At 36.0% G+C, this 57,671-nt stretch carries 48 protein-coding genes, 1 pseudogene, 2 CRISPR repeat arrays and 1 riboswitch (2 of these 52 cut by a window edge); of the genes and pseudogenes, 9 read left to right on the top strand and 40 right to left on the bottom strand.

What is annotated here, in order from left to right; genetic code table 11:
• Positions 1–511, top strand: partial view of a branched-chain amino acid transport system II carrier protein gene (gene brnQ, locus BQ6100_RS01370; protein WP_075980043.1) — the 3' portion only. It extends 812 nt beyond the left edge of the window; 511 of the gene's 1,323 nt are visible here — the last part of the coding sequence; its start codon lies beyond the left edge, outside the window; it ends in the stop codon at positions 509–511.
• Between the two features lie 102 nt (positions 512–613).
• Here the strand turns inward: brnQ and BQ6100_RS01365 are convergent, their stop codons facing one another.
• Complete coding sequence (locus tag BQ6100_RS01365) at positions 614–1,192, bottom strand: putative ABC transporter permease (protein ID WP_075980042.1); 579 nt, start codon at positions 1,190–1,192, stop codon at positions 614–616.
• 116 nt (positions 1,193–1,308) lie between these two features.
• On the bottom strand, positions 1,309–1,542 hold the full coding sequence (locus BQ6100_RS01360; RefSeq protein ID WP_075980041.1) for a MerR family transcriptional regulator: 234 nt from the start codon (positions 1,540–1,542) through the stop codon (positions 1,309–1,311).
• A gap of 266 nt (positions 1,543–1,808) precedes the next feature.
• Between BQ6100_RS01360 and BQ6100_RS01355 the strand changes: the two genes are divergently transcribed.
• Positions 1,809–2,297 carry a GNAT family N-acetyltransferase gene (locus BQ6100_RS01355; protein WP_075980040.1) on the top strand — a complete coding sequence of 163 codons (489 nt, stop codon included), beginning with the start codon at positions 1,809–1,811 and terminating at the stop codon, positions 2,295–2,297.
• Between the two features lie 196 nt (positions 2,298–2,493).
• On the opposite strand, the gene BQ6100_RS01350 is transcribed toward BQ6100_RS01355, so the two are convergent.
• Positions 2,494–2,784: a hypothetical protein gene (locus tag BQ6100_RS01350; RefSeq protein ID WP_075980039.1), complete on the bottom strand. Its 291-nt coding sequence runs from the start codon at positions 2,782–2,784 to the stop codon at positions 2,494–2,496.
• Between the two features lie 170 nt (positions 2,785–2,954).
• A riboswitch (PreQ1 riboswitch) is annotated at positions 2,955–2,999 on the top strand.
• A gap of 8 nt (positions 3,000–3,007) precedes the next feature.
• Between BQ6100_RS01350 and BQ6100_RS01345 the strand changes: the two genes are divergently transcribed.
• Positions 3,008–3,496, top strand: coding sequence for a QueT transporter family protein (locus BQ6100_RS01345; protein ID WP_075980038.1), 489 nt, complete (start codon positions 3,008–3,010; stop codon positions 3,494–3,496).
• A gap of 91 nt (positions 3,497–3,587) precedes the next feature.
• Here the strand turns inward: BQ6100_RS01345 and BQ6100_RS01340 are convergent, their stop codons facing one another.
• The 17 genes from BQ6100_RS01340 to cas9 form a co-directional block, all read right to left on the bottom strand.
• Complete coding sequence (locus BQ6100_RS01340; protein ID WP_075980037.1) at positions 3,588–4,016, bottom strand: hypothetical protein; 429 nt, start codon at positions 4,014–4,016, stop codon at positions 3,588–3,590.
• 157 nt (positions 4,017–4,173) lie between these two features.
• Positions 4,174–5,133 (bottom strand): ABC transporter permease, encoded by a 960-nt coding sequence (locus BQ6100_RS01335; protein ID WP_075980036.1) that lies wholly within the window; start codon positions 5,131–5,133, stop codon positions 4,174–4,176.
• A complete protein-coding gene (locus tag BQ6100_RS01330) occupies positions 5,126–6,052 on the bottom strand; it encodes an ABC transporter ATP-binding protein (protein ID WP_075980035.1) in 927 nt (308 codons plus the stop codon). Before BQ6100_RS01330 ends, BQ6100_RS01335 begins: the two co-directional genes overlap by 8 nt.
• A 125-nt stretch (positions 6,053–6,177) precedes the next feature.
• The gene (locus tag BQ6100_RS01325) at positions 6,178–7,290 is read right to left on the bottom strand and encodes a serine hydrolase domain-containing protein (protein WP_075980034.1); all 1,113 of its coding nucleotides are present in this window, start codon (positions 7,288–7,290) and stop codon (positions 6,178–6,180) included.
• A gap of 189 nt (positions 7,291–7,479) precedes the next feature.
• Positions 7,480–8,154 carry a response regulator transcription factor gene (locus BQ6100_RS01320; RefSeq protein WP_075980033.1) on the bottom strand — a complete coding sequence of 225 codons (675 nt, stop codon included), beginning with the start codon at positions 8,152–8,154 and terminating at the stop codon, positions 7,480–7,482.
• A gap of 5 nt (positions 8,155–8,159) precedes the next feature.
• Positions 8,160–9,335, bottom strand: a complete 1,176-nt coding sequence (locus BQ6100_RS01315) for a sensor histidine kinase (RefSeq protein WP_075980032.1) — start codon at positions 9,333–9,335, stop codon at positions 8,160–8,162.
• 149 nt (positions 9,336–9,484) lie between these two features.
• A complete protein-coding gene (locus BQ6100_RS01310) occupies positions 9,485–9,961 on the bottom strand; it encodes a flavodoxin domain-containing protein (RefSeq protein WP_075980031.1) in 477 nt (158 codons plus the stop codon).
• A gap of 3 nt (positions 9,962–9,964) precedes the next feature.
• Positions 9,965–10,183 (bottom strand): hypothetical protein, encoded by a 219-nt coding sequence (locus BQ6100_RS01305; protein ID WP_141770127.1) that lies wholly within the window; start codon positions 10,181–10,183, stop codon positions 9,965–9,967.
• Positions 10,184–10,422: 239 nt separating this feature from the next.
• Positions 10,423–11,966 (bottom strand): IS3 family transposase gene (locus BQ6100_RS01300; protein ID WP_390622393.1). Its coding sequence is split into 2 segments (ribosomal slippage): positions 10,423–11,483 and positions 11,483–11,966, totalling 1,545 coding nucleotides; the frame shifts between segments, so codons are not numbered across the junction.
• Between the two features lie 21 nt (positions 11,967–11,987).
• Positions 11,988–12,695 carry a hypothetical protein gene (locus BQ6100_RS01290; RefSeq protein WP_075980027.1) on the bottom strand — a complete coding sequence of 236 codons (708 nt, stop codon included), beginning with the start codon at positions 12,693–12,695 and terminating at the stop codon, positions 11,988–11,990.
• Positions 12,696–12,841: 146 nt separating this feature from the next.
• Positions 12,842–14,860: direct repeats of the CRISPR family, unit length 36 nt; unit sequence GTTTCTCTATACCGAAAACTGAGAAGGTACCAAAAC.
• A 209-nt stretch (positions 14,861–15,069) separates the two neighbouring features.
• A protein-coding gene (locus BQ6100_RS01285; protein WP_390622392.1) for an IS3 family transposase occupies positions 15,070–16,637 on the bottom strand; the annotation gives its coding sequence in 2 pieces (ribosomal slippage) (positions 15,070–16,154 and positions 16,154–16,637; 1,569 coding nt in all).
• Between the two features lie 132 nt (positions 16,638–16,769).
• A CRISPR array of direct repeats spans positions 16,770–19,773; the repeat unit is 36 nt; unit sequence GTTTCTCTATACCGAAAACTGAGAAGGTACCAAAAC.
• Positions 19,774–19,808: 35 nt separating this feature from the next.
• Positions 19,809–20,201, bottom strand: a complete 393-nt coding sequence (locus tag BQ6100_RS01275; RefSeq protein ID WP_075980026.1) for a hypothetical protein — start codon at positions 20,199–20,201, stop codon at positions 19,809–19,811.
• 232 nt (positions 20,202–20,433) lie between these two features.
• The gene (locus tag BQ6100_RS01270; protein WP_075980025.1) at positions 20,434–21,651 is read right to left on the bottom strand and encodes an IS256 family transposase; all 1,218 of its coding nucleotides are present in this window, start codon (positions 21,649–21,651) and stop codon (positions 20,434–20,436) included.
• A gap of 6 nt (positions 21,652–21,657) precedes the next feature.
• Positions 21,658–22,266 (bottom strand): hypothetical protein, encoded by a 609-nt coding sequence (locus BQ6100_RS01265; RefSeq protein ID WP_075980024.1) that lies wholly within the window; start codon positions 22,264–22,266, stop codon positions 21,658–21,660.
• 2 nt (positions 22,267–22,268) lie between these two features.
• Positions 22,269–22,577, bottom strand: a complete 309-nt coding sequence (gene cas2 / locus BQ6100_RS01260; RefSeq protein WP_075983391.1) for a CRISPR-associated endonuclease Cas2 — start codon at positions 22,575–22,577, stop codon at positions 22,269–22,271.
• Positions 22,578–22,581: 4 nt separating this feature from the next.
• Positions 22,582–23,481, bottom strand: coding sequence for a type II CRISPR-associated endonuclease Cas1 (gene cas1, locus BQ6100_RS01255; RefSeq protein ID WP_075980023.1), 900 nt, complete (start codon positions 23,479–23,481; stop codon positions 22,582–22,584).
• A gap of 211 nt (positions 23,482–23,692) precedes the next feature.
• Positions 23,693–26,878 (bottom strand): type II CRISPR RNA-guided endonuclease Cas9, encoded by a 3,186-nt coding sequence (gene cas9, locus BQ6100_RS01250; protein ID WP_075980022.1) that lies wholly within the window; start codon positions 26,876–26,878, stop codon positions 23,693–23,695.
• A gap of 244 nt (positions 26,879–27,122) precedes the next feature.
• Between cas9 and BQ6100_RS01245 the strand changes: the two genes are divergently transcribed.
• Entirely contained in the window at positions 27,123–28,046 is a 924-nt protein-coding gene (locus BQ6100_RS01245) for a DMT family transporter (protein ID WP_075980021.1), read from the top strand.
• Positions 28,047–28,092: 46 nt separating this feature from the next.
• On the opposite strand, the gene BQ6100_RS01240 is transcribed toward BQ6100_RS01245, so the two are convergent.
• From BQ6100_RS01240 to BQ6100_RS01200, 9 genes are all read right to left on the bottom strand, one after another.
• Positions 28,093–28,806: an NAD(P)H-dependent oxidoreductase gene (locus BQ6100_RS01240; protein WP_075980020.1), complete on the bottom strand. Its 714-nt coding sequence runs from the start codon at positions 28,804–28,806 to the stop codon at positions 28,093–28,095.
• Between the two features lie 231 nt (positions 28,807–29,037).
• Positions 29,038–30,972, bottom strand: coding sequence for an endonuclease MutS2 (locus tag BQ6100_RS01235; RefSeq protein WP_075980019.1), 1,935 nt, complete (start codon positions 30,970–30,972; stop codon positions 29,038–29,040).
• A 483-nt stretch (positions 30,973–31,455) separates the two neighbouring features.
• On the bottom strand, positions 31,456–31,656 hold the full coding sequence (locus tag BQ6100_RS01230) for a hypothetical protein (RefSeq protein WP_075980018.1): 201 nt from the start codon (positions 31,654–31,656) through the stop codon (positions 31,456–31,458).
• 221 nt (positions 31,657–31,877) lie between these two features.
• On the bottom strand, positions 31,878–32,396 hold the full coding sequence (locus BQ6100_RS01225) for a GNAT family N-acetyltransferase (protein WP_261798586.1): 519 nt from the start codon (positions 32,394–32,396) through the stop codon (positions 31,878–31,880).
• Between the two features lie 88 nt (positions 32,397–32,484).
• A complete protein-coding gene (locus tag BQ6100_RS01220; RefSeq protein ID WP_075983390.1) occupies positions 32,485–34,002 on the bottom strand; it encodes an acetyl-CoA hydrolase/transferase family protein in 1,518 nt (505 codons plus the stop codon).
• Positions 34,003–34,184: 182 nt separating this feature from the next.
• Positions 34,185–34,829 (bottom strand): LytTR family DNA-binding domain-containing protein, encoded by a 645-nt coding sequence (locus BQ6100_RS01215; protein ID WP_075980016.1) that lies wholly within the window; start codon positions 34,827–34,829, stop codon positions 34,185–34,187.
• Between the two features lie 161 nt (positions 34,830–34,990).
• On the bottom strand, positions 34,991–36,496 hold the full coding sequence (locus tag BQ6100_RS01210; RefSeq protein ID WP_075980015.1) for a hypothetical protein: 1,506 nt from the start codon (positions 36,494–36,496) through the stop codon (positions 34,991–34,993).
• A 16-nt stretch (positions 36,497–36,512) separates the two neighbouring features.
• Positions 36,513–37,043, bottom strand: a complete 531-nt coding sequence (locus BQ6100_RS01205; RefSeq protein WP_075980014.1) for a prepilin-type N-terminal cleavage/methylation domain-containing protein — start codon at positions 37,041–37,043, stop codon at positions 36,513–36,515.
• Positions 37,040–37,486, bottom strand: a complete 447-nt coding sequence (locus BQ6100_RS01200; RefSeq protein ID WP_075980013.1) for a type IV pilus modification PilV family protein — start codon at positions 37,484–37,486, stop codon at positions 37,040–37,042. Before BQ6100_RS01200 ends, BQ6100_RS01205 begins: the two co-directional genes overlap by 4 nt.
• A gap of 250 nt (positions 37,487–37,736) precedes the next feature.
• Between BQ6100_RS01200 and BQ6100_RS01195 the strand changes: the two genes are divergently transcribed.
• The gene (locus BQ6100_RS01195) at positions 37,737–39,989 is read left to right on the top strand and encodes a phosphodiester glycosidase family protein (RefSeq protein ID WP_075980012.1); all 2,253 of its coding nucleotides are present in this window, start codon (positions 37,737–37,739) and stop codon (positions 39,987–39,989) included.
• A 129-nt stretch (positions 39,990–40,118) separates the two neighbouring features.
• On the opposite strand, the gene BQ6100_RS01190 is transcribed toward BQ6100_RS01195, so the two are convergent.
• The 5 genes from BQ6100_RS01190 to BQ6100_RS01170 all read right to left on the bottom strand — a co-directional run bounded on the left by BQ6100_RS01190 (position 40,119) and on the right by BQ6100_RS01170 (position 46,819).
• Positions 40,119–40,844, bottom strand: coding sequence for an MOSC domain-containing protein (locus BQ6100_RS01190; RefSeq protein WP_075980011.1), 726 nt, complete (start codon positions 40,842–40,844; stop codon positions 40,119–40,121).
• A 170-nt stretch (positions 40,845–41,014) separates the two neighbouring features.
• Complete coding sequence (locus tag BQ6100_RS01185; protein ID WP_075980010.1) at positions 41,015–42,010, bottom strand: VanW family protein; 996 nt, start codon at positions 42,008–42,010, stop codon at positions 41,015–41,017.
• A 215-nt stretch (positions 42,011–42,225) separates the two neighbouring features.
• On the bottom strand, positions 42,226–42,843 hold the full coding sequence (locus tag BQ6100_RS01180) for a LysE family translocator (RefSeq protein WP_075980009.1): 618 nt from the start codon (positions 42,841–42,843) through the stop codon (positions 42,226–42,228).
• 89 nt (positions 42,844–42,932) lie between these two features.
• Positions 42,933–44,318 carry a protoporphyrinogen oxidase gene (hemG, locus tag BQ6100_RS01175; RefSeq protein WP_075980008.1) on the bottom strand — a complete coding sequence of 462 codons (1,386 nt, stop codon included), beginning with the start codon at positions 44,316–44,318 and terminating at the stop codon, positions 42,933–42,935.
• Between the two features lie 161 nt (positions 44,319–44,479).
• Positions 44,480–46,819 carry an EAL domain-containing protein gene (locus tag BQ6100_RS01170; RefSeq protein ID WP_075980007.1) on the bottom strand — a complete coding sequence of 780 codons (2,340 nt, stop codon included), beginning with the start codon at positions 46,817–46,819 and terminating at the stop codon, positions 44,480–44,482.
• A gap of 360 nt (positions 46,820–47,179) precedes the next feature.
• On the opposite strand from BQ6100_RS01170, the gene BQ6100_RS01165 reads away from it, so the two are divergent.
• Both BQ6100_RS01165 and BQ6100_RS01160 read left to right on the top strand, forming a co-directional pair.
• A complete protein-coding gene (locus BQ6100_RS01165; RefSeq protein ID WP_075980006.1) occupies positions 47,180–47,473 on the top strand; it encodes a phasin family protein in 294 nt (97 codons plus the stop codon).
• A 30-nt stretch (positions 47,474–47,503) separates the two neighbouring features.
• On the top strand, positions 47,504–49,180 hold the full coding sequence (locus BQ6100_RS01160) for an ABC1 kinase family protein (protein ID WP_075980005.1): 1,677 nt from the start codon (positions 47,504–47,506) through the stop codon (positions 49,178–49,180).
• Positions 49,181–49,295: 115 nt separating this feature from the next.
• Here the strand turns inward: BQ6100_RS01160 and BQ6100_RS01155 are convergent, their stop codons facing one another.
• Positions 49,296–50,852, bottom strand: a complete 1,557-nt coding sequence (locus BQ6100_RS01155; RefSeq protein ID WP_075980004.1) for a bifunctional ADP-dependent NAD(P)H-hydrate dehydratase/NAD(P)H-hydrate epimerase — start codon at positions 50,850–50,852, stop codon at positions 49,296–49,298.
• Positions 50,853–51,030: 178 nt separating this feature from the next.
• Here BQ6100_RS01155 and BQ6100_RS01150 point away from each other — a divergent pair, with 178 nt between their 5' ends.
• The gene (locus BQ6100_RS01150) at positions 51,031–51,858 is read left to right on the top strand and encodes a DegV family protein (protein ID WP_075980003.1); all 828 of its coding nucleotides are present in this window, start codon (positions 51,031–51,033) and stop codon (positions 51,856–51,858) included.
• 201 nt (positions 51,859–52,059) lie between these two features.
• On the opposite strand, the gene BQ6100_RS01145 is transcribed toward BQ6100_RS01150, so the two are convergent.
• From BQ6100_RS01145 to BQ6100_RS01130, 5 genes and pseudogenes are all read right to left on the bottom strand, one after another.
• Positions 52,060–52,815 carry a putative ABC transporter permease gene (locus tag BQ6100_RS01145; protein ID WP_075980002.1) on the bottom strand — a complete coding sequence of 252 codons (756 nt, stop codon included), beginning with the start codon at positions 52,813–52,815 and terminating at the stop codon, positions 52,060–52,062.
• Between the two features lie 55 nt (positions 52,816–52,870).
• Entirely contained in the window at positions 52,871–53,656 is a 786-nt protein-coding gene (locus tag BQ6100_RS01140) for an arginase family protein (protein ID WP_075980001.1), read from the bottom strand.
• Positions 53,657–53,966: 310 nt separating this feature from the next.
• On the bottom strand, positions 53,967–54,863 hold the full coding sequence (locus tag BQ6100_RS01135; RefSeq protein ID WP_075983389.1) for a DMT family transporter: 897 nt from the start codon (positions 54,861–54,863) through the stop codon (positions 53,967–53,969).
• Positions 54,864–55,012: 149 nt separating this feature from the next.
• A pseudogene (gene adhP / locus BQ6100_RS20905) lies at positions 55,013–55,135 on the bottom strand (alcohol dehydrogenase AdhP); the annotation flags it as partial.
• Positions 55,136–55,491: 356 nt separating this feature from the next.
• Positions 55,492–57,228, bottom strand: coding sequence for a methyl-accepting chemotaxis protein (locus tag BQ6100_RS01130; RefSeq protein ID WP_084780160.1), 1,737 nt, complete (start codon positions 57,226–57,228; stop codon positions 55,492–55,494).
• A gap of 356 nt (positions 57,229–57,584) precedes the next feature.
• Here BQ6100_RS01130 and BQ6100_RS01125 point away from each other — a divergent pair, with 356 nt between their 5' ends.
• On the top strand, positions 57,585–57,671 hold the 5' portion of the coding sequence (locus tag BQ6100_RS01125) for a carboxylesterase/lipase family protein (protein WP_075980000.1). Its footprint extends 1,413 nt past the window's final position; 87 of the gene's 1,500 nt are visible here — the first part of the coding sequence; its start codon is at positions 57,585–57,587; its stop codon lies off the right edge, out of view.

Raw genomic sequence — 57,671 nt, 5'->3', positions numbered from 1 at the left:
ATTTGGTACAAGTGGTAAGGTATTATTAGGACTCATCTTTACATTAGCATGTTTCACAACGGTGGTCGGGTTGACGACAGCATGTGGTCAGTATTTTTCAAAACTAATGCCTAAGATCAGTTATAAATGGATTGTTTTAGCTGTTACACTTGTGGGATTTACCCTTTCCAATTTAGGTCTAAACCAAATACTTAAATTTTCAGTTCCTTTCTTAGTAACTGCTTATCCAATAACCATTGTATTAATTGCACTTACATTCTTTAATCGTTATTTTAAAAATACTAGAGCCGTTTATGGCAGCACAGTTCTATTTACTGGAGTATTTGCTTGTCTCGGAGGATTAAGCGCATTTGGCGTTGACTTAGGTCCGCTTCAAACAATGAGAGAGGTACTTCCATTCTCCAGCTACGGATTAGAATGGGTTGTCCCTGCTATAGTTGGAACATTAATCGGAATGGGATTTGGAGTTAAGGTGACAGGCACCTCCCAATATTTGGAAGGTGAGGGTTGATTGAGTGTTAGGCTCCACATAAAAACAACAAGGGGGAATTCCCTCTTGTTGTTTTTATTATTAAACATCTTTTTTTGAATCACATCTGAATAATTGCCATGATTAAATTGAATCGGTAGATTTCATGACGGTCACATCAAGATATGAATGTCTACGAACTGCCAAATATAGCTCTAGCAGTAGGTAAGCAAGAACAACTGGACACAGCCAAACCCATACGGTTTCAAGACTTTCATAGATGGAAACAATGAGGGGGTGAATGTACTGCAAACAGAAAATAGACAGAACAAACCAACAAATTGAGAACGGCAAACAAATATGCCCATGCAGCTGCATAGGAATCCCCGAATAATCCCACCATTGCCTATGAAAAAACCTTTCTAATAAATACCCACTAATATACTCGACCAGAGTAGGAACCACTAAACAAAAAATCAGAATAAAAACCCAATGTATGTTAGGCCTAATCATAAAAATGAGCAAAACAGGAGCAAAGCCATACATTGGCTTCAATGGGCCAATGAAAAAGTTGGGCTTAAAAAATATCCGTTTTGTTAAAAAGCTATAGCAGTTTTCAATGATCCAACCCAGAAAAGAATAAATTGTAAAATAGAATACAACAGACTCCATACCAGCAAAACTTAATATATCTGGACTTTGAAGCTCAAGGCCACCTAACATAACAAGGTTAAACCTCCCTTTGGATGGCAATTTCCACCTTAGGTTTAGCTACAGTAGTCCAAAATATACCAAGCGATCACTACTACAATTCATTCTTTTCCTAGTATTAAATATAATTAATCCTCATCCTTAATATCTCTATCCTCTGGAATGGGTTCATTAGCCAATTCCTCTACTAACTTTTTATATTTTTCTAATTGCTTAAAATGTGTATTGAACTGCTCCTTATTTACCAACACTGTTCCGTCACTGTCATGGATGACTCGGATTTTCCCCTGTAGTATTAAACTCTCCACATAAGCAAGGGATACCGATAAAAATTCAGCCGTTTCTTCTAATGTTAAATACACCTAGTGTCACTCCTAATACTTTATTTCAAAATATCATTGTATCGCATCATCTCATATTGCCAAAACATTTACATAATCTGCTTAGTTCATCCCAGAAAACCATTCCTACTAAGTAATAATGAAAAGGATCTTTAGCTCCTCTACCTTAGATATTGATTATTTTGATAATTAGAGTTAAAGTTTGCTATATCAATCATATAATAGTTCTTTCACACATGACACTTATTTTTGTCATTAATCAAAACCTAAAACAAAGGAGGGGACATATGATTACCATTCGTGAAGCTATCGATGATGACCTACCGGAAATGCTAGAAATATATAATGATGCCATCGCCAACCTTACTGCCACATTTGATTTAGAAAAACAAACCTTGGAGCAGCGAAAAGTATGGTTTGCTGAGCATGGGGGACAGTACCCTTTGATTGTTGCTGAAGAGGATGGTCAGATTGCTGGTTATTGCTGTTTATCACCCTATAATAAAAAGCGTGCCTATTCAAAGACTACGGAGCTTTCCGTTTATCTATCAGAAAAGTTCAGAGGAAAAGGGATTGGAACTGCTTTAATGAGGGAAATTATCGTAAGAGCAAGAGAACTAGGCTTTCATACCATCATAAGTTTAATTACAAGTGGAAACGATGGAAGTATTAAAATTCATGAGAACCTTGGATTTACCTATGTTGGTACGATTAAAGAGGTCGGATTCAAGTTTGGTAAATGGCAGGATGTTTCCTACTATCAATTAATGCTATAAATTATTAGGGAGAGAAATCCTTTACTTTGATTTCTCTCCCTGACTTTTTCTCATTAAGTTATTTACAACTAGTACTTAATTCCATCTACTAGTCAAAATCTTATATACTATATCTGCAAATTCCCCTCTTGAAATGGGTTCTATGCTTGAGAAGCTTTTAGCCTTCGGTTCTTGATTGGCTCCAAAATCAATATATTTAGATAGCCATTGGATACTTGTTAGGATAATAATCCTTGGAAAACACATTTGGAATAAAGGAAAAGGGAATCTCATCCCAAGTGTCATTTGAAATATTTTTCACCTTTGCCGTAGAGGTTATTTGGAAAGAACCATCCTTCTCCATTTTTAGATTCATTTCATATGTTGTGCGACTACCAGCCTGTATGATCTTCGGTGTAAACAGATTCTCCTTTTGTGCAGATGCATTATGGAATGGCGAAAGCATGAGGACAAGTAACATAAACCCCGTAAATAATATCTTTATCATTTGAATCCCCTATTCTACTAATTTTCCTAAATATAACAGTTATTAGACGGTTATTGAAACTAAAAGGTTGCGTTTTTTCTATATTTATAGTTTTTCGGAGGCAAGATTCCTTAAAATCTTGGGATGACAGAGTAGTATTTGTGTATTATAATAAAACCTTCGGGCATAGCTCGAACGTGGTTCGTAACCATCCCACGAAAAAAAACTAAGGAGAGAAATGAATATGAAGGTAAAAACGCTTGTTGCGAATGGGATTTTGGCAGCTTTATATATTGCTGTGTCCATGCTCATTCAACCATTTGGTTTTACCCAAATTCAATTCCGAGTATCAGAGATGTTTAATCATCTCGTCGTCTTTAACAAAAAGTATTTATTTGGAATGGTTTTGGGTGTATTTTTAACTAATCTATTGTTTTCGCCAATGGTCGCTTATGATTTAGTGTTTGGTGTTGGTCAAACGCTTATCTCATTACTCATTACCATTGCATCTGCACGTTTTATCAAAGGCATCTTAGCTCGAATGGTATTTAATACAGTTGTCTTTACAATTAGCATGTTTTTCATTGCTATTGAATTACATCTAGCTTTTGAATTACCGTTCTTATTCACCTGGCTCACAACAGCTGTCGGTGAATTTGTAGTTATGATTGTGGGTGTACCTGTTATGCATGCATTGAATAAAAGGATTCATTTTGATAAATTAATTGATTAAACAATAGAATAGTAAAGGCTAACTAGAGGTCATTTATTTAACCTTTAGTTAGCCTTTTGTATTATATCCTTCATTACTATAACACCAGATTTTATTTGCCAAATAGGCTAAATTGAACATCCGCTTCTAAAATTTCCTGCAACTCCTTAACATCATCGACTGTTGCTGTACCATTTTTAGCCTTTTCCTGAATTTCAGAAAACTCATCTTTCTTATCATCTAATACTTTCTTCGCTAGCTTCATGGCTCCTTTTGTGATAAAGGTTCCTTCCTCTTCTTCAAAACTTTTGATTGCGTTATTCAAATCCTCTAGATTCTCAGCGATTAACTCTTGATCTTCCGATGTAAGTTCCTTTTTCTGATTAATATCGTCTATTTCACTTTTTACTCTTTCAAATTCACTTCCTAGAAGTTCCCCCTTTTCACCTAATGCCTCTTCTTTGGAAGTATTAATTTCGATGTCACAACCCGCAAGCAGTATCGCTGGAACTAATAAACAAATACCGATTAATTTTTTCATTCTTCAACCCATCCTTTTTTTTCTTGTTCTTATCATGGTTTTATTTTATTAAGAAAAAGTCACATACCATAGTGAAGAATTGAGTTAAAAAGTCATAAAATTCTAGAATAAGGGTGACAGGCACCATCCAAATTTTGGATGGTGCCTGTCACCCCTTTTATGCTGCTACGTCTCTTTTCTTGAAGACATAGTGAGCAAGGAATTGAAATAGGATAAAGTAGATTACTAGCATAATGATTGAGAATGTTAGGGTCATTCCTTCGACCATTGGCATTCCTTCAAAGTATTGCATTAGGTCTGTATTTGCAAATAGGATGTATTTTGCCCATTCGAATTTTGAAGCTAAAAGACTCGTTAATTGCCCACCAGTAAACATTAAGAAGATGGATAGTCCAATAGCAAGGGAGCTATTTCTAAATACAGCAGAAATCATAAATGCCATTGTGGAGAGCATGAGCATCGTAATCGACTGCAATCCATAATAATTCATAAGATGGAAAATCATTGATTGCTCTGTTACTTTTCCGTCAAAGTATTTCAAGTATGGCTCTGCAGCTTCAGGTGATCCAAATAAAATGAAGCCTAGTAAAGCTGAATATGCGAACAATATGACTAGCATCATTAGGGCAAAGAGTAGTACGGTTGAGTACTTAGCAATAAGAAGCCTACTTCTTGCAATCGGTCTAATTAATAATAATTTTACAGTACCCCAATTAAACTCAGATGCAACAATACCTGCTGCCACAATAATTGTAAACAATCCCGCAAATTGAATCATATTGGACGCATCATTAACAAATTCCCAAACGTCATAATCAGTGTATGGAGAAATATTATTCTCAATCTGGTATTCTTTGATGGCAATATCCCTTTTAAAGTACACTAGCTGGCTCTCAGGAATTTTGTCTCCCATTGTTTCTAATTCCTTTTGTGATGAATTAATTTGTGTTTGCAGCTCTTGCTTCCAGTTTTGATTATCTGGGGCCGCACCATTACCTTCCTGATACTTAATAATTCCACCCATTACTGTTAACATCATTACAAGCAAGCCAATCATGACATAGGTACCTGGTCGCTTAAATATTTTTAAAAGCTCATTTCGGATTAAATTAAGCATTTGCTACAACCTCCTTGCCTTTCGTTACCTCTAAGAAGCGGTCCTCTAAAGTTTTCGTTACCTCTTTAATGCCATATATTTGAATATCAGAGGCAACTAATTCTCGTACTAGAGAAGGAACTTCCTCCTTCTTTAAAGGTAATATAATTCCACTATCGGTAATTTCAATCTTTGTGTTTGGATAAATTTCTATCGCTCGTTGTTTCGCCTTCTCAACAGGAGAAACCTCTAGCTCATAAGAATTTTCATTCCCCTGAACAAAATCATTCACTAACTGGACATCTATTAACTTACCTTTTTGGATGATCCCAATTCGATCACACATCATTTCCATTTCTGAGAGTAAGTGACTTGATACAATGACTGCCATATTCTTTTCTCTTGCAAGCATTCGTAAATGATCACGTATCTCACGAATTCCTGCAGGATCTAATCCGTTAGTCGGTTCATCTAATATCAGCACCTCTGGTTCATGTAAAAGGGCCTGCGCAAGACCGAGCCTTTGTCTCATCCCAAGGGAATAAGTCTTCACCTTATCATGGATACGATCTGTTAATCCTACAAGCTCCACGACCTCATCAATTTTTCCCTTATTGACTCCTTTTGACATCCTTGCAAAATGAATAAGATTTTCATAGCCGCTAAGAAATTTGTACATTTCAGGATTTTCAACGATTGCCCCTACATGGCTAACCGCTTTTTCAAAATGATTTTTAATACTGTATCCAGCAATTTTGATATCCCCTGACGTAATGCCAATTAAGCCTACTATCATACGAATAGTGGTTGTTTTCCCTGCTCCATTCGGTCCCAAAAAACCAAATACTTCCCCTTTATTTACTTCAAAGCTTAAAGAATCAATAATTTTCCTTCCTTTGATGATCTTTGTGACATTCTGTATTTCCACAACACCTGACATGTTGACACTCCTCTCAAAACTATTTACATAAACATTTTTACTTTCCAAATTTCCAAAGCATATCCATCGTAATTCAACTTTTCAATTGCCAACAGGGACCTAAGACTTAGATTAGTATCCACCTTTTATTGTATTTTTTGATAAAACCAAATTCTTTTATCAAAAATAATTGAGGCGATTTCATTTCCAAGAGCGTAATAATTAAAACTTTCACCCTTATTGGTAAAAATAACTATGGTTAAATCCTGATCCTGATATCGCATTAAACCAGAACGTAATCCTGGTAGGGATCCTCCATGAGAATAGAGCTTTTCATTCAAGGAGTAAGCATTGTTCATCACATACCATCCATAGCCATATCCACCTACAAGACGAATCTTGGTACTGGCCTTTAACATTTTATTTGTTTCTTCCTCTGAAAGAAGCTGATGAGATTCAATCGCATCAATATATTTAATTAAATCCTCTTTCGTTGATAGAACCGAACCAAACGCAAAGAGTAAGGATGGATGAACGTTTTTTACCTTTTTTTCATTTTCATAGCCTATGACTGGCCATTCATTATTCTCTTTATTCATAATTTCTGTGTTCGACATTTTCGCTTTATCAAAAATATTCTTCTGCAAATAAGTAGAGTAATCTACTCCTGATACTTTTTCTATGATTCTTCCAAGTAAATAATAGCCCGAATTTACATAGCTGAATTTTTCACCTGGCTCAGAATGCAATTTATCTTTATAGATAAGATTTAAAATTTTTTCATCAGAATAAGGCTTCATATAATCCTTCATGGTTAAGTAATCGCCTAGGCCTGAAGTATGGTTTAGTATTTGGTGGATAGTTATTTTTTCCCCTTTAGGAAAGTCAGGAAAATATTTTGATAACTTATCTTTAACAGAAAGCTTCCCTTCTTGCTCCAATTGCAAAATGGATATAGCCGTCATCGATTTGGTTACAGAGCCAATTGGAAACTTCACATTGTTATGGAATGGAATCTTTTCCTCACGATTAGTGAAACCATATGAACGATTGAGTAAAGTCTTACCTTTATAGGTGACAAGTACCGTTCCATGAAACTTATTTTTCTTTACAAATTGGTTCATAAATTGTGTTACCTTTTCCTTCTTTGTTCCGTCAAGATCCGTGTGCTTTGTACTTCCAAATATAAATGCTGCCGGTATGGATAATAAAATGAAGCATCCAATTATTATCGATAAAACCCTAAATACCTTTTTCATATTCATTCCTCCAAGTTGATTTCTATTTCGTATTGTAAATAGGAAAAGTCACTTAGAGGAGTGAAAAAAAGTAACAAGTTGAATGACAAACTTTGTTCTTTCTATGACCTTTTTAAAATTATGGCTCTGTTAAACTTGAACTTTAACACAGCCATAATCATATAGGATTCCCAATTTAATACCTACTTATTAGAATAATCCTTCTTTCTTTGCTTTCATTGTTGCTTCCTTGCGACCCTTCACCTCAAGCTTCGCATATATATTCGAGATATAATTTTTCACAGTTCCAACGCTTAAAAATAATCGTTCAGAAATATCATTGTTTCTCAACCCTAAGGCCAAGAGCTTTAAGACCTCGACCTCTCGTTCACTCAAACCATATTGGGCAATAAGGTTCGTATTCTCATTCTGTTGGGTTACGGTTTCAGCTTCCTCATTCTTTTGTGACTGACTGTTTATCAGACTAGCAGCCATTTCCTTTGTGACGAGGGATCCACCTTCATGCACCAATCGAATACTGCTTGCAAGACTTCTAGGATTTAATGATTTTAGTAAATATCCCTCTGCTCCATTTGCTAATGCACTGACGACATAATCTACATCCTGATAAGAGGTGAGGATAATAACTTTTATATCTGGCCAGCTAGTTTTTATCGATTTCGTTGCGGTCACTCCATCCATCACGGGCATGTTGATGTCCATAAGAACAACATCTGGAGATAGAGATTCACACAATTGAATGGCCTCCTGTCCATTTTCAGCCAGTCCAACTACTTCTAATTGATCCTCCATATTTAGTACAATATTTAAGCTTTCCCTTATCAGACCCTGATCGTCTGCAATTAATACCTTTATATTTTCCATCCTTTTCACCTCCGATATGGAATAGTAACTTTAATTGATGTCCCAAAATTCAAAGCTGACTCTACTTTCAATTCCCCATTTAAAGCTTCCACGCGATCCTTCATTGATTTCAAACCAAAGCCTATTGTTATCTTGTCAGAACCCATTCCATTATCCCTAATGGCCAACTCAGTAGCATCCTCATGGAAAGAGAGCCCTACTTGAATTTCCTCCGCTTTTCCATGTCTCTTTGCATTGGTCAAGCTTTCCTGTAATGTTCGAAGGAGGGCCATTCTCATCGAATGATGCAGGAAATATTCCTCTCCAGCTATTTTAAAGGTGACTCTTGTATTGGTGTACTCAGTAAATTCATTAATAATCGCTTGAAAATTACTAGTTAGTAAGATATCCGATTCAGAGCCAATTTCATGAATCGTTTCCCTAATTTCATCTAGACTTGCAGCAGCATGTTCACGAAGCTCTTCAATTTTTCCCTTTGCCTTCTCTGAATCTGAATCAACTAAATATTGGACTGCATCTAAGCCTAAAATATAAGAAATAAAGGAATGACCGAGTGTATCATGTAAGTCTCTAGCCATCCTGTTCCGCTCTTCTACTAAAGTTAAGGTTTCGATTTGCTTGGCATATTGAAGTAAATTTTGATTTTGCTCCTCTATGATTCTGTTTAATTCCTGTGTTCGTTTATAGGATTCAATGAGCATATTAAAACCAAACCCTATTATTGTGAAAACCCAATTAATAAACACATACATATAGCCATTTTCACCAGGAATGAAGCCTTTTATAATAAATTGAAGTAACGGAAATATAAGTAAAATAGGAAACCATTTATAATATCTTTTCTCTAAATGATAAGCAATGGTTAATGCTGATAGGACAAACATACTCGAATATTCATTGCTTACCGCCATGGCATAAATAGATAATGAACCACTGATTACGAATTCAGTTATACAATATAGGGTACTCTTTTTGACTAATAGTGGGACCCAAAACACAAGTGGAATAATCATCGCAGCTAGTACAAGAAATAATGAGAAGTAAAAATGATCAAAGGTATTCTTTTCAATGTACAGATCAATGACGGCAAAAACATAAAACAATAGCCTAAAACAAAAAATGACTATCTCAACAGAAGAAGATAGCCTTTCAACTCTTTCAACTCCCTTAGTTTTCCCCATTGCTCCCTCCAATAAAGTATATTCTATTATCAGACAATTTACTTATCTCTTCATTATAAAATACAATTCTAGAAAATCCATACAAACTTGGAAAAAAATTTAGGTGACAGGCACCATCCAATTTTTGGATGGTGCCTGTCACCTTATACTCATTTCATCATTCCGGCAAATTCATCAATCTTTTTCTCAGATAAAGCAAATTGACTTTCTTTAACATGAGCAACGTTTCTGATCGTTAGCCTTTCTAAAAAACTCAATTTTGAGAAGTCAAATTCATACCCGAATACTTCTTTGACAATTGCGTGATTATATAGCTGCTCTGGAAATGCTCTTTTCATTTCTTTATCCAGTTCCTCTTGATTCGGATGCCCCGCACAAAGGAATAAGCCTACCCTTTTTGTCAAAAGAACATCCAAATGATCATACATAAATTTGACTAAGTCTTTCTGAACATTTCCAATGTAAATTGATCCCCCTATAATAACCGTATCATATTCCTCCAGTGGTGGTGCATATTCCTTCGTAATGTCCACCGTAGGGATCTCCCAACCTAATCTTTCTTTTAAAATTAAGGCTGCCTTTTCTACTGCACCGTGCTTCGTGGCATAGATTATAATTGCCTTCACTTCTTATTCTCCTTTCTGGAATAATGATTCGTCATCCAAAATATCGGTAATAATCGTATGTGGGTTCTCTTCAACATGATTAATAATCAAACACATCAAAAAGATAAAAATTAATGTAATGACTGAAAACGACAATGATTCGACTAAGCTTACCTCTAAACCAACCATTTTCATACTAAATGCCATAAATGTAACAGCCGTCGACAATGTGAACAGTTTCACAATAACAATTGAGGCAAGCAAATAACCAAAAGGCTTTCTCCGAATGGTTAACGGTGTTTGTCAATATAGTTGTCGTATTTTATTACTTTAGTATTTTAAGAGAATTCCTTAAATCCCGAGTTCAAATAAAGCTACCGCGCTGCGCTTGGTGGTCTGGTGGTTTGAATCGAAAGGAAAAGCGCTCTTTCGATTCAAACCACCAGAGAAATGGGATATTATGATTTCTTCAATGTTTCAGTTTACCTCTCATCTCTCATTGGATTTAGCGCTACTTGTTCATTCGGTCTCCAATTTCTCGTGCCTCTCGTCCAACGCTCAGGATGTTTAGCTCTCGCTGCTTCGTATATATCTTTTCTCTTTTCTAATATCGCTACGTGTGCTCCAGTATGACACTGTACAGGTGTCACAAAATTTAATCCACTATGCAAGTGAATCTCGTTGTACCAATAGACAAATTTCTGTGCCCATTCCCTTGCCTCTGCGAGTGATGCAAAGCCTTTATGCGGGTAATCCGGTCTATATTTAAGTGTACGAAACATGGCTTCTGAGTAAGGATTATCATTACTTACACGAGGTCTTGAAAAGGAACTTTGAATTCCCAGTTTCTCTAGTAAACTTAAAAATGTCTCGGCTTTCATAGGACTACCATTATCAGAATGCAATACGAGTGGTGCGCCTTTGATTTTTTCATTGATCACTGCCTTTTTCACAAGTGTTTCAGCGTGCTTTGCCTCTTCTGTTTCCCACACTTCCCAGCCAACTGCTTTTCTACTAAATAAATCGAGAATTAAATAGAGTCGATAATACAACCCTTTCACAGGTCCACCCAGCCACGTAATATCCCATGTCCATACCTGATTTGGCGATGTTGCTAGATGACTCTCAGGAATTCTTTTCCCAGGCTTTTGACTACGACCACGATGATTCTGCATTTTTTCTTCACGTAACACACGATAAAAGGTGGATTCTGACGCAATGTAAGTCCCTTTGTCCGCAAGCTTTGGTACAATTTGTGTCGGGGGTAAATCGACGTATTCTTCCTGTTTGACAACCGTTAATATTTCTTCTTTTTCCTTTTCAGACAACTTATTTTTTGGTACGGGTCTTTTCACAAGTGGGCGTTGATCAACCTTCACACCACCATCTTCCACCCAACGTTCATAGGTACGAACGCTGATATGAAGCTCCTCGCAAGCCTTCGCTAATCGCGCACCATTTTGATTGGCTTCTTGGATGAGTTTGACTGCTAATGCGCGATTTGACGGGCTAATCATTCTTCCTCGTCGTCCCCCCAAATCGCTTGGGCCTTTTTTCGCAAAAGTAATAATGCCGCAGCTTCAGCTAGTGCCTTCTCTTTCTTTTGTAGCTCTTTTTCTAATAGTTTGGCACGCTTCTGTTCTTCCTTCAAAGCGCCATTCAGTTGTTTTGCTTGATCGAATGCCTGACCATTTGCCTGAAGGCATACACTTTTCCATGCTTCAATCTGTTCACGATACAGCCCCTTTTTACGACAATACTCAGCCAGCTCTGTTTCATTCAATGCGAACGTCTCCATCACGATTAGAAACTTATCTTGGCTACTCCATTTGTCACTCGTTTGTCCATTGCCAGGTGCTGCGACACCAGTCTCACGAGCTTCTTTACGCCAACTGTACAAGGTCACATCTGAGATGCCTTCTTCTTTCGCAATTTTCGTAACAGATTCATTATTTGGGGGCATCATTCGTTTAACAATAGCTGCTTTATATTCCTGTGTATATCGTGTCCCATTTTTTCTTTTCATATCGCTCAACCTCCGTGTTATTTATTTAACTATAACACTAAAGTATCCTACGACATCTATCCTAACAGAGAGGGTTAATATCCCTGCAAGAATGGCAATCGGTACGATAAACCCTAAATCCAATGCTTGAATAACTAAGGTAGTTGAATGCTCCAACCCTTCTGGAACGGTTCCATTCTTCATAGATGGAAGAATTCGTCCCATCCACATCAATAAGACCCCACTCCCCATCAAAATGAGAACCCCACCAATCCACTTTGCTGGTATTTTAGGAGTAAAAAAGGTTCCTAGATTTTTTATATCAAATGACATCATGACTAAAATAAATGCAAAAAAACTAATAGACATAAGAAGAACATAAATTAGGAAAAAGTGGTTATACATTAAGAGAAAGGTATAAGATGCATAGGTGTATAAAAAGTAACCCAACGTTCCAGCAAGAATAAATTGTCCTCTTAGTGACCCTCTTCGAAATAAAATAAGAGAAAATAATAGCAAAGGAATACCTAACAAAATCGTGACCATGTCCTGAGCTATAACTTGAACAGCATTTGAAACAGGTTCATTTTCATATAGCCCCTTACCATAAACGAAGACGTCTCCTCCTCGAAATGACTCAATTTTATGTTCTCCCGGCCCCCTTCTTGTTAATATTCCAAATAGAGATGCTATTACTAAAAGAAAAATGAGGCTGATGGAAAGCAAACTAATCGATCGCCTATACTTCATCACGGCTCGCCTCTTCCTTTATTAATGTTTCACCTTCATTTTACCAAGATTAAACAGACGTATGAGGAATTGAATATATAATTCACAAAATGGATAAATATTTGAATTTTTTGTTATTTTGATGAATTAAAACCTTTTATTCGTAGTTTTCTCAACACAAGAATCTGAGAAGGTACCAAAACCAGATGGAGGAAGTTCTCCACTAAACACAGGTTTCTCTATACCGAAAACTGAGAAGGTACCAAAACTAAGTTGGAAGAAGATAAAGAAACATTGGAAGTTTCTCTATACCGAAAACTGAGAAGGTACCAAAACCCCATCCAGTAAAATTATAGATTCCTGCATGTTTCTCTATACCGAAAACTGAGAAGGTACCAAAACTTAGTGACAACAAACAACTAGAGCAACAGAGTTTCTCTATACCGAAAACTGAGAAGGTACCAAAACCCTTGAGATATTCAGAAAGAAATACGGTGAGTTTCTCTATACCGAAAACTGAGAAGGTACCAAAACTCATTCGAACAGTGGCAGGAAGATTTAACTGTTTCTCTATACCGAAAACTGAGAAGGTACCAAAACCACCGTTAGTAACAGGGGTGAATTGGTTCTGTTTCTCTATACCGAAAACTGAGAAGGTACCAAAACCCACCCCAGTCATTCTTTCAGCTACAACGAGTTTCTCTATACCGAAAACTGAGAAGGTACCAAAACGTATCAAAAGTTGACAATAAAACATTTACTGTTTCTCTATACCGAAAACTGAGAAGGTACCAAAACTATCTTCTACGGGCACTCCTTCCGAAAAAGTTTCTCTATACCGAAAACTGAGAAGGTACCAAAACTATCTTCTACGGGCACTCCTTCCGAAAAAGTTTCTCTATACCGAAAACTGAGAAGGTACCAAAACCCTTCTACTTACAAATATTTGTTTAAATAGGTTTCTCTATACCGAAAACTGAGAAGGTACCAAAACAATATGTACCATTGCAGGAGTATCATTTTCGTTTCTCTATACCGAAAACTGAGAAGGTACCAAAACCTAGTAAAGTACCACCTGTGAAAGAACCATTGTTTCTCTATACCGAAAACTGAGAAGGTACCAAAACGATGACGATGATGAAACTATAGCTGTAGAAGTTTCTCTATACCGAAAACTGAGAAGGTACCAAAACTCTAAAGAACAAAACCATTATTAAGTGGCTGTTTCTCTATACCGAAAACTGAGAAGGTACCAAAACTTCCGTTGTCAGTGTCTTCTACAATGTATTGTTTCTCTATACCGAAAACTGAGAAGGTACCAAAACACCGCAAGTAAACGTTGAGATTACGCGAACGTTTCTCTATACCGAAAACTGAGAAGGTACCAAAACTAATCGGGCAAACTCCGCCTTCGCAGCCGTCGTTTCTCTATACCGAAAACTGAGAAGGTACCAAAACCGGACCCCGTTAACGATTCCTGTGACAATTGTTTCTCTATACCGAAAACTGAGAAGGTACCAAAACCGATTTCACCGTCAAACTTTGCTTTCAACTGTTTCTCTATACCGAAAACTGAGAAGGTACCAAAACCGAGTTACAAAAAGAAGTAGCACGTATGCACAGTTTCTCTATACCGAAAACTGAGAAGGTACCAAAACGCGATATGCCCCAACATATAGCAGGCATGTGTTTCTCTATACCGAAAACTGAGAAGGTACCAAAACTCGCTTACGGAGAACTTGCGAGTGTGGATAGTTTCTCTATACCGAAAACTGAGAAGGTACCAAAACAAGGAGTCTTTGATTTTCCGCAACATGGCAGTTTCTCTATACCGAAAACTGAGAAGGTACCAAAACAACTTTAACCCTTTCCCCTCTCCGATTCCTGTTTCTCTATACCGAAAACTGAGAAGGTACCAAAACACGTGCCTTATGTCGTTTATGCCAACGAAAGTTTCTCTATACCGAAAACTGAGAAGGTACCAAAACTAGGAGGAGTCTAATGGTTAATATCACAAAGTTTCTCTATACCGAAAACTGAGAAGGTACCAAAACCTGTTTTGGCTTGTTCTTCTTAAGCCAGTAGTTTCTCTATACCGAAAACTGAGAAGGTACCAAAACAGCAGGGATGATAGTAAGTTTTAAAGCGACGTTTCTCTATACCGAAAACTGAGAAGGTACCAAAACTAGCTTTGTAAATAGATCTCTCAACATCAGGTTTCTCTATACCGGTGTTTGTCAATATAGTTGTCGCATTTAGCTACTTTAGTATTTTAATAGAATTTTCTCAATGCCCTAGCTTAGTCAAGGCTACCGCGCTGCGCTTGCTGACCTGGTGATTTGAATCGAAAGGAAAAGCGTGCTTTCGATTCAAATCACCAGGAAAATGGGGAATATTATGATTTCCTCAATGCTCCGGTTTGACTCTCATCTCGCATTGGATTGAGTGCTACTTTCTCATTCGGTGCCCAATTTCTTGTGCTTCTTGACCAACGTTCTGGATGTTTAGCCTTCGCTGCTTCGTATACGTTTTTTCGCCTTTCCAATATGGCTAAATGTGCTCCGGTATGGCACTGTACAGGTGTCACAAAATTTAGCCCACTATGCAGGTGAATCTCGTTGTACCAATGGACAAATTGCTGTGCCCATTTTCTTGCTTCTCCGAGTGATGCAAAACCTTTGTGCGGAAAATCCGGTCGATATTTGAGTGTCCGGAACATCGCTTCTGAGTAAGGATTATCATTACTCACACGTGGTCTTGAAAAGGAACTTTGAATGCCCAATTTCTCTAGTAAACTTAGGAATGTCTCGGCTTTCATAGGGCTACCATTATCTGAATGCAATACGAGTGGTGCACCTTGGATTTTTTCATTGATAACCGCCTTTTTCACAAGCGTTTCAGCGTGTTTTGCCTCTTCTGTTTCCCAAACTTCCCAGCCAACTGCTTTTCTACTAAATAAATCAAGAATTAAATAGAGTCGATAAAACAAACCTTTCACCGGTCCACCAAGCCATGTAATATCCCATGTCCACACTTGATTTGGTGCTGTTGCTAGATGACTCTCAGGGATTCTTCTTTCAGGCTTTTGACTACGACCGCGATAGTGTTGCATTTTTTCTTCACGTAACACACGATAAAACGTGGATTCTGAAGCAATGTAAGTTCCTTTGTCCGCAAGCTTTGGGACAATCTGTGTAGGTGGTAAATCGACGTATTCCTCTTGTTTGACAACTGTCAGAATTCCCTCTTTTTCTTCTTCAGACAACTTGTTTTTCGGTACTGGTCTTTTCGCAAATGGGCGCTGATCGACCTTCACTCCACCCTCTACTACCCAGCGCTCGTATGTCCGTACGCTGATATGAAGTTCCTCACAAGCCTTCGCTAATCGCGCACCGTTTTGATTGGCTTCTTGGATTAGTTCAACTGCTAATGCGCGATTTGACGGGCTAATCATTCTTCCTCGTCGTCCCCCCAAATCGCTTGGGCCTTTTTTCGCAAAAGTAATAACGCTGCAGCTTCGGCTAGTGCCTTTTCTTTCTTTTGTAGCTCCTTTTCTAATTGCTTGGCACGCTTCTGTTCTTCCTTCAATGCGCCATTCAACTGTTTGGCTTGTTCGAATACCTGACCGTTTGCCTGAAGGCACACATTTTTCCATGCTTCAATCTGCTCACGATACAAACCTTTCTTACGACAATACTCGGCAAGCTCCGATTCGTTCATCGCGAACGTCTCCATCACGATTAAGAACTTATCTTGGCTATTCCAATTATCGCTTGTTTGTCCATTGCCAGGTGTTGCCACTCCAGCTGCACGTGCTGCTCTACGCCATTTATATAATGTCACATCTGAAATACCAACTTCTTTTGAAATTCTAGACACAGATTCATTATTTGGGGGCATCATGCGTTTGATAATAGCTTCTTTTTGTTCTTGGGAATACCGTGCTCCATTTTTTTCAGTCATATCGAACGACCTCCGTGTTATTTATTTAACTATAACACTAAAGTATCGTACGACAACTATCCTAACAGAGAGGGATACCGAAAACTGAGAAGGTACCAAAACAACTTTGTCCAACATTTACCGGATTAGGTGGTTTCTCTATACCGAAAACTGAGAAGGTACCAAAACGGAACTCCACCTTCAGGAGTAAAAGGCATAGTTTCTCTATACCGAAAACTGAGAAGGTACCAAAACACAAAAAAGTCGTTGGGAAAGCGGATGGATGTTTCTCTATACCGAAAACTGAGAAGGTACCAAAACACAAAAAAGTCGTTGGGAAAGCGGATGGATGTTTCTCTATACCGAAAACTGAGAAGGTACCAAAACACTATTCAATAGCATCTAACCAGCAACTAAGTTTCTCTATACCGAAAACTGAGAAGGTACCAAAACCTTTTGTCCAAGGTGTCAGCAGAAGATAAAGTTTCTCTATACCGAAAACTGAGAAGGTACCAAAACTTACAAAAGACACTCATCCTGCAATAATTCGTTTCTCTATACCGAAAACTGAGAAGGTACCAAAACTCCCAAGACTTTGCATCGACATATCCGATTGTTTCTCTATACCGAAAACTGAGAAGGTACCAAAACAAGCTGTAACAAAAGCTATGGCTTTGTGGAGTTTCTCTATACCGAAAACTGAGAAGGTACCAAAACAGTTCCGTTCGATGATGATTCGAAGCCAAAGTTTCTCTATACCGAAAACTGAGAAGGTACCAAAACAGGTCAGCTTGCGGATTCGCGTCGAGGTATGTTTCTCTATACCGAAAACTGAGAAGGTACCAAAACCAGACAAAGTCCGCCAACTACTGTAATACTGTTTCTCTATACCGAAAACTGAGAAGGTACCAAAACTCTGTTGAATAAACACATTCTGAACATCCTGTTTCTCTATACCGAAAACTGAGAAGGTACCAAAACAATATGATTAGACGGTCGTGAATATCCATTGTTTCTCTATACCGAAAACTGAGAAGGTACCAAAACCATGTTAAAAAAATTCAACGTTACAAACTAGTTTCTCTATACCGAAAACTGAGAAGGTACCAAAACCGGAACATCCAACACGACCTCATCGTGTATGTTTCTCTATACCGAAAACTGAGAAGGTACCAAAACTTATCCGTTAAAGATATGTTGGAAGCGGCAGTTTCTCTATACCGAAAACTGAGAAGGTACCAAAACGGAGGTAACGATGTGAGTTTATCTAGCTTTGTTTCTCTATACCGAAAACTGAGAAGGTACCAAAACACCAAAGTATATAAAAGTAAACCTTTTTTTGTTTCTCTATACCGAAAACTGAGAAGGTACCAAAACCAGGTTCCTACAACGAAACTCTATCAACCAGTTTCTCTATACCGAAAACTGAGAAGGTACCAAAACCCGCCAAATAGGTAATAAACATTATTCCCTGTTTCTCTATACCGAAAACTGAGAAGGTACCAAAACCAGTCTCTATAATATCTCCATTCACTACCTGTTTCTCTATACCGAAAACTGAGAAGGTACCAAAACAGTTATGCTAACATGACCTCCTGAAACACCGTTTCTCTATACCGAAAACTGAGAAGGTACCAAAACTGCACCATAAAGCCGTCTACATGTTGATAAGTTTCTCTATACCGAAAACTGAGAAGGTACCAAAACACATAAATTACGGTCATGATGTACCAGTTGGTTTCTCTATACCGAAAACTGAGAAGGTACCAAAACATCAAAGGTTAACAATAGAGATGAACAAACGTTTCTCTATACCGAAAACTGAGAAGGTACCAAAACCTTATATCGCTAACTTTGTCTAAAAATTTGTTTCTCTATACCGAAAACTGAGAAGGTACCAAAACAAGTATGCTAACATGACCTCCTGAAACACCGTTTCTCTATACCGAAAACTGAGAAGGTACCAAAACTGCACCATAAAGCCGTCTACATGTTGATAAGTTTCTCTATACCGAAAACTGAGAAGGTACCAAAACACATAAATTACGGTCATGATGTACCAGTTGGTTTCTCTATACCGAAAACTGAGAAGGTACCAAAACATCAAAGGTTAACAATAGAGATGAACAAACGTTTCTCTATACCGAAAACTGAGAAGGTACCAAAACCTTATATCGCTAACTTTGTCTAAAAATTTGTTTCTCTATACCGAAAACTGAGAAGGTACCAAAACAAGGTTAAGCAATGAATGGTACTGGGACGGGTTTCTCTATACCGAAAACTGAGAAGGTACCAAAACAGTAAGAGCAGTTTTAAGCTCTGGTTGCAAGTTTCTCTATACCGAAAACTGAGAAGGTACCAAAACCAAACATCATTTACCTAAACAATAACTTTTGTTTCTCTATACCGAAAACTGAGAAGGTACCAAAACTGACTCTTTAGGTATCATTTCAGCCACATTGTTTCTCTATACCGAAAACTGAGAAGGTACCAAAACAGGTGCAAAAGCATCTGAATATAAAGAAAAGTTTCTCTATACCGAAAACTGAGAAGGTACCAAAACCTTCTATTGATTTGTCATAAAACGCAGAACGTTTCTCTATACCGAAAACTGAGAAGGTACCAAAACCATATGGTCGTATTGTATCCGCCATATAGTGTTTCTCTATACCGAAAACTGAGAAGGTACCAAAACCTGCGCGTGGAGGTGTAGGCATGGCGAAAAGTTTCTCTATACCGAAAACTGAGAAGGTACCAAAACTGTGAATGTCAACGTTCTGAATCTCGTCGAGTTTCTCTATACCGAAAACTGAGAAGGTACCAAAACTACCCATTTGGTCAACAAGGTTTTCAGTTAGTTTCTCTATACCGAAAACTGAGAAGGTACCAAAACTTCGCGGGCCAAAACGTTTCAATCGTAAACGTTTCTCTATACCGAAAACTGAGAAGGTACCAAAACGCGTTCCTGCGCAACGAAACGTATGAGGAAGTTTCTCTATACCGAAAACTGAGAAGGTACCAAAACTTATGTTGATGAGCAAGCAAATTATTTTCTGTTTCTCTATACCGAAAACTGAGAAGGTACCAAAACTGGGCATGTTTAAAATATGACACAATATTTGTTTCTCTATACCGAAAACTGAGAAGGTACCAAAACCTCAGGTAAATTATACCACATTGTTATTTTCATAACTAATATGACTTTAAATATTCAATTATGTTTTGTGAAACCCCTGTTGTATCAAGAGAAATATTAATATTTAGATTCTTCGTCATAACAAAAAGGAGAGCTAGTAATGACTCGTTTTCATTTGTGGATAACATTGATAATTCAATAAATTCTTTACTAAAATACGAGTTATCCACAGCATGCAATAAATACTCTTCCGCATTATTATACATATTTTTATCGCAAACAAATGGTAATTCATTTATGACTTTTTTCTTTAAGAGTTCTAGTTTTGCTGAATTTATTATTTTTTCATCGAATAGAAAGTTACAATTTCCTTCAATAGTATGTTGAGATACAATAATAAAATGTACGCCTTTATGTGAACATTGCTGAATGGTCCCAATCAGATCCAATAGTTGATTATTATTAGGGAGTATAAATTATTTTGTGTAATTGGAATTTTTAACAATAGCTATGGCGATACTTTTATCAGGGCTCTTGCTCATTAGGGGGATAGGGCAATGCTGAGGAGCAACCCGAGCACCTAATGGGATTCTGCCAAAAAGGGAGGGACATTCTGTTCCTCTTTTTTGCCTCCTTTTTGGGAGAACCCAAGCGATAAACCTTTGGGCGCTAGCCCAACCATTAGATAGTCAGTTCATCGTTAATACGGTCCTCAAAGATGATAGCTAATTGTGATATACATTCTTTCCATCCTCTTATAGGCATAGTCCACTTCTTGGAAATTTCCATGGTAGCCAAATAGATAATCTTCTTGAGAGAATCATCTGTTGGGTAAGCTGTTTTGGTCTTAGTGACTTTTCTAAGCTGTCTGTGATAGCCTTCGATGGTGTTGGTTGTATAAATAAGCCTTCTAATCTCAGCTGGATAGCTAAAGTACGAAGTAAGTTCTAGCCAGTTAGCCTCCCAAGATTTGATAATGATAGGATGTTTCTTGCCCCATTTTTCTTTAAAATTGACAAACTCAAGTTCTGCCTCTTCCAAAGTAAGTGCTTGATAGACTTTCTTTAAGTCTGCCATGACAGCCTTTTGTTCCTTATACGATACATACTTCATAGAATTGCGAATTTGGTGAATGACACAAAGCTGAATATTGGTTTGAGGAAAGACAGAGTTAATCGCTTCTGAAAAGCCTGAAAGATTGTCCTTACAGGCGATTAAGATGTCCTGAACACCTCTATTCTTCAGGTCATTACAAACACCTAACCAGAAACTGGCACTCTCATTTTCTCCAATCCATATTCCAAGAATCTCTTTATGACCTAAAAGATTGATCCCTAAAACACTATAGGCAGCTTTATTCACAATGCGATTTTCTTTCCTGACTTTAAAGTGAATGGCATCCAGAAATACAATCGGATACACTCGTTCCAATGGACGTGATTGCCATTCTACAATCAGAGGCATAATCTTATCGGTTATCTTACTTACCATCGTAGGCGAAACATCAATCCCATAGATATCCTTCATCTGATCTTCAATATCTCTAGTGGACATTCCTTTAGAATAAAGACCAATAATTTGTTCCTCTAATCCATTTGAAGTGGTTTCATATTTCTTTATGATTTGAGGTTCATATTCCCCATTTCGGTCTCTTGGAATATTTAATTCAGCCTTACCGAACTTGGATTTAATCGTTTTTTTACTGTAGCCATTGCGGCTATTACCATTATGGTCACCCGCATTATCATGTTTGGCATAACCTAGATGTTCCTCAATCTCAGCTTCAAAAACCTGTTGAATAGTGTCCTTGAATAGTTCCTTTAACTTTTCCTGAATATCTTCTACCGAACGGCAATCCTTGGCTAATTCCTTGGCTAATGCATTGGTTTTGTTTTGCATAATTGATCATCTCCTTAATTGGTAAGTATAACCAATTACACAAAACTTTTTACATTCTCTATTATTACTATAAAGCTCTGGTAATTCAATTATTATTAATTGTTTCTTTTCAATATTTTTATCAATGAACAAATCTAGCATTAATTTTTTATAACCAATCGGTGTCATATTTCTTTTCAAAGTATGAAATGTGAGAAATGATTTTAATTGTTCAAGATCAAAACTTTCTAATTGCAATTCTAGTCCATACTTCTCGACCTTAGACTTAATAAATTGAACTTCTTCTCTTAACTCCTCCCAAATATTAAGTAATTCATTATATGCTGGGGAAAGTATTAAATCTTCGCATACTCCTTCAAGAAGTGGCTTTAATGGAGATTTTGAAGTTATTTTATCTACTAGTAGATGACAATCGAAAGGAATAAATAAGCAATCCCAATCTTTTTTGTTTAGAAGTTGAGTATCCTCAAATATTTTAACAATTGAACCCTTATTTGAAAAAAAATCATCAATCATTCGAATTAACTCATACCATAGTCCATGTTGTCCTTTTAATATAGTAATAGGTCCCACTTCAATTTCCCATTCAACATCCTCTTTAATGATATTCCACATTATCATAATATCACCATTGGATCATCAGTAATTGTTTCCTCTTGGATTGTCTTTCCACCAACTAAAATAAACATTTTTTCATATTGCTTTTCGGTTACACCCATAATTCGAATCGATCCTCTTACAGGAAGATTTCTTTTCAGCCCCTCTATATATTGATATAGACTTATTCGATTAGGAAATATTTTTGCATACACAGAAAACTGAAGCATCATGAAGCCATTTGAAATTAAATACTTTCTAAATTTCGTGTAAATTCGTCGTTCTTCTTTTGTATTCATTGGGAGATCAAAAAATAATATTAGTCTCATAACTCTATAAGGCGATGCCATCCCGAGGATACACCAGCATGTTTAAATTATTATGATTCATTGCCTTTATAAAGGATTGAATATATAAATCAATCGCATTTAACACCGTTTGATTCTGATCCCCAATATTAATCTTTGCACTTAATCGACGAATTAAATGTTGTTTCATTTTCCTATCTAAATATTCTGCTTCCCCAACAGTCATATACACCCATAAATCAATGACAGGTCTAAATATCTCCATACAGTCATCAACGAGATTAAATGCATTGAATTGATTCCGATGTCCAATTCCATATGCTGGATGAAGCCCGTATGCAACAATTGTCCTAGCAAAACATGCACGCAAAACAATATAACCATAATTTAATGCTGCATTATATGTATCTACAGCTTTTCTTTCACGACGGAAGTTGCTACCAAATAATTCGTTAAAATATATTTTTGCTGCAAGACCTTCCCTATTTGTTTCATCTTCAAATTCAACAGTATCTGAAAAGTGATTTAACTTACTGATAACATTTTTGTCTTTATTTAAATATTGGAGAAGGGATCGTTGGTTGTTGATTTTAATTTGGACAATCTTTTTCCACATTTCACCTCGTATTTCTTCTCCCCAATTTAACTGCTGTGATAGAACTCCATAAACCCGGTAGTGACTATATAAGCCAAGTGAAAACACGTTTGGCAAATGATTTTCATCACAAAAGATAAGGAGAATATGATATTCAGTTATTTTATTCATTAATCTTCCTGTTACATTAGTTTTGCTATTATCAACTATAATAGTATGAATATCTGATAATGGGATTAAGATTTCCTGCTCTCCTTTAATAACCTTCAAATTATCTAAATATAATTTCATTTCTTCCGCTTCCGCGACATACACTATTCTCCAGCTCACCTTCTACTCGCTCCTTAAAAAATTATTGACAGGCTCAGTTTACTGGAGGAAAATGTCTATTAGTATTACCGAACAAAGCCACAAAAAAAGAAAAAGCCCCATAAAAATGGGGCTTTGAGTTCGGGATAAACCCTTGTTTTGGTAGAGTCTTCCCAGTTTTCGGTATAGAGCGATAGACGTCTCTATCACACTTTTATCTTACCCCATTTTACTATAATTGTAAATATATTTTGAAATTTTCTTTTTCCACTTTATAAGTATTGCCTAAAACATCGACATTATACTTAACTAAATTGCTTAATGTGGATGGGGCCAAAAATCCATCTTTTTGTTCAGCTTTCCTCTTATATACATAATCCATTTCTATCTTATTTTGTCTAGGCATCGAATCTCCTCTAAATATTCTAAAAAATAATTCTCCATTCTTTTCATATGAAAATAGCTCATTCTTATATAAACTAAATTGAAACTCATAACTATCATCTATTTGTTTATATTCTTTCCTTTTTTCTTCATTATATTTATCCATATCTAATACATACTGATTTCCCTCTTGTTTTAACCAATGATACGGTACTCCTAAATATTTGTACTTCCCTTCTTTATTTTTATAAATATCTATTCTCAATCCTTTTATACTTAGTAACACTACATCATTTCTTGCACCAGGATATTTATTAGTAATCTTCATATGAACCCCAAGTTTTCTATCATAATATCTTAGGGTTTTTACTGGTACTTTCCCATCCTTCATAATATAACCGTGATCTTCATAATATGCTTTAAATGGATTATCTGCATTCTCATATTCCTTCGTAATCTTTTGAATAAGAGCAAATAACTCTGGATTGTGCTGTGCTATGAGAAAACTTTCAGGACTTTTGGAGATTCTTTTTAATAATGGGCGCACGCTGTTTTTGTCCAATTGGTAAATGTTTGATACTTTTCCCAAATAGAAAATATCCCCATCCTTTTCTCTCGTTCCATAAATAGTTTGGTTTGACATCGCCCGGTTCACTTTACGATCTACCTTATGAGAGTACTTTATTTTAGATTCATAGTTCATTAAGTTTCTTAAAAAGTAAATAAAATTATGGTTATAAAATTCATCCTCTTCAAGTATTTCCCCAGTTCCATTATGAAACATTACTCCTTCTTCATTCATGTTAAAGTCTTTAAGGAATTCAAAAATTGGCATTCTTCCCATAGCTGCAACAATTAATGCATCGATTGCATGATGAGCATAGCTTTCATCCCGATCTTTATTTAATTTTGCTCTTCTTCTCAAAGCTGCTGTAAACGAACCTCTAATGGAGAGAACCTTCGTATCAATTTCATGACTGTTGAAGAATGAACGTAGAGTCATTGAAAAGGTTCTCATTGCATATTGTGTATCCACTAAATTTCTGTTAATGAAATCCTTTTGTAACTCCTCGTTATGCTCAATATCTCTTTGTTCAAGTAAATAGTCCTTTTTCTTGCTAGAAATCTTTCTACTTTTATAAAGATTTAATACTTCCACTTTATACTGGTCAAATGTTCTTGATGCTTTTCCAGAAGAGAAGTACTGAAAAGGTGTCTTTTGTCCTTTACTTTGGTTTTCTCCATGAAAGCATAGCACTTTATTTGCTTGACTATCATCGAAAGACAAGGATACCGGTAGGATGTGATCAATTTCAAATAAATATGGATTTGCTACAATATCATGGATTGAGATACTTTTTCCAGAATAAATGCATTTCCCATCTTGTGATTCCCAAAGTTTTAATGCGAGATGTTGCTTACTATTCAAATGTAAATCAGTTAAAGACTTTACTCCCAGTAGCTTGGCCATTTCCTTTTCATGTTTTCCAATTTGTTTTTGGAAATTGGCATATTGTTTTCTTTTTTCCTCACTATTTTTCTCTTTTGCGGTCTCTACAACTATTGCAGATAATTCTCCATATCGCTCACGTACTTTATTCACAATTTTAATTGCTTCCCTGTGAGCCCGTTTAGCTACTGTGCTTAAGATAGCATCATCATCGAAGAATATTTTTTGATATTGGTTCATTTTCGATAAACGTTTCTGATCTAAGCCCATTTCTGCAAAAATTTGCATTTGATTTTTATTTGTATACCATAATTCTTCTAAAGCTAGATTTATGACTTTTTTTGAAAGTGAGTGATAACCTGTAAACTTCGTACTTTCTTTTAAGGCATTCACTATTTTGTTAGTTGTATCATCATCATATTTGTAGAATAATTTTTTTAATTGCTTTTCCCGCCGTTGATACGATTTTTCAGCAGTTAGGATTTCTACAATATTATCTAGCAAATTGACATCATCTAGCATTTCAATTGGAAGCTGATTTTCATTTACTATTTTTAATAATTCCTTATAACCTTTAAATTCTGTAAAGGTTGGTTTATCCGTCTTTAAGTCTTTCCTATATCCAACAACATCAGCATCTTCTGTAACACCTTTATATTTTAATATTTGCAACAAAGTTAGATTTTTCCCTTTTTTGATAAATTGTTCAACTAGGTAATATTTGTCATCATAAGTTAAATACTCCCCATTAATTTGCAATTTATTTAAATCTCCACTTAACAAATTAAATAAATCTGCTGTAAATGACATTTTGGCAACCCGTGGTTCCTCTGGAAAATATGTACACTTACCTCGCATTTTATCAATCATAGAGGTATAAATAAGTTTGCCCTCTTTATCAATTGAATAAGAACCATATTTAGTTGGAGACTTTGGAGATCCTGGACCCTCATAATATTCTCTTCTTTTTTCTATTAGATTTATATATCTATTAATAAAATCTTCTGTTATTTCAGGATAAACTTGCTTTTGTTTCACTAGAATAGCTTTTGCTTCTTTAACATAATCTTTTGTTTGAAAACGATTTTCGTGATTTCTCATTTTTTCCTGCCTATTTGAAAGTCGATCTAATTGGATTTCACATATAAATTTCTTTTCCAGTAGCTTTCTATTTCTATTCAATTGTTCTTTTGTAGAAAGTTCATTACCACTTGTATTATCATCTTCTGGTGCATCAAGACTTGTCCCTCTTTTCTTAACAAGATGATATAATGCAGCAACTAATTCCTCTTTAGTAACCTCTCCATAGATGGCTTGATATCTAGCATTGTAAGGATCTATGACTCCTATTGCAAAAGTAGGTAGTCCGTATTCCTCAAATAATTGACGGGCTCGCTCTAAACGATGTGATCTTCTCCTTTTTAAACGTCTAGAACCACGAAAATGACGGCGATCTTCATTTGCGTTTCTTGTTGCCTCCTCAAATAATCTGACCCCAGCGTCGATGATTTCTCCTGTTTCTTGATTAATAATTCCCCATCCTACAGATGAAATACCTATATCAAGACCAAGTACTTTATTCACCTCTACCATCCTTTCAGAAATTTATTTAATAATTATTGCCTAATCTACGATGGAAAATAAAGTATATTCATATTAATTGTAACATACATAAATGTGAAATTTAGTTCCATAGTAGCAAAAATCTTTTACTTCAAAATAATTTTTGCAAAAATTCCAAAAACAACAAACAACATATACTATAATAAAAATATTACTAAAATATTTCTCTCAAATTCATATCATCAATTGAAAAGGAAGTTATTACATGAAAGAAAAATATCCATATTTACTACTTGTTTTGGCCAATGTTATTTGGGGAGGGAATTTTGTAGTTGGAAGTATTGCCAAGGATTATTTTCCTCCCTTTACTTTTTCCCTTATGCGCTGGGTCATCGCTTTTCTCCTATTGACCCCATTTATGTATAAGAGCCTTATTAGAGATCGTCAAATTCTATGGCAGAATAAGTGGGTGTTATTGCTATTTTCAATTACAGGAATTTCCGGCTATAATACCCTTCTCTATCTTTCATTACATTGGACAACATCCATTAATGCGGCGGTAATTAACCCAATTACCCCTATCTTTATTGCGATTTTGTCTGTCATTATCCTTTCAGAAAGAGTTGCAGGGGCGCAAATCCTCGGAATTATTTTCTCAATCATTGGAGTACTTTTTATCATGGCAAAGGGCTCCATCGAAAACCTGGCATCCTTTTCTTTTAATAAAGGGGATCTTCTTGTATTACTAGCGGTTTTTGTTTGGGCTCTCTATTCGATTTATTTGAAAAAATATGCGCACATACTACCAATCTATTCAACATTCTATATAACTACTTTTATTGGATTGATTTTGCTTGTTCCATTCAGCCTCTTTGAGCTTGGTTTTTCAACCCAGCCATTTATCTGGAATATAAGTTCAATTAGTATATTGTTCTATGTAGGCTTTTTTGCTGCAATTATCGCCTTTTTATCGTGGAATATTGGTGTAGCCAAGGTTGGAGCAGCAAGGGCAGGAAACTACTTAAATCTCCTTCCTGTCTTTGCTGCCATCTTAGCACCTTTGTTAACAGATGAAACGATTGAATGGTATCAAATAGTTGGTGGAATCATTGTCATTGCCGGAGTGGCCATCTCCTCCAAAATAAAGAAAAGTCCAATGACAGTCATGAGTAACTCCACCTCCGCTTAATGGGGAGACCTTTATAGAATGATTAACCATTAGCCAAAAAGCCTACTTAACTTCTATACTCCATCTTCAACTGATAATTCTCATCATAATGGGAATTAGGATGATATGGGATAGATGGTATCTCAAGTAGATGGTTTAAACGCCATTTATACTCTTCTAAGTAACGTCTTCGGCCCTCTTCATCCCTTGAAGGGGCCCAAGCAATAAATGGTTCAACAGGTTCTAGCCCGACGAAGTATAGCATCCCATGATTGATGTGAAATAGGATATTTTCGTGAATATCGCCATCCATTCCATAAGGGGTGAATACCTGTTGAGGTGAACCAGTTGAAGTAGATATCATCGCCTTTCTTCCTTTGAGGCAGCCGGTATCATATCTCATATTATTTTTATAAGCAAAATCAGACGCAAATACTCGATCAAACCACCCCTTTAAGATAGCAGGTACTGAATACCACCATAGAGGAAATTGAAAAATAACAAAATCTGCCCAGATAAGCTTTTCCTGCTCCTCTCGAATATCTTTTGAAAAGCTATTTGTATGTACTGCGTTTTTTTGTTCTACAGCATATTTAAAAAAATCCTTATCTTGACGCAAATGGAAGTCATCGCTATCTGCAACTGCTTTGAAATTCATAGCATACAAATCAGATACTTTGACCTGATGACCTAAAGTGGTTAGTTCTGATACAGCAAGATCCTTTAATGCTCCATTAAAAGATTTTGGTTCTGGGTGCGCGTACACGATAAATACATTCATGGTTGCATCTCCTTTTTTTATCCTTCAAATGGAAAAACCCGTTTAATATATCAACATAGCAACAATTATCTTACTATAATTATCCCTTTATATTTCGACATAAAAAGACGATTCCCTTTTCTGACTGCTGACTCTGTTCGAAAAAGTTAAAAAGAGAATGAATCCTAGGATGGAAACATTCTCTTTGAGTATTTTTAGAATATAGCTAATTACCCTTAAGATAAGGTATACCTAATTCTCCTTATTTTTGATAATGACGTCTTCCACATGCCGTTTTGTCATTTCTTTTTTTATTTTCCGATTTCCTTTTGTTTCAAAGATGATATCCATATCATAATCCTCTGGATATAAGTCCTCTGCTTTAATATATAAAACCAATCGCTTATGATTTAGACATAGCAATTTCCCTTTTACTAGAACCTCTACCTCACCTTTATCATTCGCAGGCTTTGATACAATCCCAAATTCATTCATGGAAGGAATTTTTACATTGTCACCCCGCTTGTAAGGAATAATTTCAACGAGCTTTTCTTCTTTCTTCCCATGCTTCTGCTTAAGATTATATTTTTCATTCATGGCAAGCTGACGTTCTATTTGAGATTTCGGATACAAGGAAGACGCTTCATAGCTCTTATGTTCCTTGTAGGTAATTTCATGTGCCCTTTCAATAAGCTTCGGATGCATTCCCAGCTTCAAGGCAATTGCAAAAGCCTGACTTTCTCCACCCTTTCCGATGATTAAACGATAGGTTGGCTGGAGGGTTTCTGGATCAAATTCCATTGCTCCATTTTCAAATCCATCACGAACATCGGCATATGCCTTAATTTCACTATAATGGGTTGTTGCAAGTAAGGTTGCACCTTTAGAAAACAGCTCCTCCAAAATGGAAGTTGCTAATCCCATCCCTTCTGCTGGATCTGTACCTGATCCCAGTTCATCAAGAAGAACTAGTGTCCTTGGTGTTGTTTCTTCAAGGATATGGATTATATTTTTTATCCTTGAAGAAAAGGTACTAAGTGATTGTTCGATGCTTTGTCCGTCCCCAACATCTAAGAGGATTTTATCGAATATCGCTATCTCACTCCCAGACTTTGCTGGTATATGCAAGCCGGACTGTGCCATTAATGTCAATAACCCCACGGTTTTCAGCGTCACAGTTTTTCCACCTGTATTTGGGCCTGTAATGACGAGTGCATCAAATTCTTCCCCAATCTTAAAATTTAATGGGACTGCATTTTTTCCAAGTAGTGGATGTCTTGCTTCAATTAATCGAATCATATGATAATCATTCATTTGAGGAGATACCCCATCAATGATTCCACTATATTTTGCCTTTGCAAAAATCACGTCATATTGAACCATCGTATCAAGGGCAAGCTGAATTTCTTGTTCATGTTGCTCTACTAGTCCAGTTAATACCATGAGAATTTTCTGTTCTTCTGCCTCCTCCTGTATTTTCAGCATATCCATTTCATCTTGTATCATACTAATTTCAGCTGGTTCGATAAAAACGGTTGAGCCGGAAGCCGAGGTATCAAGCACAACCCCTTTAATATTTTTCCGATATTCTCTCTTTACCGGAACCACATAACGGCCATTCCGAATGGAGACAATTTGCTCCTGAAAAAACTTACTATTTTTCGATGATTTCAAAAACTGCTCTACTCGACCTTTCATCCGTTCTTCAAGAATGGCCATTTGCTTTCTAACTTTCAGCAAATCTTTACTTGCATAATCATCCACTCTACCATTTCGAATGCATCGAATAATTTCCTCCTCGATATGCTGTAGATCAAACATGGAATAAACATACATACTTATTGTTGGCGCCACGTATCCTTTATCCTTCATATACTTCTTTAATTTATTAATACACACTAAGAGCTCATATAGCTCCATTAATTGCTCCGGCCGCAGTGTGATACTCTTATTTATATTTTTTAGAATGATTTGTATTCCTTTGAGACTTGGTATTGGAATACTAGCACTTATTTGCAGTACTTTTTTTGCCTCTGTGATTTCTTCAAGCCATGCCTCGATTTGTTTTTTCTTTGAAGATGGCATCAGATTCTTTATTTTTTCTTTGCCTAATTCAGAAATCGCATAAGAAGAGATCTCTTCTTTTACATCATTAAATTGTAGAGTTTCGATGGTTTGTAAATTCATGTTTTTTCCTCCTAAATGGTTTAATAAAGATGACCATACGTGCGAGGAATGTTAGAAAACAATCTAATCCATTGCCTAATTAATGAGGGTTTTCTCTTGTAGAAAGTTGAAATATCCATGGCAATGATAAAAGGGTTCTCAATGACTGTTTCTTAAAATTTTCATAAAAAAATCGCAAAGGAACACACTAGTCCTTTTGCGATAGTCATTAATGATATTATGAAGTTAAAAATTCACTTAGGCTTAAGTGCTAACTTCATTCATTTATTAAGGAAGGCGCAAATTGTGTTCTTAACATCTTGCTTCCAAAAAAAGACATCAACAAATAAGCATTTAATCATGCTTTTTTTGGACACGCACGTATGAAATTACGTTTTAGTTAAGAACGACAGCCCTCATAAAACAAACTCCTTAATAAAAAGTTATTGAAATTATATCATATAATTTCAGGCAGTTAAATAGTTGGTTAGTACATCTTATTAATCAAGTTAACTGCAATTCTTTATCTTCTACCCTTATCAATGTATTTTTTCTCTCCTCGATATACCATAAAGGAATTTCTCTAAAATCTCCTTCTTCTTTTTCAGAATTTAGGATTTTAAATTCAATCGACTTTTCCTTTACCTCGATCACTTTAACCTGGATATTTTCAAACTGTAGAACCTCACCAATTCTAAAATCCACCGTGGATGCTCCCTTCTGTGTACCGGATGAAAAAACTGGAAAATTATTTACGTTTTATTAATTTTATTTTCAGCGTTCACATAATAACACTTTGTTATTCATTTTCTAGTGACTAAAATCACTCATTCTCATTAATGCCAAAATCTTTAAACGAATATTCACAAAAATGTAAAGGTGCCAGGCACCATCCATTTTTTGGATGGTGCCTGGCACCTGTTTGGTTACTTTATATATATTTTTGTTGGTTCCCCGTTAAATATATATCCTTTATCAAGAAATTCCCATCCGTATTTTTCATAATAGCCATCAAGGTCTGTGCAAAGATAAAGATTTTCATAACCTTTATTTCTTGCCTCTTCTCGAGCATGTTCTAATAATATGTTCCCCAGTCCATTTCCTCTGAATTCTGGTATTATGTACAAGCATGCAAACCACGGGGTTAAGTCTTGCCTGCTAATTAAATCATTTCTTAACATTGCATAGGAGCCAATAATCTTATCATCCTTTAAAGCCAAATAAAATCGAGGTAAATCACTTTCAGTTTCTAAAGAGTGGAGCATACAATTATAATAGAAAGAATAATTCCCTTCTGTTCCCCATTGCTCCCAAATGAAATCAACAGCTGCTTCGAGCAAATCTCTTCTATTCTTTAATTCAATTATTTCCATCCTTTTTCCCCCTTTGTATTTCCTATATTTTACACGATATCGGCAGGCTTGTTTACATTTTTTTCTTGTCAGTTATTTATGTAAAAAAAAATCTGAGCAGTTCAATCCCTACTCAGATTTATCCTTATTATTTAAAAGGAATATCTCCCATTCCTATAGTCTACGCCTTAATTTCTGACTCTTGTAGCATGGATCCATTTTTTGCAAAGTTTATGTGCCAGGAGAAAGCTTTTTCAAGAACATGAGGAGTTTGGCCACCTCGAGTTAATGCTTCCTGATAATATTCCCAAAGCTGTTCACGATACATTGGATGGGCACAGTTTTCAATAATTAATTCTACACGTTCTCTCGGTGCTAAGCCGCGTAAATCCGCGTAACCTTGCTCGGTAACAATCACATCGACATCGTGCTCAGTGTGATCAACATGGGAAACAAAAGGTACAATACTTGAAATTTTTCCACCCTTTGCAATCGATTTAGTTACAAAGATCCCCAACCGGGCGTTCCGGGCAAAATCTCCTGATCCACCTATTCCGTTCATCATCTTTGTACCTAGCACATGTGTTGAATTAACATTTCCATAGATATCTAACTCTAAAGCGGTATTTATAGAAATCAATCCAAGACGTCGAATAATTTCTGGATGATTTGAAATTTCCTGAGGTCTTAGAACAATTAAATCCCGGTACTTTTCAAAATTACCATATACCTCTTTCATTCTTGATTCAGAAAGAGTAATGGAACAGCCAGATGCAAACTTAACCTTCCCTGCATCTATTAAATCAAAAACCGCATCCTGTAAAACCTCAGAATAAACCTCTAAATCTTCAAATTCTGAATCTAACATTCCATGAAGTACGGCGTTGGCAACTGAACCAATTCCTGATTGAAGAGGTGCTAAATTTTCTGTAAGTCTACCTGCTTTAATTTCTTTTCGTAAAAATTCCATTAAATGCTGCGCCATAATGACGGTCTCTTCATCTGGAGCAACAATAGTGGATGGTGAATCCTCTTGATTGGTAAAAACAATACCTCTTACCTTATTGATATCTACTGGTATCCCTAAAGATCCAATTCGATCAGATGCCTGTGTTAATGGGATTGGTCCCCGTTCCCCTTGATTCTCTGGTAAATATAAATCGTGTAAACCTTCTAATTCAGTCGTTTGTGCTAAATTGATTTCAATGATGATTGATTTGGCATTATCAGCAAAAGATAAGGAGTTCCCTACTGATGTTGATGGAATCACCAATCCTTCTCCCGTGATTGACACCGCTTCCAAAATGGCAAAATCAACCTGGTTAATGACATTGTTACGCAGTAATTCAGCTGTATGGGATAAATGCTGATCTACAAATAGAAAATCCCCTTGGTTAATCCCTTTTCTCATTGTAGGATCCGCTTGGAAAGGTAATCTCTTCCCTAAAATACCTGCCTCTGCAAAGAGTTTATCGACATCAGACCCTAAAGAAGCACCAGTAAAAACATTAACTTTAAAGTTTTCGGTTTCAGCACGTTTTACTAAAGCAAATGGAACAGCTTTAGCATCCCCTGCACGCGTGAATCCACTTAAACCGAGAGTCATTCCGTCTTGAATCCAAGATGCAGCTTCTTCTGCAGTTACCACTCGATCCCAAAGTCGCTTGTCCTTTATCCGTTCAAAATTTCTCTCAACCATCTCCATCATCCCATTCCTCACTCATAACAGTTTATAAACTATTTTACCTACTTAATGGGCCTATTAGTGAATTTTTCGAGTAAATTACTGAAATTTCGGATAAACTAGCAATTTTACCTTCTAAGCCAGAATTTTTTGTTTATACTGTTATAGTACAGATTAGAAATATTAATGAAAGATCATTAAAATCCTAGTAATTTTCGAAAATAGCTGGAATAAGATTGACTGACTGGAACTCTTGCACCGTTATCCATTGATAGTAAAAAGGTTGAATGAGTATCGGGAAAGATTTCTTTAATGTGATTAACATTCACAATAAATGACCGATGACACCTGATAAAATTATCCTTAGGCAATATATATTCAAACTCTTGTAGGGTATTTTTATGGGTACCCGAGCAATTTACTGTATGAATTAATGTCTTTTTTTCCTTAACCTCCAAATAAACTACCTTTGAAAATGGGGTGGGAATCCATCCATCCGGAGTTCTAACCGTAACAACTGATTTTCCTTCTGTTAATGCTGGGAAGATGGCCGTGACACACCCCTCGAGCCTTCCTTCATGAAGAAAGGGGACGGACATCCCATGATAGGGAATACCAAACACATCCCGATTAATAAATTCAGAAATCTTTTGTCTCGTGGATAACGCCCTATAAGCAATCGTTCCTTCCTTAACGATATCACCAGGCTTAATTTTTAAATCGATTCTTTTACTAGGTCGATAATATATATATTCCTTCGTATTCGATACAGCTATGGATATTTCATCGGAAAACAGCTCTCCAATAACGTCTAAAAGGGAAACAACTGTGATACTCTGCAACCTTATTCCCTCCTTTTTTCCCCTCTATATTCAGTGTACATCGTATTAGGACGAACTTCTATTCATGATTGTTAAAAAATGTGTGACCTTAAACCCAAAATAACATTTTGCTATAAAAAGCAACAGCGCATAGAAAATATCTACGCGCTAACATTTAATTACTATTCCGTTGTCTCCCCTTGTGTTGTTTTTCCTTTAACCTTTAATGTAACATTGCTGTATGTTTCTGTTTCTAAATATTTAGGGTCTGTATTAACAATTAAGTTATTAGGTTTTTTAAACTTACTAAAAGCGCCACCATTAATGGTAATTGGCTTGTCACCAACAATTTGAAAACCATCTTTAGCATAAAAGAGACCTTTTAAATTGTTGCAGTTTGGATCAAGTTTGTTTTCATGAATTGTAATTGTTCCATCAGAAAACAACCGAAAATCATAATCGTTATTTTTAGGCCTGATACAGGAATTCTGTATCACTACATCTCCCTTAACATAAATATTTGAAATAAATTCTTCTGGTTTTAAAGTGGCTTGATTCTCATTGCTATCACCGATTACTAAATTCGTATCAGTAAAATCTAAATTTCCCATTACTCCTATATTTCCCCGAAGCATCAAATTACTGTATTTATCAACACTAGTAGCAAGGCCTTCTTTCCCCTGGTCCCCTCCGATTGTTAAATTTTCTTTTACGTATAAGCCCTCTTTAAAGGTAAACCGTCTTTGTGAGCTATTATCTGCGGTTAATCCTTTTGTTCCATAACGATCCTGTTGGATTATTGCATTTCCCATTGCGCCAAACTTTAAAAAGTCTATATCCCTATAGCCATTTTTTCGGATTCCCAATATTTCTACCTCAACATAACCACCATCAATAAGCACATTCGTATTTTCCATTTTTCCATAGTTAATTAGATTTACAGATACATCAGCACCTTTATCCCTTTCAAAATCAAACAATTCTAAGCCAACTGCATCACTACTTCTGGTTGCTATGACTCGATTTTTTTCGAAAGTTCTAAACCTTTCCCCATTGCCAAATCCAAGATTTAATATAGGACCGAGTATATTTAAATCAAGAACCTCATCATCTGGAACCCTGTAAAATTTCTTATCAGGCCCCTTTATATCAAATAATTTTAAGTTTAATAGAGATAAGTCAATCCCAGCGAGGCTTAAGTCAGTAAAATCCACCGCCTTGCCATCATTACTAAAATCACCAATTGTGAAAATCGGCTTATCCAAATCTTTTTCAACCTCTAGTTCATAATGCCCAACTAACATCTTTTTACTAGAACCAACAGTTGCTACACTTGTCACGATTACTTCGTTATTTTCTTTATAGTATTCCGCAGTAATTTTTGTTTTCTCCGGCTTATTTGCACTTTTTGAATCTTGTATTACCACACCGTCTTTATAATTATCATTTATATAGCTAATAATATGAGTAATATCTGGTTTATTTTCCTCAATATATTTTTTAAAGGCAGCTTCAAAATATACAATTCCATTTTTCGCTTGGAATCTTGCTTGAACCTCTGATTCCGTAGCATTCGTTCTTTTATTTTCGTTGACAACATTACCCATCAACGATATTCCTAGTACTGATAAAACTAGGATGATTAATAATGCAAGTACAAGAGTTGACCCCCGTTCATTGTTCCTCACCAATTCCACCTCCACCCTATTCAATCTTTTCAAAGGAAACTTCATTATTTAATTCGAATGTCTTTTCCGATTGGTTATCCTTTATACTCATTTTAATAGAAACAGTGTCATCATTTACGGTTATCCTTGATTCATTTGTTTTATCAGGATCTTCTGTTGGGCTATCACAAGAAAAACTATAAGAGTCGGATTGAATCGGTTCACCATCAACAACTGCATTGTGATTTTCGAAACCTAATATTACTGTTTCATCTACTAATTGACCTCCATTATCTTTCACTAGGTTTGTTATTTTTACCAAGGAAGTACACCCAGATTGTGTTTCAACTTCTACCTTTGATGCTGCATAAATTTTTTCAACGAACCTAGTCATAACATAATTGGCCTCATCATGTAACAATATTTCGTCGTTTACCCTTTTATAATTATTCATGCTGCTTACGACAACGCTTATGATGATGGTAGAAATAATCCCAAAAAGAGCTAATGCTGCAAGCAACTCTACTAGAGTAAGTCCTTTTGTAGATTTGAGAGAATTTATTTTCATATTTCAACAAATCCTTTCACCTTACTCTTTACATCATTTCCTTCTTTATCAAATACTTGAACCTCTACTGAGAGTAATCCCACTTCCAATTTTTCTTCCACTAATATTCTAATCATGTACTTTTTATCGTTGCTTGTGAGGATGTATCTATCTGAACATTCCTTTATATACTCTCCCTCTAGTTTGCAAACGGTTTCATTATCATACAGCTTTGGATAGTCCACTTCTGCTTCCTTATCGATATTTGTGATCTCTGGATACTCCCCATCCTTAATTCTTTCAAAAACCGTTTGAGCGAGATTTAATGCCACCAGCTTATCTTCATTATCTGATGTTGTCTTTTGCGAAAAGATAAAGAATTGACAAAAAACAGTTAGTAGCAGACCTAAAATTACAACTGATGCCAATATTTCAACTAATGTGAACCCACCATTTTTCTTCATAATAATCAACCTTGTATTGGATTTTTCTGTCTATTCTGTTTACTCATGGTGGATGTTTTGTGTAATAGGGAGGAACATTTCACCCTTCAACTGTATGATAACAGGATGGTCATCTGAATTATCTAAATTAACCAAATTGTCAAATATATGTGCGAATTAGGTGCCAGGCACCATCCAAAAAATGGATGGTGCCTGGCACCTATATTTGGTAAAATAGATTCATATTTTCAAAGTTTATTGGAGGAGCAGCATGGTGTACTATCATTTACCCAAATTTCTCAAAAGGTTAACGATTGTATCAGTCGTTGTAGCTTTACTAGTTTTGTATTTTCCAAATTCCCAACAACTTGCTTCAGCTTTTGATTTATCTACCTTCTCAATTTCAAAGAAAACACAATTTTATATAGGCCCTGGTGTCCAACATTCTGCCTACAACATGAAAAGCAGTTCCAATATTGAGGCTGTAAATATGCTAGAAGTGGACCCAAAAAATCCATACATACAAGTAGAAGTAACCTCTCCAGATAATCGCGTATTAGCCTTAGATTCTGTTAGAAATCTAGCAAAAAAGCAGGATAAAGATGGACATAGAGTCATCGCCGCTTTCAATGGTGATTTTTTCAAAACCACTTCACCGTATACTGGTCAGCCAATCGGATTACAAATTACTAACGGAGAAATTATCACTTCACCAAAAACGTCAAAAAGTGTATTAAGTATTAATAAAAATGGGCAAGCAGTCATTTCTGATCAAGTAAAAATGACTACGAAACTACAAATTAGTGGGGTTAGTGGATCCAAAACATTGTCAGGTATTAATCGAGGAAGAAATAAAGAAACACAAAAGGATAGCTTATTTCTGTTCACCTCTAAATTCAGTACCTCAACAAAAACATCCGGGGATGAAGTTGAAATACTATTAAATCCAAAAGAGTCTAAACTTACGGCTAATAAAACCCTTACTGCTACTGTTGAAGATATCTACCCTACCAAAAATTCACGTATTCCAGAGGGAAAATGGGTCCTAGCTGCCACAGGTAGCCAAGCTGACTGGATGATAGAAAATATCGACCTTGGAAGTAAAATTGAATTGAAAATTAATTTTAGTAGTGGGTTGGACCAAGCTCTTCAAGCTGTTTCCGGATTAGATCTGGTCGTAAAGAACGGCAGTCCAACGGAGAACGCTCTAAAGGATACCTCAGGGAGGCAGCCCCGTACGATGTTCTCAACAAAACAAGGGAAGCTATACATAACGACCTTTGACGGAAGACAGCCTGGATATAGCGACGGGGTCACACTGGCAGAAGGTGCCAATTACCTTGCTAAAAATGGCATGGAGACAGCCATGAACTTAGATGGTGGAGGTTCAACAACCTATGCCGCACGATTGCCCGGTGAGCAGTCCCTCTCCATTCTAAACAAGCCGTCTGATGGTTCGGAGCGTAAGGTTGCTAATTCTCTGCTAATCGTCTCAACAGCTCCAGTATCCGCTATTGCAAAATTAACATCAAATGTTGGAGACACTATTAAAGTCCTTGCACGAGCCAAGGTACCGATTACCTTTAAAGGCCAGGATAAATATTATAATGGTGTTCCAGTAAATGCGAACAAATTAAACTGGACAGCATCCTCTGGTATTGGAAAAGTGGATCGCAATGGAATGTTCACTGCAGGAACAAAAGCAGCAAAAGGAAAGATTACAGCAAAAAGCAATGGGGTCTCAAAATCTATTAATGTAGAGGTTGTTACAGAGCTAAAAAGCCTATCCATCTCTCCTAAAGACGGTATTATCATTCCTGGAAGTAAACAAACATTTAAAGTGAAAGGCTACGATAACAAAGGGAAAGAGGTCACCATTTTACCTGAATTACTTAAATGGGAAACAAGAGGAAATATTGGAAAGCTAGATTCCAAAGGTACTCTTTCATCGGTCAAACGAATTCAAGCAGGAAAGGTCATTGTTTCTTATGGAAAAACGAAAGCTGAGGCCTCAATCAATGTTGGGAAATCGCCTACTGTTTTAGAAGACTTTGAAGACATTAAAGATTTACAAGTCACTACTGCTAGATCTGTCAGTGGAAAAGGTATTCTTGCAAGCAGTCCGAAACCTATTAAAGCTGGAAAGCGTTCCATCGGGTTACTCTATGATTTTACTGGAACAACCGGTACTTCAGCAGCTTATGTAAACTTCAAAGACAAAAAAGGGAATGTTGGTCGCACAATTGAGAGCAGACCAACAAAGCTTGAGCTTTGGGTTTACGGAGATGGAAATAATCATTGGCTTAGAGGATCTTTACAGGATGGAAATGGAAAGCTCTTAACCGTCGACTTTACTAGTCAAGGGAAGCTTAATTGGAAGGGCTGGAAAAAGGTATACACAACTATTCCAGCAAACAGCGTCATCCCTTTAAAACTGAGACAAGTTTATGTGGTGGAAACAAATAACACCAATAAAAATAAAGGAACCATATATTTTGATCAGCTTCGTGCCATTTACGAATAGCTTTATTAGGCATCTTTCACAAGTACACTTACCTCTTTAAGGTTGGTAGTGGAGGATAACCACATATTAAAGAAAACTAGCAAGAGTCATTCAAACTCTTGCTAGTTTTTTCTCAACTACTATATAAACCTATACGTCTATTAAAGAAATTTTATCCCCTACGTTAATTTCACCGGTTTGGATAACGGATGCATATACTCCAAAATGATTATTTCTTTCTTGAGAAACCGTTTTTAATAAGGAAAAGTCAAATGAACCACTTTCAGGATCAATATTAATAATTGTACATCTTTCACAGTACCTTTTTATTTCTAACTCTGTTTCACCTATCAAAACCCTTCTACCAAACCATGTTTCCTCAATAAATGGGGTGTTTTCATACAAAGCAATATGAATATTAGGTCGAAAACGTAGATAGTCTACCTTCTCCCCCCATAATTCCTCTAGCTTACCAATAGAAGCATCCGTCGTAATTAAAATGTTTTCTTCTTCTATCGCTCCGAACGGGACGTGACTAGGGGTATATTGAATAGGTGTTAATGCCTTATTGGATATCGTTTCAAGTTCTTTTAACAGCCCCTCGTCTCCCCATTCATAAGCTTGACCAGAAGGAGATTCAATGATTAAAGATGGAAATTGGTCCATCCTCTCCTCTCCAACAAATCTTGCTTGATAACGAATCATAGGTGGCAATTGAGTTAATGTTAAGAACTTACCAGGTCTAGTATTATCCAAAAAGGCATGACTCCGATCACCATAAAGTCCATAGGATTCAATGGTAGTCTTTTCAATCTTTTCTCCTAAAAATGATTTGACAGGATAACGAATGATTTCCTTAATTTCGCCAATAATCATTTCCATACAACCTTTCAATAGAAGATAATTCATAATTTCGTTTTAATTGGTGGAATTTCCTCTGTGTATCGCTATTTAATAGCAACAAATTTATAGCAGAAACGTTAAAATAATATGATTATGAAAAAACATAAAAAAAGGGGACGTAATCAATTCCCCTTAAACCATAACTAGATTAATCCCTTATATTTTTTAGATGTCCTTACTTCCACGGTAAGGGTTCCGTTCTTTGTATAGGCCTTCAAAAGCAAGGGCACACCAACCGTATTTTGGAAACGAAAATCCACCCCACCATATGAAACTGTGGCATCTCTTCCTTTTGGAACATAACCAACATTTACGGAATGATGATGCTTTTCAATATATTTAACCCCAAGTTTATCAATGGCATTATATAAGGTAGATGACGTTTGGCAGATGCCCCCTCCAATGCCCATCACTAGCTTTCCATTAACCGCTTCCTCGGCTGGTTGATACCCATGTGCGGCATCACTTGGTCCAACAGCCGTATTAAAGGAAAACATATCATCCACCCCAAGGATGGCATTGTTGATTGCTCTTGCGGATAACTCTATATTTTTGGATCTGCCTGCTACACCACTATTATAATAGGTTGTATAGGAAGCAACTACTACTTCCCCAAGCTGTTGAACTTCAGTTGGATTATATCCGCTTTCTGTCACATAGAGAGGAAGCTCCACCGTTCCTCCTTTTTCTGAGGCGGTCATTACTTTTTCAATTAACTCGGATTCTTCTAGTATTCTTCTTGGCTTCCCTTTTATGATTACACCATTTTTCCCTATTTTGTCAGGAGTCATTTTTTGATCATAACCTTCTTTTCCTTCAGAACCTCTTGCTAGCCTTTTAGCCCAATTCTCAATAATTTTTCTATATTTTTCTCTATCCGTTTCGTAGCCCAGTTTCTTCGGATCAATGACCTTTATCTCTTTTTGGTTTGATGGATCTATAACCTTTACCGTTATATCTTCTTTTTTCTCTTCCTCTTTAACCACCTTTTCTTCAGCCTTTTGCTCTTCTATTTGTTTCTTTAATTCAGTGACCTCTTTTTCTAACTCCTTTTCCCTCGTCGAATTTTCCGAGCACCCTCCTAAAACTAGTAAACTAGAAGTTACAATACTGAAAAATGTCCATGTTACCTTCCTCATCGTTCTCCCAACTTTTCTTTATTATTCTGTTAAACCTTCCATAAAGAAGGTTCTTCAAAATTTTATTCCGACTTGCTTTTCCTTATGCCTTTAATCATGTAAAAACGCAGCCGATTTTGGGAGAAATCCAAGGTTCATTCCATTCTTATAGTTTTAAAGACTTTGTCTTCAAATAAAAAAAGGTGGATAAAAATCCCACCTTTTGCCACTTCCTTTTATTTACTTTGTAAAGCCATGTTTACACATAGACCCAAATATATAAGTCCAACGACCTTTCCTTGAAGACGTGAAAAGGTCCTGTTCTTCGACAGCCATTCGCTTAAGCTTCCTGCCATAAAGGATAATAATGTTGTGTATGAGATACTTAGGGCAACAAAGGTTAAACCTAAAATCATTAATTGCGTGACGACTGACCCGTTTTCTGGATGCACAAACTGTGGTAAGAAGGATAAAAAGAATAGAGCCGTTTTCGGATTGAGAACCTCAGTTAACACACCTTGGGTGAAAGAATGGGCTGGCTTCAGATTGACGTTGGTCTGAGGAGATGAAATTGAAAGCATCGATGATTTCTCCAAAAATGCACGCACTCCTAAGTAAAATAAATATGCTGCTCCTAAATATTTGATTATGTCAAATGCTATAGCCGAAGCTGAAATAATTGCTGATAGTCCAATTACTAAAGCAATCGTATGAATTAAATCGCCAACTGCAATTCCAAGCCCCGTTAAAAAACCATGCTTTCTGCCCCCACTGACACTCTGAGTGAGAGTCAGAATAACTGCAGGACCAGGAATAATAAATAAAGTTAACACAACTAAAACAAATGTAATCATTTTACCTCTCCCCCGCTTGCTGTCCAAATTGGTGCCTGATACTCTCGTTCGGACACCCTTGATGTATTGCCCGGCACCCTTTCAGCAGCCTATATTTGTTCGATAATTCCCCTTGCCGTTTGAATTCCGCTCTCTATACAGTCTGGAATGCCCACCCCATAATATGAGCAGCCAGCAAGATAAATTCCTGGATAAATCTCTGAAAGCTTTCTCTCAAGGTCCTCAACACTTTTTGGATGTGTAATTAAATAATTAGGCATACTTTCAGACCATTTTGTTACCTGGCTTACAATAGGTGTAAGCTCTAGGTTAAGGCTTTTCTTTAAGTCTGAAATCGCCAATTGAGAGAGTTCTTCTTCACTCATTTTGATCAATTCAGAATATGCTGGGTTACTGCTTTTATAAAAGAACCTTACAAGTAGATTTCCTTTTTCAGAAGTATGTGCCCATTTCCTACTCGTCCAGGTGCAGGCATCACATACCAATTCACCCGAGCTTGCAGTGATGAAGCCCGTCCCGACTGTTGGAAGTGCATCATCCGGTACCTCGAATCCTAGATAAATACTTATAAGAGAGCTATTTTTAAAAGGGACAAACTCTTGATCAAGATCACCCTTTGGAAATAATAATTCCGCCGCTGATTGAGGAATACTTAGAATCACATAATCTGCCTCTATCCATTCACCATTATTTAAAGATACCCGATATAAGTTATTCTCTTTGACAATTTTTTCAACCTTTGTATTTTTTAAGATTTCAACATGATCTAATTTTTCTTCAAAAGCATCTATTAAAGAGCTTAAACCGCTATTAAAGGAAAAAAACTTTCTTTCTCCTCCACTAAGGTATTTTTCTTTATTTACTTCAAATCCCTTTATAATGCTTCCATATTGTTCTTTATAATCAAGAACATAAGGTAGTGTAGAGGAGATGGTTAGTTCATTAAGCTTACCTGAATATACTCCTGAAAGAACAGGAGCAATTTGTTTTTCAACCAACTCTTTACCGAGAAAATACTCTAAAAAGGAGCCAATTGAATCATCTTTACTGAAGGATTCATTTTTTGTATAAAAATCCTTCATCGCTTCGACTTTGCCTTCCGCAGATACAAGCGTACTTTTGGCCAATGATTCTATTGTTGCCGGTATCCCAAAGACAGAATCCTCTGGTATCGGCTTTAATTCTCCATCCGTGTATATAAACGATTTACCTGTGGCATTATACACAATCTTTTCCGCTAATCCTAGCTCTTCAATTAGTGGCATAATATTCATCTTCCGTGCTACGATTGAATCCGCACCTGATTCCATAATAAAACCACTATTTTTCAATGTACAGATTTTTCCACCCAATTCAGAAGATGCTTCCGTCAAAATGAGCCTAACGTCAGATGGATGATTCTTCTTCCATTTATGTAATTCATACATGGCAGATAATCCAGTAACACCACCACCAATGACTAAAACTGTTTTCACCTATTACACCCCTATTTGTTCACTTATATTCACTTAGTTTACCATAAGGAAAACTTCCCAAAAAGTACCCAATTGACCCAATGCCCATACAAAGGGTAGATTTGTTTATTTCAGTACCAATTAAAAAAAGAAGCCTAAATAGAGAGACAAATCTCTTCTATCTAAGCTCCTGTATTTCCACTGCTAGTGTTTTCCTCGTCCCAGCTATCCCAATTTAAAAATTTCCGATTCACAACTGAACTTGGTAACGGACGACTAAAATAATAACCTTGCAGTTTTGAATGGATATGAGAATTCACATAATGGATTTGATCTTCCTTCTCAATTCCTTCAACCACTACCTCCAGCTTTAGCTTTTTCATTATCTCAAAGATTCCGTATAAAAGAATGGTGTCAAAGGAATGGGATGGGACATTTTTAATAAAATTCTGGTCTATTTTTATTATATCTAATGGTAAATCCTTTAAATATTGCAAGGAGGATGTACCTACACCAAAGTCATCAAGAGCAATCTTGACATTTCTCTTTTTGAGCTCTTTTGTAAATCGCATAATTTCTTCTGGATACAGATGAATGTCCGTCTCGGTGATTTCAATGTGGAGCATGGAGGCTGGTATTTGAGATTCCTCCAATACTTGATCTAGCTTCTCAATAAACATATCATCTCTCATTTGAGTTTTTGACACATTAATCGCCATTGTTAATTCTTTAAATCCATTGTCATGCCATATTTTTAATTGACGAACCGCTTCTTCCAAAACCCACTTTCCAATCGATGTCATAAGACCTGTTTCTTCTGCAATTGGTATGAATTTATCAGGAGGAATCATTCCCTTAGTTGGGTGATTCCAGCGTAAGAGGGCTTCAACTCCAACAATATCTTTCTCAAAACCATTAACAATTATTTGATAGTATAATTGAAATTGCTTCTTCTTTAATGCGAACTTTAAATCATTTTCAAGTTCAAGGAAGTTTCGATAGCTACTCTTTTTCGTAAGATTTCGATAGTACTGATATTGATTGTTCCCTTTTCTTTTCGCTTCAAACATAGCAATATCAGCATTTTGCATCAGTTGTTCCAATTGAGTTCCATCATCGGGATAAATACTAATTCCAACACTTGTCGTAACAAATGTTTTATAGGAATGCAGGTCAAATTCGCTTCCTATATTATTCAACATATGTTGAATGGTTTTCTCCAGGTCTTCTTTCCCTTTATAATCTAATAATATTAAAAACTCATCTCCACCTATTCTAGAAAATATTCCATTTAATTCTTCTATAATTGGACTTAGTCGTTCACATAGCTGAATAATTAGGGCGTCTCCGATTTTATGCCCTAGCGAATCGTTTACCCTTTTAAATCCATCTAGATCAAAAAATAAAACAGCTGTCTTTTCATAGCCCTTTACAAAATGATGGAATTCTTTCGTTACCCAATACCGATTAGGGAGCTTAGTGTCTTGATCAAAGTATGCTAGCTTTATTACATCATTATGTTTTTCCTCTAGGGAAGAAAGCACTTTATTTATGGATTGCTCAAGATTTGCAAGCTCATCCTTCCCGCCGTTTCTTAACCGAACTCTAGACTTTACATCTCTCTTATTTTGAATTTTATTTAATTGAGAGGATAATTGATTAATCCTTGAGAGAATGAATTTATTCATAAGTACCAAGATCAGTATGATGAAAAATACCGCAGTTAGAATTAAATATTGTTGCAAATGCCTAGTACTTTCCACCTTTTGTAAATAAAATCTTCTTTCATTCACTAAGCTGATGGCATAGGCTTGATTATTTTCATAATCCTGCATATAAAAGGAGCCTTTTATTTCTTTTTCGTTTATTGAATCAATTAACAGTTTCGATGGAACTGAATGATTTTCAATTGGATTCATTGATAAGGGGAGTGAAAGCTCGTTTCCCAATGCTTTAATATAGCTGCTATCAATCATCTTTCCCATAATCAGAACTCCAACTGAACGTCCCTCTCCAGAGCTTTTGTAGATTGATTGAAAGGAAGACATCGTAAGACCATAATCAGTCTTTACTAAGACTGTTTTTTCGAGTGATTTTGAAGATTTAATAACAGGTAAGAACACTTTATAAAAATCATCTTTAAATTTAATGGCTTGATGATTGTTTAGGTCATATCCTTTCTGGTAGACCAGTTTATTCTGATTATTGATAAAGATCATGTAATTAATTTTATTATTTTCAAAGGTATCATTATATAGATTTACAGATGGGAATGACTGATATTGGTGATTTACAAAATAATAAGCATCATCCCAAACCGCCCAGTCCCGATTCGTCCTATTTAAAATATCCATTTCTAAAGAAAATTGGTTTTGGGCCCTTTCCAAATCCTTTGTCATCAAGCTCTCATCTAATTTCATTGAATCTTCATAGAGAAAAGGGGATGCAATTTTATATAAGAGTCCTAGGAATAGAAATATAGATGTTCCTACCACTAATAATGTTTTTATTCTAAGATTCATAAATCCCTTCCTCCCTTTGTAAGGCAACTTCTAGAATGTTTTTCATTTAATTTTTTGATTTGAGAAAAAACTAAATTTAGAAGGATTTTTATTTATACTTAATGATTTTAAATTAATATCTAAGTCAATAAAAACTAGACATCAAAATTATACCAGTATAATCAAAAGGAAGCACAGGAAATTTTTAGTATATACCTACTATTTATTAAATAAAATCCCCTCTAATTAAAATGGGTGACACATATTCTTCTATTTAATTTTGGAAATATTTTAAATAATAATTTAAAATAGAAATAAAGAAAAATATCCTCATAGATTTACTGCTATGACAATCCAACTTTACCCAAGGAGGCAGTAATAATGAAAAACATTTTTGACCAAATGATTTCTTTAGGATTAGGTGCGGCTGTGGCTAGTAAGGAGCAAATCGAGAAATTTGTCAATGATCTCGTTGCAAAAGGTGAGTTAAGCAAAACAGAATCTAAGGAAATGGTGGATAGGTTCATTGAAAAGGGAGAAGCAGCAAAAAAAGACCTTGATGAAATCGTAAAAACGAAGGTTCAACAAGCATTAAAGGAACTGAACCTTGTCACAATTGAGGAATTAAAAGAATTAGAGAAAAGAATCGAGCTACTAGAAAAGAAGGGTGAATAACTAGCTAGGCGGTTTATGGGAGGAATGATCATGTTTAGCAAAAGAATGAAACATGCCCACCGCTATCAAGAAATTATTCGAGCCTTTCTCCGTAATGGGTTCGGGTATATTGTGAAGGATTTAGGATTAAACGAAGCCATTTCGCTTTCCTTTAAAAAGGAAGCTACTCCTTCTGACTTTTCACAACGAACCCTTGGCGAGAGAATTCGAATCATGCTTCAAGAATTAGGTACAACCTTTGTCAAGTTTGGGCAAATTGCTAGTACGAGAATGGATATTTTTCCTGAGAACATTATTAAAGAACTGGAAAAATTGCAGGATCATGTCCCCCCATTCGCTTCTTCTGAAGTAAATCGGATTATTGAGGAAGAACTCGGAGGGAGCATCCAAAACATTTTCGCAGAATTTCGTGAAGCACCGACAGCGTCGGCTTCTATTGGGCAGGTCCATTTTGCTAGACTCCATACAGGCGAAAACGTGGCAGTAAAGATACAGCGCCCTCATATACGGAAAGTAATTGAAACAGATCTAGAAATCCTTGAAGACTTAGCACGGTTAATGGATACCCAATTAGATTGGGCAAAGAACTATCACTTTCCCGATATTGTTGAGGAATTCTCAAAATCTTTAAAAGCCGAATTAGATTATAGTATTGAAGGAAGAAATGGAGAAAAAATTTCTAACCAATTTCTCAATGATCCTACTGTCCATATTCCAAAAATTTATTGGGAATATTCAACCAAGAAGGTCCTTACAATGGAATACATTGAAGGAATAAAAATTAATAATCTCGATTTATTGGCTGAGAATGGCTATGATCGAAAGGCAATCGCAGAAAAGTTTACTCAATGCCTATTGCATCAAATTATAATTGAAGGATTTTTCCATGGTGACCCACATCCAGGAAATGTGGTTATCATGCCGGGTGAGGTTATTGGTCTCATGGACTTTGGAATGTGTGGTCACCTTAGTCATGAACTGAAAATGCAATTTGTATCACTCATTATTTCATTGAAGCGTGGAGATAGTGATGGAATAATCAATGTTCTTCTACAAATGGGATTATTTCCAGATGACGTGGATATCACCCTATTAAGATTTGATGTGGATAGTCTTAAAAACAAATATTATGATCTTCCTTTAAGCCAACTGCATATTGGTGAAATAATGAATGAGCTTATCATTATTGCCTCCCGCTATCACATTCAGGTACCATCTGAATTTACCATCCTCGGTAAGTCATTAATGACTTTAGAGGGGCTTGTTGAATTTTTAGACCCTGATTGTAATATTATGGGGATTGCTGAACCGTTTGCTGGGAAGCTAATGAAAGAACGTTTTCAACCGAAGAAAATAATGGAATCACTTTGGGATCAGGTAAGGGAATACTCAGATTTTCTTTCAACATTTCCGAAGAGTATAAAGGATTTAACTTCTACCGTTCAAAAAGGTAGGCTTCATTTAAATATTTCAACCCCAGAATTACATACCTTGCTCGAAAGACTTGATAAAATCAGTAACCGTCTATCCTTTAGTATTGTTTTACTTGCATTTAGCATCATAATGGTTGGATTAATTATCGGTTCCTCTATAGGAAGGCAGAGTACTATCTTATGGGAAATTCCAGTTATAGAGGTTGGAGCCGTTGTTGCAACACTGATGTTTCTTTGGTTACTTTTCGCCATCTTCCGATCAGGGAAATTCTAATTAACTATTTCTGTGTATGAATATTAGAAGGAATTGAGTTTGTTCCCTAAGAACCTATAAGGCTTAACCAACGGGTCTTTTCTAGCAACCTATTTGGTTAAGCCTCTTTTTTTTGCTATTTCTCTAAAAGATTTAACAGTTCTCCTTTTACCCAATCAATGACATCCAGAGGCATAACACCATAATGGGAAAGGATCTTTGCCTGTTCCTCTCCTGCCCTTGCATGCAAATAGCTTGCTAAGATTAAAGAATGAATAGGTGGAGCACTCTGGGCGAGAAAAGAGGCAATGAGTCCCGTCAGTACATCACCGCTTCCCCCTTTTCCAAGAGCATCATGACCAAATGGATTTATATAAACCTCTCCACTTGGTGAAGCAATAATTGAACGGTGACCTTTTAATAATAAAAATACCTGATATTTTTTTGCAAAGTCTCTGGCGATATTCAATCGATTTTCTTCTATCTCTTTTATTGTCACATTCAACAAATGAGCCATTTCCCCTGGGTGTGGAGTAAGGATAGCAGTACCCTTGTAATTTTGAAGCCTGTTTAATTCATTTCTAAGTAAAAAAATGGCATCTGCATCAATCACAATGGGTTGATTTGTAAGAGCGTCTAAAAGTGAGACCATCCATTTTTCTCCTCCAGGAAATCTACTCATCCCTGGTCCTACAGCTACGCAGTCAAACTGGTGAAGCTTAGAGGAGAGTTCCTCAACGGAATTCATAGCAAAATGCCCTTCACTATCAGAAAGTGGCAAGAACAGTGATTCAGGATTTTGTGTAGCTGCCATTGGATAAATGCTTTCCGGGATAGCAAGTGTTACCAGTCCAGCTCCACTATTTAAAACAGCTTTTGCCGCATAAATAGGGGCCCCTACATATGGGCGAGAACCTCCCACTACAACTGCATGTCCAAAGGTTCCTTTATGGCCATTACTCGGTCTTTTTGGTACAGCTTGTCTTGCTAACTGTTCCGTAATAAGCTGGGGCAAATCCATATGTAATTCCTCTGCAATGAAAGGAGGAACAGAAATATCAACAGCTTTCCATTCCCCAACATAATTTGGGCCATCATTAAGGAAGAATCCCTTCTTTGGAAAAACAAAAGTAATTGTTTTAGAAGCTTTTATAGCCGCTCCCTCTACCTTCCCATCATCACTTGAAACACCTGAAGGAATGTCTACCGAGATGATTAGCTTCCTTCCTTCCAAGCTATTTACTAGAGTGATAACCTGACTAAAGGGATCTCGAACAGGTCCTTTCACTCCAGTCCCTAAAATGGCATCTATTATGACATCTGATGAGTTTAACTCATCACGAAGGGCCTCTATTCCTTTTTCAGGAAGGTGGAATACAGGCAAACCTCTGTTCAGGTAGACATCTAAATGACATTTTGCATCCCCTTTAATTATTTCTGGTTTGGCCAGCAAGCATAACAGTGGTTTAAAGCCTTGATCAAACAACCTGCGGGCAATGACAAAGCCGTCGCCCCCATTGTTTCCCCCTCCAGCTAGAATGGCCACTTTCTTATCTTTACTTGGAGAACATTTAATGATTTCCTCTACCACCTTAGCTCCTGCATTCTCCATTAAGACAATGCCGGGTAATCCGAGGTTATCCATTGTATATCGATCCATTTGTTGCATTTCCCTTTGACCTGCTACAAACATTTTCTGACCCTCCAGTAAAATTAATATTATATTTATATTATAGGAGTTCTCTTAAAAAGCTGCCAATGAGCTCTATAACATTTTAGAGTTATAATAGAATAAATTTATACTCATCAAATGCGAGAAAGATATATAATTAGTAAAAATACCCAACCGAGCAAAATTGGAGGTGCTTCAGATGATTAAAATTATTACCGATAGCTCTGCAGACTTACCTGTAGAAATCATTGAGAGATATGATATTACCGTTGTGCCATTAACAGTTACGATAGATGGACAGCATTATTTAGAAAAAGTAGATATATCACCAGAGGAGTTCTTTGCCAAGATGTTTTCTTCAGAGGAATTACCTAAAACATCCCAGCCATCACCTGCCTCCTTTGCCGAAATGTTCTCCAAATTTGATAAAAATACAGAGATACTTTGCCTAACAATATCTTCTGGACTAAGTGGCACTTATCAATCCGCATGTCTTGGCAAAAATCTATCTGATGCCAGGGTTACCGTATTTGATACATTAGCTGGCTCCTTAGGTCATGGGCTTCAGATAATCCGAGCTGCTGAGCTTGCAGAAGAAGGTCTTACAGTAGACCAAATTGTTACTGAGCTTACTAAGTATAGAGAGAATATGAACATCCTTGTTCTTCTAAGCACCTTAGAAAATATCGTCAAAGGTGGACGTTTAAGTAGATTTCAAGGATCGTTGGCAAAAATTTTAAATATTAAAGTCATTCTAGACAGAGTAGAAGGTGGTAAGGTAGAAATACTAGAAAAAATTAGAGGGAAAAAGAGATTCTATAACAGGGCCCTTCAAATTATTGAAGAAAGAGGAAATGACTTTTCAGACATAACCTTTGGAATCACTCACACAGGAAATGTTGAGGATGCTGAGTCTATGAAACAGGAAATTATCCTTCGATTCCAGCCAAGGGATGTCCTTATTAATTACATGGGAGCCACCATGGGGACGTATGCTGGAAAGGATGGAATGATTATATCCTTTTAATTTGAACCTGATACCGCCAAATGACTTTTCATGAAGGTGGTACCAGGTACCTATTTTCAATCAAACGTTTGATTAACATTTTATCTTCTTTTTCCTGACCATTTTATTAATCAATCGTTTGATTAATATTTTGAACCTTTTCCTCTATTTTCACCTTTATTCAATCAAACGTTTGATTAAACGTTTTGATTAGCAAATCATTTATTTAAATCTTCCATTCAGCACATCCTTAATACTGTTCAATCGATGTATGGCTTTTGATTTAATAATATTTGGAAAGGCCTTCAAAACTCGAACGTTATGCTGATGAATACTATTTACGATTTGATTGTATTTATCAATCAGCTCATCCATTCTTTCGTGAATAGGACTGTTGTTAATCATGGATAAGAGTTCTTGTTTAATAACCTCCAACGCCTTGATTTTACTAGACAAATGAAAAGCCGCAATCAAACTAAAAATACAATCAATCATTAATACTGAATAAAAAATCATTAAAATAGTAGAACCTATTTGAAAGGAAATTTCATTAACTAGCTTCTCAACAATAGGATGCACCCATCTAATCATAATAATAGATAAAAATCCCCATGCTAAGGATATGGATAAACAAACCCTTCCGTTCAGATTATATTTTCGATCTCTATAATCCCACCAGCGTGCGTGAAATATAGTTTCCATCACCCAGCTAGTAATATACTCCAATCCAGTAGCGAAAATAATTCCCACAATGAATATAAGGACGAGATGACTTCTTAATGGAGAAAGAACAATAATGATGCCGCACATACCAAATCCATAAATCGGACAATATATTCCGTGAAAAAACCCACGATTAACAAATCTTTTTTCCATATAACTTACGCGCACCGTTTCCATCATCCAACCGGCTACACTATAAACCATGAAATATGAAAGAAGCTGATAAATACTCATGTCAAAAATCATTTGATTCATACATATTCTCTCCTAATTAAGAAGAAATAAGGCCATTTATTTTATGTTGATTTTTCTAGGCCCCTCTAATCTCTGTACTACTGAATTTCAATGAAGTTTTTAATAATGTGATATTTGCCTTTTCATTTTTATTGATTGAAGATTGGTAGTCTGGAAGAACAATTTCTAATGGGGATAAATGCATTTCCCCACAAATATCGACGCCTTCAACCCTTTTATTCTTTAAAATATTTTCAAGAAAATGGGATAGTGTCACAATATCCATTAGTCCCTGATCCCAATTGGTCACGGCTTCATTTGGATTTAGAACATCCTTATCAATACTTATATACACATTTTGTGAATGAATTACAGATAGAATCGATTTTATTGAGTAATGATGGTTCCTATCATATGGGAAAAGGACAACGCGAGGATTTCTAGAAGGAAAGGAAATGAGGGTCGTAGGACCAATGATGACAACCTTTTGAAGATATAGTATTTCTGAAAGGGCATAAGAAACCCATGACCCACATGAAAGGATACTTTCTCTTTGATTAGGATTGGTCCCTAGGTCAGGGTGATTATCAAACAAAATAAGGGTGAACGGTTCCTTTACTTCTTTTAGCAATAGATAGGTAACATAATGATAGTTTCCACTTCCAATAAACGTTACGCCTTTTTGTTTTCGCCTACTTAGTTTTTTTTCAATTGTAGTTAAAGATTCTTGCTCACAATAAAGGCTGACATGCTGCATTTGCTGAAAGTCAATGCGTTCATGAGGGAACTTCTGAAGCTTCTTCTGAGCATAATAAGTTTCATCAAAATCTAAAATGGTCATTCCTCGATTTAATAATCCCATGATACCTTCCTCTCCTATCCTTCCATGCCATGCATTTCTTTCAAAGAATCATTGGTTATATCGGAAAATTGCTATAGATATGATTGAAAATGATTGTTTTTCCATACTAGATTATGAATTATTTAAATTCTTCTCCCAAAAAGATTGCATTTCTCCATATGTCAAAAACATATTAATACAATGAGTATTTTCATAATATTATATCATTATAGTTTCCTTTGAAGTCTCAGTTCCCCATTGAACATATTGTGAATTTTTTGTCAACTTGATCCTTCGCGCCATTCAGCCCCTTTTGATTCCTTCCCTTTAATTAATGTTTTGTTTTAACCGTAGCATTTTGAAATATCAATTCTAATTTTTCACTTAAGAAAGTGGATCCAAGGATAAGTATTCCACCAATTATTTGAACAAGGGTCATGCCTTCCCTTAAAAAAATAGCTGCCATAACAACGGCAGAAATTGGATCAATATAACTTAGAATCGCAATGGTTTGCCCCTTTAACTCCTTAATAGAGGTAAAGTATAAAAAGTAGGCCATACCCGTATGTATAATACCAACAATAAGAATAAAAATAATAGAAGTACGGTCTATCCCTGCCAAATCTATTTGGTCCTTCCATAATACATATGGGAAAAGAACGATAGTAGCTACCATTAATTGTACCAAGGTCGTTTCAAAGCCAGATAAATTTTTTATAAATTTATTCATTAATATAACACTCGCATACAAGGCTGCTGCAGCTAATCCATACATAATCCCAATGCCATGCTGATAGGAGCCCCCTGAGGCTTCTCCCCCATTGTTCACCACTAACAATAGACCAACCATAGCGGCTATTATGCTACCAATCTTGACTGGAGTGAGCTTCTCTTTCAAAATGATTGGAGCCAACATCATAACGAATACCGGCGCGAAGTAATAGCTAATTGTTGCGTTCGAAATGGTTGTAAAGCGGTACGATTCAAAAAGGAAAATCCAATTAAATCCGATCGCCGCTCCCGATAACAATAATAGAATAAAGTTTTCTCTAGTTGACTGATAAGATATCTTTTGCTTTATAAGAAGGCTCGCCCCAATCAAAAATAGGCTTCCAATCGCACCTCTAAATAGTGCAACCTCACTTGATGATAAATCAATATTCTTCACAAAAATCCCAATGCTTCCAAAGATCAGCATGGTTGTGATTAACTTTATTTTCGCGTTCACCCTAATCCCCCTAACAAAACAGCGTACAAAAATTAACTTTCTTATAATAATAGCAAAAAACAGGCGAATTATTGTAATTATTTGAAATGAATCTAATTTAACCATAAAAAGAAAAAAGACCCCCATAGGAGGCCTTTTTCTTTTTATTATTAATGTTTATGCATATCAATAACCATACGGCCTTGAATTTTTCCTTCTTCCATCTCTTGGAAAATATCGTTAGCTTCATGTAGGCAACGAGTTTGTACGATTGGAACAACTTTTCCTTCTGCACNAGATGCCAAACAAGGAGATGCCAGAAACGTAGAGCAATATTACCGTTACAGCAAGAACTACAATTGTACAAATCAACTTAAGAACATCCATCATCCTATAAAACTAATCTTTGGAAAAAAGAATAAGCAATTTTATCCATATGCCAAAATCCTTCAGGAGAATTTACCTAATAATGAGATGGTTTTTATTGAAAGCGGAAGACATTGGCTACCAACAAAACAAGCGGCTGAAGTAAATGAAATAATTATTCAATTTATAAAAAGTATCAACCAATAATGTTCAAAAAGCAAAAAAGTGCCTGTCTCTCATCAAACAAAATGGATAATTGACAGGCACTTTTTAATTTTCTCTATTAAATTTTAAACTGCTTAATAATCGTTTGTAAAATTTCTGCATGGCCAGCTAATACTTGTGCTGAAGATGAAATCTCTTCCATTGAAGCAAGCTGTTCCTCTGTTGCTGATGAAACCGTATTAGAGCTATTCGCCGTTCCAACTGCAATTTCTTTCACACTAGTTATCGAGGATTCAACCTCATTCATACCAGTAGAAAGATGTTTTACTAAATGAGCCACCTCATCAATTTGAGTAACCACTTCTTGGATGGAGCCCTCAATTGTACTAAAAATCGTTCCAGCCTCTTGTACAACCCCTAAACCATTTTTTACTTTTAAAGTAGCTGTTGTAACGGTTTCCATTGTACGTTCAGTATCAGCATGAATAATATTTATAAGCTGAGAAATCTGTGCAGCAGATTGTGCTGATTGTTCTGCTAATTTTCTTACTTCATTCGCAACCACTGCAAAGCCTTTTCCCTGCTCTCCCGCTCGTGCCGCTTCGATTGCTGCATTTAAGGCCAAGAGATTTGTTTGATCCGCAATCCCTGTAATCCCCCCAGCAATATGAACAATTTCATATAAACGTTCTTTTAAACCATTGAAAGCTTCCGATAAAGAAATGACTGTTTGATTAATGGATTGCATTTGATCTGCAACTTTTTCAATCGACTGATTTCCTTGAATAGACAGTTGAGCAGTATGCTTGGAATTGGTTAATACTATTTGCGCATTATTTGAAATACTTTCAGTAGAATCGGATATCTCCTGAATTACTTGGTTGCTTTTATTTATACTCTCCACTTGGTGACGCGAACCTTCGGAGAGTTCCTGCATCGTAAACGAAATGTGCTCAATCGCATTGATATTTTCCACCGAACTTGCAATAAATTGTTCTGATGAGGAAGCTAATTGATGGGATGTCTCACTGACTGTTGTCAATATCGCACGAATGGCACGAAGCATATTATTAAATGAAGAAGTCAATTGTCCAATCTCATCCTTCGATTGATAGCTGCCTTCTACTGTAAAATCACCTTGTTCAGCTTGTCCTATTAATGTATTAAGCTGCTTAATAGGGTTAACAAAGAGTCTTGAAATCCAGTACCCCACTGTAATGGATAGAATGATAGAAATTGCAATGACAATAATTAAGTAGACACTAGTTTGATTGGCTGCCTTTTCATCAGCCACATAAATCATTTTCGCGTTTTCCTTATTTAATTGTTGGATCTCTGATAAATACTGACTATACTTTTCCCTAATAGGCTTTGCTTCCTCGTCGAAAACTCGGTAGGCCTCTTCGCTTTGGTTTGTCATAGCAAAATTGACCATCTCAGAAATAATTCCCTCAAGCATCGGAACGATCTTGTTCATCAAATCATACTTTTCTTTTATGTTTGGCTGTAAATTTATTTTATTGATTTGTTTGTATAATTTTTCATTTTCTTTTATGATAGCCTTCATTTCCTGTAAAAGTTTCGCTTTTATTTGCATATCCTTGGTGACAACTATTTCTAGTGTAATAGCATCTAGGGCTAAGCCGTTGCTCCTTACTTCAGCAAATAAATGATTAGGAATTAATTGTTCTTCATAAATCTTTTTTTCACTGTTTGAGAGTTGATGGATTGCATGTATTCCACTGTATCCCACCATGCCAAGAGCCAAAGTGGAAATTACTAAAATAACCATTAGTTTTGTGAAAATCCCAATATTATTTATATATTTCAATCTAAATTTACCTTTCTTCCTCATTTATGTATCTCCCTTATTATTTTTGCAAAATTCGTCATTTTCTTCAAATTTACCTCCCATTATAAAACATTTTTTCCAATATTTATAGTAAAAATTAAACGGTAAATAATAAAAGAAACATTACTTAAAATAGGAAAATTTAATAGAATAAACAGAATCTGTCCTTGACTCCTTCGTATTGTGCAACATGCCAACTAATATTTATGATGATGGAAACAAGATAATCAAAAACAGACGGTTGTAATTTATAAAAAGGAAATTAAAGGAAAGTACTCTCCTCATCTCGAATACATTTAAGTAGCAACAAAGACAGACTTTTATTTTGAAGAAATGCTATTTAGGGGAGGAGAATGTCGATGTCTAGCACAATTGTGGAAAGTATTTACGGAAAACTACAAGGGGAAAAAATTGATGGTGTTTTTGCTTGGAAAGGGATTCCCTAT

It is taken from the genome of Bacillus massilinigeriensis (assembly GCF_900117315.1).
Lineage (GTDB): Bacteria > Bacillota > Bacilli > Bacillales > Cytobacillaceae > Bacillus_BE > Bacillus_BE massilionigeriensis.
The sequence above is the reverse complement of the archived record's forward strand: the minus strand, read 5'-3'. Positions and strand labels throughout refer to the sequence as shown.

Coding starts and splice junctions, on each gene's coding strand:
- BQ6100_RS01180 (WP_075980009.1), bottom strand. CDS start 42,843: ATGATTACATTTGTTTTAGTTGTGTTAACTTTATTTATTATTCCTGGT.
- BQ6100_RS01270 (WP_075980025.1), bottom strand. CDS start 21,651: ATGCAAAACAAAACCAATGCATTAGCCAAGGAATTAGCCAAGGATTGC.
- BQ6100_RS01200 (WP_075980013.1), bottom strand. CDS start 37,486: ATGAAGAAAAATGGTGGGTTCACATTAGTTGAAATATTGGCATCAGTT.
- BQ6100_RS01340 (WP_075980037.1), bottom strand. CDS start 4,016: ATGAAAAAATTAATCGGTATTTGTTTATTAGTTCCAGCGATACTGCTT.
- BQ6100_RS01205 (WP_075980014.1), bottom strand. CDS start 37,043: ATGAAAATAAATTCTCTCAAATCTACAAAAGGACTTACTCTAGTAGAG.
- BQ6100_RS01170 (WP_075980007.1), bottom strand. CDS start 46,819: ATGAATCTTAGAATAAAAACATTATTAGTGGTAGGAACATCTATATTT.
- BQ6100_RS01235 (WP_075980019.1), bottom strand. CDS start 30,972: ATGAATTTACAAACCATCGAAACTCTACAATTTAATGATGTAAAAGAA.
- BQ6100_RS01345 (WP_075980038.1), top strand. CDS start 3,008: ATGAAGGTAAAAACGCTTGTTGCGAATGGGATTTTGGCAGCTTTATAT.
- BQ6100_RS01330 (WP_075980035.1), bottom strand. CDS start 6,052: ATGTCAGGTGTTGTGGAAATACAGAATGTCACAAAGATCATCAAAGGA.
- BQ6100_RS01350 (WP_075980039.1), bottom strand. CDS start 2,784: ATGATAAAGATATTATTTACGGGGTTTATGTTACTTGTCCTCATGCTT.
- BQ6100_RS01220 (WP_075983390.1), bottom strand. CDS start 34,002: ATGGTTGAGAGAAATTTTGAACGGATAAAGGACAAGCGACTTTGGGAT.
- BQ6100_RS01325 (WP_075980034.1), bottom strand. CDS start 7,290: ATGAAAAAGGTATTTAGGGTTTTATCGATAATAATTGGATGCTTCATT.
- BQ6100_RS01290 (WP_075980027.1), bottom strand. CDS start 12,695: ATGAAGTATAGGCGATCGATTAGTTTGCTTTCCATCAGCCTCATTTTT.
- BQ6100_RS01365 (WP_075980042.1), bottom strand. CDS start 1,192: ATGTTAGGTGGCCTTGAGCTTCAAAGTCCAGATATATTAAGTTTTGCT.
- BQ6100_RS01185 (WP_075980010.1), bottom strand. CDS start 42,010: ATGAGGAAGGTAACATGGACATTTTTCAGTATTGTAACTTCTAGTTTA.
- BQ6100_RS01140 (WP_075980001.1), bottom strand. CDS start 53,656: ATGGGATTATTAAATCGAGGAATGACCATTTTAGATTTTGATGAAACT.
- BQ6100_RS01315 (WP_075980032.1), bottom strand. CDS start 9,335: ATGGGGAAAACTAAGGGAGTTGAAAGAGTTGAAAGGCTATCTTCTTCT.
- cas2 (WP_075983391.1), bottom strand. CDS start 22,577: ATGAGACTAATATTATTTTTTGATCTCCCAATGAATACAAAAGAAGAA.
- BQ6100_RS01265 (WP_075980024.1), bottom strand. CDS start 22,266: ATGTGGAATATCATTAAAGAGGATGTTGAATGGGAAATTGAAGTGGGA.
- BQ6100_RS01165 (WP_075980006.1), top strand. CDS start 47,180: ATGAAAAACATTTTTGACCAAATGATTTCTTTAGGATTAGGTGCGGCT.
- BQ6100_RS01190 (WP_075980011.1), bottom strand. CDS start 40,844: ATGATTATTGGCGAAATTAAGGAAATCATTCGTTATCCTGTCAAATCA.
- BQ6100_RS01195 (WP_075980012.1), top strand. CDS start 37,737: ATGGTGTACTATCATTTACCCAAATTTCTCAAAAGGTTAACGATTGTA.
- BQ6100_RS01240 (WP_075980020.1), bottom strand. CDS start 28,806: ATGAATGTATTTATCGTGTACGCGCACCCAGAACCAAAATCTTTTAAT.
- BQ6100_RS01335 (WP_075980036.1), bottom strand. CDS start 5,133: ATGCTTAATTTAATCCGAAATGAGCTTTTAAAAATATTTAAGCGACCA.
- BQ6100_RS01150 (WP_075980003.1), top strand. CDS start 51,031: ATGATTAAAATTATTACCGATAGCTCTGCAGACTTACCTGTAGAAATC.
- BQ6100_RS01355 (WP_075980040.1), top strand. CDS start 1,809: ATGATTACCATTCGTGAAGCTATCGATGATGACCTACCGGAAATGCTA.
- BQ6100_RS01145 (WP_075980002.1), bottom strand. CDS start 52,815: ATGAATCAAATGATTTTTGACATGAGTATTTATCAGCTTCTTTCATAT.
- BQ6100_RS01245 (WP_075980021.1), top strand. CDS start 27,123: ATGAAAGAAAAATATCCATATTTACTACTTGTTTTGGCCAATGTTATT.
- BQ6100_RS01320 (WP_075980033.1), bottom strand. CDS start 8,154: ATGGAAAATATAAAGGTATTAATTGCAGACGATCAGGGTCTGATAAGG.
- BQ6100_RS01155 (WP_075980004.1), bottom strand. CDS start 50,852: ATGTTTGTAGCAGGTCAAAGGGAAATGCAACAAATGGATCGATATACA.
- BQ6100_RS01130 (WP_084780160.1), bottom strand. CDS start 57,228: ATGAGGAAGAAAGGTAAATTTAGATTGAAATATATAAATAATATTGGG.
- BQ6100_RS01160 (WP_075980005.1), top strand. CDS start 47,504: ATGTTTAGCAAAAGAATGAAACATGCCCACCGCTATCAAGAAATTATT.